Raw genomic sequence first — 56,393 nt, forward strand, 5'->3', positions numbered from 1 at the left:
GCATTCGGATCACCAAGCGGCGCAGCAACTATCGCCCCGCCCTTGATCACGGCAGAAGGACGGACTCCGAAGAACGCGGGATCCCACAGCACCAGGTCCGCCATCTTCCCGGCCTCGACCGAGCCGATCTCGTGATCGATACCGTGCGCCACCGCGGGGCAGATCGTGTACTTGGCGACGTAACGCCGCGCACGCTCGTTGTCGGCCGGCATGCTGGTGCCCAGCTTGCCGTACTGGGCCTTCATGACGTGAGCCACCTGCCATGTCCGCAGGGTCACCTCACCGATACGGCCCATCGCTTGGGCGTCGGACGAGGTGATCGAGATGGCTCCGATGTCGTGCAGAAAGTCTTCTGCGGCAATCGTTGTCGGCCGGATCCGGGACTCGGCAAAGGCAAGATCCTCCGGAACCCGGGGATTGAGCGCATGACACACGATGAGCATGTCGAGGTGCTCGGCAACCGTGTTGACGGTATGCGGCAACGTCGGATTGGTCGATGCCGGAAGAACGTTCGGCTCACCTGCCGTCACGATGATGTCCGGTGCGTGCCCGCCGCCGGCGCCTTCCGCATGGAACACGTGGATCCCACGTCCGGCGATCGCATCCAAAGTGTGCTGTACGTAACCGGTTTCGTTGAGGCTGTCGGCGTGCAGCGCTACCTGAAGGCCGAACTCGTCGGCTGCTCGCAGAGCGGCGTCGATCGCGGCCGGAGTGGAACCCCAGTCCTCGTGAACCTTGAATCCGCCTGCGCCCGCGAGAGCTTCCTGGCGCATGGCCTCATGGCTGACGGTGCTGCCCTTGCCGAGGAGAAGAACGTTGAGCGGGATGTGGTCGAGGGCGCGGTGCATCATCGTCAGCGACCAGGCGCCGGGCGTGACGGTGGTTGCCTTGCTTCCTTCGGTGGGGCCCGTTCCGCCGCCCGCCACGGTCGTCGTACCAGTGGCGAGTGCTTCCATCATCTCGACTTCACTGAGGAAGTGCACGTGAGTGTCGATCGCACCCGCGGTGAGGATCTTTCCCTCACCGGCGATCACGTCGGTGCTCGGCCCGATGAGCAACTTGGGGTGCACGCCATCCATGATGTCGGGGTTACCGGACTTGCCGATCGCAACGATGCGTCCGTCGCGAATTCCGACGTCTGCCCGGACGATTCCCCAGTGATCGAGAATCACCGTGTTGGTGATGACGACGTCGAGAGCGCCCTGGTCGCGAGTGGTCAGGCCCTGGCCCATCGACTCGCGGATGCTCTTACCGCCGCCGAAGACCATCTCGTCGCCGGTCGCGGTGTAGTCGTGCTCGATCTCGATCCACAGATCTGTGTCGGCCAAACGGATCTGGTCGCCTGCGGTCGGGCCGTACAGGGAGGCGTAGCCGCGTCGATCGATCCTGCTCATTCGGCTGTCCTCTCAACTGTCGTCGCGGCGTCATCCGGTGAATCCGCCTCGACTGGAACATCACTCACACGCACGTTCACCGAGGACGCTCGCAAAGGTTCTTCGACCTCGACGCCGGGCGTGCCGAACGGCATGACGGTCTTGGGCTCGCGCGCATGTGTCGGTAGGTCTTCGTCCGGCACGATCTGCAGGCCCGGAACCCTTTTGAGTCCGCCGAGCGCGATCAGTGTCACCGTTCTGCTGACCCCGGGTTCGAACCGAACCGACGTTCCCGAGGGGATGTCGAGCCGGAAGCCGTCTGCCGCTTCGCGATCGAAGGTCAACGCCGGGTTGGCCGCGGGAAGGTGGAGATGTGAACCGATCTGAATGGGGCGATCGCCGTCGTTGACGACGACCATCGTGATCTTCTCCGCGTCCGTGCCGAACTCGAGCGGTTCGGTGGACACACGTACCTCGCCGGGAATCATCGAATGGGCTCCGTCACGGTGACCAGCTTGCGACCGTCCGGGAAAGTGGCCTCCACCTGGACGTTTGCAATCATCTCGGGTACCCCTTCCATCACGTCGTCGCGGGTGAGCACTTGCCGACCGGCGTTCATCAGTTCCGCAACCGTCATTCCGTCACGCGCGCGCTCGAGAATCCAGCACGAGATCAGTGCCATCGCTTCGGGGTAGTTCAGCAGTACCCCGCGCTCGCGGCGGTCACGGGCGACCATGCCCGCGACGCTCAGGAGCAGCTTTTCGGTATCTGAAGGGGTGAGGTGCACTGACAAGCCCTTCCGGTTGTGAAACGACATCGATCGACAGCGTGCTGTCGGGCCGAGATTAGCATTGTCCGAAGCGTCGTCAGTATCCACGAGATTCACGTCGTCGGCTACTTCAGCGCCCACTCGGCGCACTTGCGCTGCTCATCGAATTATTCGGGCGCCCAACGACGCTCAGCTCTGCGCACCGGAGTGGGAACTATCACCACAACCAAAAAGTTTCACCCCCGTCTCCTGTTGGAAACGGGGGTGAAACATGATCGTGCAGGGTTGATCCCGGGACCTATCCGAAGCGGCCGGAGATGTAGTCCTCGGTGGCCTTCTGCGTCGGGTTCGAGAAGATCTTCTCGGTGTCGTCGATCTCGACGAGCTGACCGGGCTTGCCGGTTGCCTCGAGGTTGAAGAATGCCGTCTGGTCACTCACACGCGCAGCCTGCTGCATGTTGTGCGTGACGATGACGATCGTGAAGTCCTTCTTCAGCTCGGTGATCAGGTCTTCGATCGCGAGAGTCGAGATCGGGTCGAGCGCGGAGCACGGCTCGTCCATGAGCAGGACGTCGGGCGAGACCGCGATGGCACGCGCGATGCACAGACGCTGCTGCTGACCGCCTGAGAGGCCGCCACCGGGCTTGTCGAGGCGATCCTTGACCTCGTTCCACAGGTTGGCACCGCGCAGCGAACGCTCGGCCACCTCGTCCAGCTTCTTCTTGCTGCGCTCGCCCTGCAACTTCAAGCCCGCGACGACATTGTCCTTGATGGACATGGTCGGGAAGGGGTTGGGTCGCTGGAACACCATGCCGATGGTCTTGCGAACACCGACCGGATCGACGTTCGAGCCGTAGATGTCCTCGCCGTCGAGCAGCACCGAACCCTCGACGCGCGCACCGGGAATCACTTCGTGCATGCGATTGAGTGAACGGAGAACGGTGGACTTGCCGCAACCGGACGGGCCGATGAAGGCGGTGACGCTCCGGGGCGGGACGGACAGGCCCACATCGGCGACGGCGTGGAACTTGCCGTAGTAGATGTTGACGTCCTTGAGATCCAGACGCTTGGCCATTACCGGCTCCCTACTGAGTTGTTGACGCTGTTGAGTACGAACATGTTCCGAGGCCGCATCACTTACTTCTGACCTGTGAGAAGTGACCGATCAGCTTCGCGACGATGTTGAGGATCGCGATCAGCAGGATCAGGGTCAGTGCTGCGCCCCAGATGCGGTTGGTGCCGGCGTCGGTGGGGTTGTTCATCTCGGCGACCATGACGGAAGGCAGTGTGCCCATTTCGCCGTTGAACAGGTCGAAGTTGATGAACGGTGCGTAGCCGACAAGGATCAGCAGCGGTGCGGTCTCACCGAGCACGCGTGCCAGGGCCAGCATGACGCCGGTGATGATGCCGGGAAGTGCCGTCGGCAGAACGATTTTCGAGATGGTCTTCCACTTCGGCACACCGAGCGCGTACGACGCCTCTCGCAGATCCATCGGGACGATGCGCAGCATTTCCTCGGTGGAGCGGATGACGACCGGGACCATCAGAAGGACCAGAGCCAGTGACACCGCAAACGCGGACTTGGGGAAGCCGAAGGTCGCGATCCACAGGGCGTAGATGAACAGCGCGGCCACGATCGACGGAACACCGCTGAGGATGTCGACCATGAACGTGGTCAGCTTGCCCAGCTTCGACTTCCGGTCGGCGTACTCCACCAGGTAGATCGCGACGAAGATACCGAGCGGGATGGAGAAGACCGCGCACACGATGCCTTGCAGCAGGGTACCGATCAATGCGTGATAGATACCGCCGCCGTCGGCCGACGCCGTCAATCCGCTCAGCGAGTTGGTGAACCAGGTAGGCGACGTCAGAGCGGGCAGGCCCTTGGCGATGACCGTGAAGAGCACCCAGACCAACGGGATGAGCGCGATGACGACTGCCAGGCTCACCAGGATGGTCGCGATGACGTCCTTGGCACGACGACGAGCGCCGACGCCTTGGAAAGTGGGGGCCTTGACCGGCCGGTCCAGAGTGGAGGTCATGGGTCAGTCCTTCTTTCCGGCGATCACTGCGCGGGCAGCCGCGTTGACGACGAAGGTCAGTACGAACAGCACCAGTCCGGCCGCGATGTACGCGCCTGCCTGGATGTCGTTGTTGAACTCCGCGTAGCCGAGGGCGATCTTGGAGGCGATGGTCGAGCCGCCGTCGAACAGCGACCAGCCGAAGGCCTGAGAGGTGGTGCGCAGGATCAGGTAGAGCGCCATCGTCTCACCGAGTGCGCGTCCGAGACCGAGCATCGAGCCGCTGATGTAGCCGGACTTACCGAACGGGATGACCGTGGTGCGCACAACTTCCCAGCGCGTGGCGCCGAGGGCGAGTGCGGCTTCGATCTGTGATCGCGGGGTCTGGATGAACACCTCGCGGGTCACTGCGGTGATGACCGGAAGGATCATCACGGCGAGGACGATGCCTGCGGTGAAGATGGTGCCGCCACCGGTGATCGATCCGCTGCCGTCGGCGAAGAGCGGGAACCAGCCGAGAGTGTCGTTGAGCCACACCGCGACCGGGGTGATCGCCGGAGCGAAGACGAGAAGTCCCCACAGGCCGTAGACGATGGACGGCACAGCTGCCAGAAGGTCGATCGTGTACGACAGTGGCCGCGTGAGCCACTTGGGTGAGTACGAAGTCAGGAAGATCGCGATGCCCAGTGCGATCGGCATCGCGAGCACCAGTGCGAACAGCGAGACCAACACCGTGACCTGGAAAAGGTCGAGGACACCGAACGCCATCGCGTTGATGTTCTGCGTGACCCATTCACGGCTGGTCAGGAAGTTGACCTGGTTCCGGCTCAAAGCAGGAACAGCACGCCAGATCAGGAACGCGCCGATCGCCGCGATGACAACCGTGATGAAGATTGCCGAACCGGATGCGAGCGAGCTGAAGATGCGGTCACCCGGACGGGTCACCGTCTTGCTGTTGCCGCTACCCGGACCGTCACCCTTCGGAGGATGCTCGGTTTCTGGAGCCTTGGTGGAAGTAATCGTGTCCTCCGTGGTGCCGTTCGGACCGCCCACCCCGGCCCCGCTGGTTGCGGGGCCGGGAGAACGAGATGTCGAGGTGATGGGCGCGTCACTCATGCGCGCTCACTTCCTTCACGTCTGAATGTAGATCCATGAGCTTGTCCGCACGAGTCTCTAGGTCAGCTGATTGCCGTGATGGACGCGTTGAGGCGATCCCGGACGTTGGACGGCAGCGGGACGTAACCCTGCTCGGCCAGGTTGGCCTGACCCTCGTTGGCCGCGCTCGTCAGGAACGACTTCACTGCTGCGGAGGTGTCCGCGTCGTAGCCCTTGGAGCAGACGATCGAGTACGTGGCGAGAACCAGCGGGTAGGCGCCGGCTTCGTTGGTCTTGAAGATCGACGCGAGGTCGAGCGTCAGGTCGCCGGTTGCGTCGGACTTGAACTTCGCGCCTGCGATCGACTTCGCGGCCGTGTCGTTGGTCAGTGCGACTGCCTCGGAGCCGGTGTTGATTTCGGCAACCGAGAGCTTGTTCTGATCGGCGAACGACTTCTCGACGTAGGTGATCGAACCCGGTGCCGTGGCAACTGCCTGTGCAACGCCCGCCGAACCCTTGGCGCCCTCACCGACGCCACCGGTGAAGTCGGACCCTGCGCCCGACGTCCAAGCACCGTTCGATGCCGCGTCGAGGTACTTCTGGAAGTTGTCGGTGGTACCCGAGGAATCGGAGCGGATCACGGTGGTGATCTTCTCGTCGGGAAGCGATGCACCGGAGTTGAGCGCGGCGATTGCCGGATCGTTCCACTTGGTGATGCCGCCGTTGAAGATCTTCGCGAGAACCTCTGCGTTGAGAACGAGCTTGTCGACGCCGTCGAGGTTGTATGCAACTGCGATCGGGCCGAAGACGAGGGGAAGGTTCCAGGCTTCGCCGCCGACGCAACGCTCCTTGGCCTTGTCGGCCTGCTCGTCCTTGATGGCCGAGTCGGAGCCGGCGAAGTCGATCTGGCCGGCGATGAACTGTGTACGACCGTCGCCCGAACCGCTGGGGTTGTACGCGACGTTGACCGTCTTGCCCTTTTCCTGGCACACGGAGATGTAAGTGGCGACGAACTGGTCCATGGCGTTCTTCTGTGCCGAGGAACCAGCGGCAGAGAGGTTGCTCTTGCCTTCGCACGTTGCGTTCGATGCGGACGCGTCCACACCCGTCGACGACGAGTTGTTGTCGCTGCCACATGCGGCCAAGGTCATGGCGCCCACGGCCACTACACCGAGCAGGGCACCACTGCGCTTGAGATTCACCAAGATCCTCCGGAAATCGCTACCGCCACGCCCACGATCGGGCGGCGACATGAGACGCAGAATAATTGAAATCTGCATCAGGCAACACGGCGCTGCCCACAGAGAAAAGTAGGCGGGCGCGGTGTCCGGCTGGACCACACATGGTTAACGCAGAATGAACAGACTGGACATTTCTGCGTGTCCGACTGTGACGTCAGAGCGCGCGGGCGTAAGCCATGTCCACGTGGAACCGATCGAAGCCGAGTCGTTCGTACGTGTGGAGGGCGGCCGTGTTGTCGCCTTCGACGTACAGAAGGACGGTTCCGAGGCCGCGATCACGCAGGTAATGCATGCCCGCGAGAGTCAGCACTCGGCCGAGACCTCGTCCCTGCGCCGCGGGATCGATCCCCACGACGTACACCTCCCCCAGCTCCGGATCGTCACCTTCGGGTGCGTGCACCTTGGTCCAGTGAAAGCCGAGAAGAGTATCGGGATCGGTGTCCGCGAACGCCATGAACAGACCAGCAGGGTCGAACCAACCTTCGGCCGTTCTCTCGTCGATCTCCGCCTGGGTCCAGCCACCCTGCTCGGGATGCCAGGAGAAGGCCGCATTGTTGACGCGAAGGATCTCGGAATCGTCTTCGGGTCCACCATACGTCCGAATCGTCACACCTTCGGGCACAACGATTTCCGGAAGCTGCGGAGCATCGAGTGGTCGACGCAGCTGCAGGAGTTCACGAACGCTGACCAGATCGAGGCTCTTGGCGAATTCGACTGCGGCGTCGACGTTTCCGTGCGCCCAGACACGCGTGCCCGGCCGGCCCTCGTCGAATACCGCTGCGGCAAGCCTGGTTCCGATGCCGCGGCGCCGCGCCTGCGGGTCGACCACCAACTCGGCCATGTCGGGATGCTCGTCCGAACCGGCTTGCAGCTGCGCATAACCGACGACTGCATCGCCGTCGAGTTCGAGGAAGTGTCGCGCGGCGCCGCGCCCGGCAACGGCATGGCGCCCCTGTTCCGACACGGGCGCCTTGCCGTCGAACTCGGTTGCGCGATCGAGAAGCGCGGAAACCTGCTCGGCGAATCCAGCCGGCAGTGAATCTGTCCAACCCACGTCAGACCACCGATCCGTCGGCCGCGTCGTAGTCGACGTCCTCGTCGTCCTCGAACTGAACGGGAGCAGCTGCGCCACCCTTGGCCCTGGTCGGACGCACTGCCTTATATCCGACATTTCGGACTGTACCGATCAAGGACTCGTATTCGGTGCCGAGTTTCGCCCGCAGACGACGCACGTGGACGTCGACCGTCCTGGTGCCGCCGAAGAAGTCGTAGCCCCACACTTCCTGCAGCAGCTGCGCCCGGGTGAATACCCGTCCGGCGTGCTGCGCGAGGTACTTGAGCAGCTCGAATTCCTTGTAAGTCAAATCAAGGGGCCGTCCACGCAGTCGTGCCGTGTACGTCCCCTCGTCGATAACCAGTTCGCCCAGCGTGATCTTTCCCGACGCTTCCGGACTGGCCACACCGCCGCTGCGGGCGACCAACAACCGCAATCGGGCGTCCACCTCAGCCGGACCGGTACCGGGAAGCAAGATGTCGTCCAACCCCCAGTCGGCGTTGACGGCAACGAGTCCGCCTTCGGTGAGGACGGCGACCACAGGTACTGCGGATCCTGTGCTTCCGAGCAATCGACACAACCCGCGTGCGGCAGCCAGATCGGTGCGCGCATCCACCAATGCCACGTCCGCGGAACTTGCCTCGAGTAGCGAGGAAACCTCTGTGGGGGCAGGCCGAACCGAGTGCGCCAGCAACGCCAACGCCGGTAGTACAGCTTCCGGGTTGGGGTCGGAGGTGAGGAGGAGCAGTTCCACACGGCCTCCTATCTAGTAGCCCGCGCAACCCGTGAGGGCAACGCTCGAGTAGTTCGACGCTTTTGGTCGGTCCCTACATTAGCGTGCCTGGTACCGGGGCCGTCGCATCGAACCCCGACCGGAGTCCGTCACAATGGTGCGGTGCGCAAACTGATCATCGGCATCGTCTTTCTCCTCGGCCTCGGACTGGTGGCCGATTTCGGCGCGGCCGCGTACGCCGAGTACCGGGTTTCCCGCGAGCTCCGAACCGGCGCATCACTCGAGTCGGATCCGGAGGTCACCTTCAACGGGTTCCCCTTCCTCACCCAGGCACTCGGCGGGAAATACAAGGACGTCTACGTCAGAGCTACCGGCGTCCAGAGCGACGTGGTGGGCGAAGTGACCGTCGAGGCCGATCTGCGCGGGGTCACCGTTCCCTTCTCCGACATCGTGAACGGCAATGTCACCCAACTCCCCGTCGACAAACTCGACGGCCGGATGGGAATCAACGCCACCGACCTCGGAAAGCTGCTCAATATCCCTGACCTGCAGGTATCTTCGCCGCCTGCCAACAAGTCGGATGGCACCGGGGGCAGCGGCGGAACCGGAGCGAGCACCGCGGGCGCCGTCGTGCTGACGGGAACGGTTGCCGTCGGTCCGGTCGAGACTGCAGTGAGCGTGCAGGCCAACCTCGTTCTGGAAGGTGGGCAGGTCAAGATCGTCGCCAGCAATCTGTACTTCGGTCCGGAGGGCAAAGCCGATTTCTCGATCCCCGCAGCACTCGAACCCGTCGTCCTCGGCTTGTTCAGCTACACGATCGATCCGCAGGCACTTCCCTACGGAATTCAGCCGAGCCTGGTCTACGCGGAAGGCGGAAGAATCGTGATCGAAGGCAGCGCCGAAAACACGACGATCGATCTCGCAGAGCTGCAGAACCGATGACCGGGATCACAATTCTGCTGGTCGCGCTGGTCGCCGTCGTCGCGGTCGGGCTCTTTCTCAAGTCGCGCAACGGAAAGGTCCGAGTCACCACGCCGGCCGCGACCGGCGCGGCGGACAGTCGCCTCGAACTGCTCCGCGCCGCTGGAGTCTCTTCGCCGAACGGCGGACCCGTCGTACTGCATTTCTCTGCCGACTGGTGCGGACCGTGCGCGGCAGTACGCCGCGTCGTCGGTCAGGTCGTGATCTCGATGGCCGACGCTCCCCGTCCGCCGGTGGAGATCGAGCTCGACATCGACAAGGAACCGGCTCTGGCACGCGAGATGAGTGTCCTCTCGCTGCCCACCACCTTCATCCTCGACGGTGGCCTGGAGGAACAGTTCCGGGTGTCCGGAGTGCCATCCGCAGCCGATCTGAAAGCTGCACTCGTACCACTATCCGGACCCCACGAGCCAAAATCCGAGAATTCGGGGTAAACTCGCCGACGTGCAAACCCGCCACGAGCTGATGCTCACCCGACGCCGCGCAGTAGACCTGTGCCGCCTCGGGGGCTGTTGCTGTACCTGTTGCTGATCACCTCATCCGTCAGATCTCTCTGACCTTCGAGCTTTCGCTCACGTGATCAATCCACCGAGTGGGACTTTGACGTCCCGTTTTCTCGGTCCAGGCACAGCATCATGCAATCCAGCGCAGGAGCACTCCCGATGTCCACAACCACACCCCAGCTCGAGCAGGTCGACGTCCGCGGACCTCGATTCGCCGCGTGGGTCACCACCGGCGTTCTCGTACTCACGCTCATCCTCTCGACCTTCTCACTGCCCGCCGCCACCGTCGTTCTCGCACTACAGGCCATCGTCTTCGCGGTCGGAGCGGTACTCGGCCCCAAGCGCAGCCCGTACGGCCAGATCTTCGGCAAGCTCGTCGCCCCGCGACTCTCGCCGGTCAGCGAACACGAACCCGTGGCGCCGCTGCGCTTCGCGCAGTTCGTCGGCTTCGTCTTCGCACTCGCCGGCACGGTCGGTTTCCTGGCCGGGTCGACGATCGTCGGCACCGTTGCCACCGGCTTCGCCTTGTTCGCGGCCCTGCTCAACGCCGCGTTCGGCATCTGCCTCGGCTGCCAGATCTATCCACTCGTCGCAAGGCTGCGAAATACCGGCCGCGCTACCACCGCGTGAAAACGCTTGCCCCACAACCCTGCTGAACCCCTGCTAGATAACGACCGATGCAAGACCACATCGAAAGGAACACCATGGCTCGCTCCGACGTCCTAGTCTCCGCTGACTGGGCTGAGCAGAACCTCAACACCCCCAAGACCGTTTTTGTCGAGGTGGACGAGGACACCAGCGCATACGACGGCGGCCACATCGAGGGTGCAGTCAAGCTCGACTGGCGCAAGGACCTCCAGGACGGCGTCCGACGCGACTTCCTGAACCAGGAGCAGTTCTCGGATCTGCTCTCCGCCAAAGGCATTGCGAACGACGACACCGTCGTTCTCTACGGTGGCAACAACAACTGGTTCGCCGCTTACGCTTACTGGTACTTCAAGCTGTACGGCCACCAGGACATCAAGCTGATCGACGGCGGCCGCAAGAAGTGGGAACTCGACGGACGCCCGCTCTCCAAGGACGCAGTCAACCGCGAAGCCACGCAGTACAAGGCCGAGACCCCCGACTTCTCGATCCGCGCTTTCCGCGACGAGGTCATCGACGCCATCGGCAGCAAGAACCTCGTCGACGTTCGTAGCCCTGACGAGTTCTCGGGCAAGATCCTCGCTCCCGCCCACCTTCCGCAGGAGCAGGCGCAGCAGCGTGGCCACGTCCCCGGAGCCATCAACATCCCGTGGAGCACCACCGCCAACGAGGACGGCACCTTCAAGTCGGACGACGACCTCGCCAAGCTGTACGCGGAAAAGGGCTTCGACGACACCAAGGAAACGATCGCCTACTGCCGCATCGGCGAGCGTTCGAGCCACACCTGGTTCGTCCTGCAGGAGATCCTCGGCAAGAACAACGTCAAGAACTACGACGGCAGCTGGGTCGAATACGGCTCACTCGTCGGCGCACCGATCGAATTGGGAGCCTGATCATGTGTGGAGCACCTACCCAGGGCCAGACCCTGCCTGCCGGCGTCGACGTCGAGAAGGAAACGGTCATCACCGGCCGCGTTCTCGCAGCTGACGGCCAGCCCATCGGCGGCGCATTCGTGCGTCTGCTCGACGGCTCCGGAGAGTTCACGGCCGAGGTCGTGGCATCGGGAACCGGCGATTTCCGCTTCTTCGCCGCTCCGGGCGAGTGGACCGTGCGTGCACTGTCCAGCTCGGGCAACGGCACCTCCACCGTCGCTCCCGAGGGCTCGGGCGTGCACAACGTGGACGTGACCGTCAGCAAGTAATTCCTGCTTTGTCAGGCGGCCCCGCACCCCTCCGGTGCGGGGCCTTCTGCATTCCGGCTCCCGATTTTTCCGGTCGGTCGCCGCGGTCTAAGATGTACCCGTGGTCATTTTCTTCGAGGTACTCCTCGCACTCGCATCCGTCATGATCGCTTGGTTCTCCGTGTACGTCGTGTACCGCTTGGTCACCGACGAGTCGTGAGTCAGGCTCCGGATTCAGGGTCCGACGCGACCGCTGACGATTCCGCCGCTGCAGGTGCCGTGAGGCGCGGCAGCGGGGACGAAGCTGTCGCCATCGCCGTCGAGCGCTCCAAGTCGACGGCGTCGCTCAACATTCCGACCCTGCCGGACCTTCCGTTGCCGGAGGACACCGCAAACCTGCGCCTCGGCCCGGACATCAATCCCGAACTCCTCGCGCTTCTCCCCCTCGTCGGTGTCTGGCGCGGCGAAGGTGAAGGACACGACGAGAACGGCGACTACGCCTTCGGTCAGCAGATCGTCATCTCGCACGACGGCGGCCCGTACCTCAATTGGGAGTCCCGGTCCTGGCGCCTCGACGCCGAGGGCAAGTACGTGAGCCCCGATCTGCGCGAGAGCGGTTACTGGCGCATGGGCGGCGACGGCATCCCGGGCAGCGTCAACCAGGAAGTGGTCGAACTCCTGCTCAGCCACAGCTCCGGTGTCGTCGAAATGTACTACGGGCGCGCACTCACCCAGGCGTCGTGGGAACTTGCCACCGACGTGGTGATCCGCAGCCAGTCCGGTGCACTGTACGGCGGCGCGAAGCGTCTGTACGGCATCGTCGAAGGCGGCGACCTCGCGTACGTCGAAGAGCGGATCATGTCTGACGGTGGCCTGGAACCGCGTCTCTCGGCCCGCCTGACGCGCTACATCGGCTAGCTCTGCTGTGCGCCTTTATTAACCCCCGGCGGTTAATAAAGGCGCACAGCAGATTTATCCACAGGCACCGACAAATTCCACAGGCGGGCTTCGGAGCGGCATCTTCGACCGATTCTTGTCGGTCCGCGATCTGACGGTATTCGCATGAGCTGCGACTACATCGATCCTGATCTCCGAAGACTCTTCGACTTCCAGCACGGACTCGCGACCAACAAACAACTACGCCCTTTCGGCTATTCACCGCGCCGCATCCAACATCTGGTCGAATCGGGTCAATGGACTTCCGTCCTCCACGGCGTTCAATCCAGCACCAACGGGCCGCTCAACCGAGCAATGATTCTCGAGGCCGCACTGCTGTTCGGCGGCGGAGAGACTTACCTGAGCCACCGGACTGCAGCTGAAGAGTGGGGACTCACGCACATCGAGTCCGAACTGCCGATCCACATCACGGTCCGATACGGCAGATCCTCCCGCTGTCAGAGTCCGACGGTCAGACCCGAACGCTCCCCGGCGCGCCCCGTTCCGTTGGGGTGGTCCACTGCCCATCCCGGAGTGATCGTTCATCGTTCACGCGCTCAGGCCCACATCGGCGTTGCCACTCAGCCTGCTCGTACTTCGCTGGCCGACAACGCAATTGACCTGGCGGTTGCAGAGCCGTCGGCTCGCGACGCCGCTCGTTCTCTGGTTCGCTCCGCCACGGCGTGCAAAGTGTCACGGATGGAATTGCGCACCCGAATGGAATGCCGCCGGCCGAGGCGATATGTCAAAGCGCTGTCCTCGACATTGGACCTGTTGGATCGCGGTGTCCAGTCGGTACTCGAACATCGCTACGCAATCGAGGTCGAGCGCGCACACGGTTTGCCGGAAGCACGACGGCAATCGCCGGTCCTCGTCGATGGGAGAACTCTCTACGAGGACGTTGACTACCGCAATTGCGGTGTCGCACTGATCGTTCGACTCGACGGATTTGCCTTCCACTCTTCTCGGGCGACTGCGCTGCGGGATCGTCGGCGAGGAAACGCATCCGAACTGTCAGGCAACGCCACACTGGTCTTCGGTTGGGAGGAGGTGGAGGGGGCCTCGTGCCGAACTGCAGCCGAGGTCAGAGCGATCCTCGAGCGCGGTGGATGGTGGGGGCCTAATCCTTGTCCACGCTGTGCGCCTTTATTAACCGCCGGGGGTTGATAAAGGCGCACGGCACGAAGCGACCCCCGAGCCACACCCACGCTTTCGCGCGGATCCCGGTCGGACTGATCGGGGGCTCGGGGGTCGGGTGGCTGCCTGGGATTCGCCGGCCGCTCACGCGGTAAGTGAATTCCATCAGCGATTGCGGCTAGCTGGCAGCCACCTCACGCGTCCGTCTGTACTTCAATTTCAGACCACCTCCTTCCTTGTGTACAGGAGAAAGTACGCCCACTTCACGATGACGGCAACGTATTTTCCACAGAAACTTTTCCGACGCATATCACCTGGTCAGCTCCAGTACCGGCCGGAAGTTGATGGGTAACGACAACAACCGTTCGTGAAGAATCGACCAGCATTCCGTCGCGATCGAGCAACTCGCGCAGCAACTGAGCGCCGGCCTCCGCGTCCATGTGCTCGGTCGGCTCGTCGAGCAGCAGTACCTCCGCGGGCGAGACGATCGCGCGTGCCAACAGCAACCGACGACGCTCACCGCCCGAAACCGCTCGCATACCGCCGACCAGGTAGGTGTCGAGCCCGTCCGGCAGTTCCGCCAGCCACTCGCCGAGACCAACTGCGGCAAGTGCCTTCTCCGCGTCCTCGGCGGTGAGGTCACCCCGCGCGACGCGCAGGTTCTCGAGTACCGACGTCTCGAAGAGGTGTGCGTCTTCGGCGAAGTACCCGACGTGCCGACGCAGCTCGGCCGGATCGATATCCGAAACGTCCACCGAGTCAACACGAACTGTTCCCGCGACGGGCGGCAGCAGTCCCGCCATCGTCATCAGCGCAGTGGTCTTTCCCGATCCACTCTCGCCGACGACGGCAACACGAGCACCGCGAGGAAGATCCACCGACAGCGGTTCGGTCACCTTTCCCCCGGGCCAACCCGCCCGCAACGCGTGCACACTCAGGACCCCGTCCTCCGGCCACGCACGATTTCCTTCAACGTGTTCGGCGTCGGCTCGATCGAGTACCGCCATGATGCGTGCCGACGCCAGCCGCGCCTTGGTCAATGCCACCGCCGCGCTGGGCAGTATCGCGGTTCCCTCGAAAGCCGACAGCGGAAGCAGTACAAGGATTCCCATGGACATCGGTGACATGTCGGTGGTTCCGTACAGCGAGATTCCGATCAGCAGGGCACCGAGGACGCTCACTCCGATTGCCAGGGGCGTGGCAGCGGCGGCAAAGGCACTCGGGACCGCCGCGCGATCGGTTGCGTCGACCACATCGTTCTCGGCAGAGACCGCCTCGCTCACCGCCTGATCCAAGCGACCCGATACCCGGAGCTCGGCGGAATGGTCGAGGGCGGTCACCGCGGACTCACTGAATCGCGCTGCGGCAGCAGAACTGTCGGCCTCGGCGAGACGAGCAGCACGAGCCGACAGCCAGGGTGCCGCGATCCCGGACACCGCCAGCGCAACAGCCAGGATGAGCGCGGCCGGAACCGAGATGAACAACAGGATTCCCACCGCAGCAAACGCGAGGACAATCGAAACCGCAATCGGGATCAGTGCTTTGACGACGACGTCGCCCAGTGCATCCACGTCGGCGCCCGTACGTGAGAGCAGGTCACCGCGTCGTAGTCCGGCTGCTGCCGCGGGATCTCCTGCGGCCAACTGCTGGTAGATCCTCGATCGCGCCGCGGTGGTTCCGCGCAACGCGACGTCGTGCGTCGTCAATCGTTCGAGATAGCGGAAGACACCACGTGAGATTCCCAATGCGCGTACGGCAACTACCGCAACACTGAGATCGAGAACGGGAGGCATCTCCCAAGCCCGCGTGATCAACCATGCGGACAGCGCCGCCAAGGCGAGTGCGCTACCGAGTGTTGCCACACCCGCCGCTACCGCCGTCAGTACGCGTCGTGGCCGAAGTTCCAGTAGCCGCAGAGCACGCAGAAGCGGATCGTGAGCGTCACTTCTCATGAGCGCGCACCTCGACGATCCGGTCAGCTGCGGCAAGCACACTCGGACGGTGGCCGATCACGACAACGGTGTCGCCACGCTCCGCCCGTGCTCTCAGAGAAGCCAACACTGTCCCTTCCGAATCCGAGTCGAGGTGAGCGGTGGGTTCGTCCAGGACAAGAACTGCGCGGTCCGAGGCAAGCACGCGTGTCAGTGCCAGCCGTTGCCGCTGCCCCAAAGACAGACCTGTACCGCCGACGCCGATCACGGTCTCGACGCCCGCAGGCAGCTCGGCCAGTACCGCGTCGAATCCCGTCGCAGCAGCGGCGTGGGTCAGTGCTTGCGCATCGACGACCCCGGTGAGATCGAGATTTTCACGAACGGTGCCGGGTAGGAGGACCGGATGCTGGGGAAGCCAGGCCAACTGACTCCACCACGCGTGCTCGTCCAGGTCTCGGACATCGACGCCGGCGACCGTCACACGCCCACTGCTCGGTTCGATCAACCCGAGCAGCGCGTGCACTGCCGTCGACTTGCCGCAGCCGTTGGGACCGGTGAGCACGGTGATCGCCCCTGGCGATGCCATGGCGGAAAGTCGAGACGGTGCGACTCCCCCACGAGAGGCCACACCGAGTCCGTCGAAGACGATGTCGGCGCCTCGAGCGACCACCGTCGTGCTACCACCCTCCGGCGCGGCAGAATCCGCCTCGATAACCTCGAATGCCTTGTCGGCTGCCGCCATTCCGTCCTCGGCGGCGTGGAACTGGGTTCCCACCATCCGAAGTGGCAGGTACACCTCGGGGGCGAGGATCAACGCGACTATCCCCGGCTCGAGTGACATGTCGCCGTACACCAGTCGCAAGCCGATACTCACGGCCACCAACGCGACGCAGAGCGTTGCGAGCAGTTCCAGCACCATCGAGGACAGGAACGCGACGCGGAGAGCTGACATCGTCGTTCGCCGATGAGCGTCACCGAGTTCACGGACGCGCTCGGCAGGACCTTGCTGACGACCGAGCGCCCGCAGCGTCGGCAAACCGGCAAGAAGATCGAGCAGTTGCGAAGACAACGTGGTCATCGCTGCCAGCGTCTTCTCCGACTTACCCTTTGTCAGCAAGCCGATCAGAATCATGAAGATGGGGATCAGCGGCAGCGTCACGAAGATGATGACCGCAGACGTCATGTCCTGCACCGCAATGACTATCAGGGTGATGGGTGTCAGCGTCACCGACAAGACCAGGGCCGGAAGGTATCCCGTCAGGTACGGACCAAGGCCGTCGACACCTCGGGTGACCACGGTCGCGATCTCGTCACGCCGCGGATCCAGATCGCGAGGACTCATCGCCGTCGCCGACGTCAGCACGCCGTTCTTGATCTCGGCAACGACGCGAGTCGACGCCCGGTGCGCATACCTGGTCTGCAACCAGGTCCCCAGAACTCGGACCGCCACAGCTGCGGCGAGAACAACCAATTCGGTTGTCCACGAGGAAACATCCACAGTTCGAGTGGTGATCACTCCGGCCAGCACCCGGCCGATCATGAGCGCCGCGACGATGACCATCACGACGTTCACCATCGACAGAGCGACCGTGAGGATCAGATAGCCGCGCGCAGAAGCGGAATGTCGCCACAGCCGCGGGTCGATCGGCCCCCGGCGACGCTCCCGAGTGGTGGGAGCGTCGCCTACTTCGATAGTCACGTGAATTCGACCGTCAGTTCTTTCGTGATTCGAATGTTTCGTGATTCAAGGTTGGTGACTACCACGTCTTCTCCTTGAATCGCAGACCGATCGACGCCGGAATCTGCTTGGAGGAGATGCGCTGTCGGAACACCCAGTACGTCCAACCCTGGTAGATGATCACCACCGGCGTCATGAATGCCGCGGCCCACGTCATCACCTTGAGCGTGTACGGACTCGACGACGCGTTCTCGATGGTCAGGCTGTACGCCGGATCCAGCGTCGACGGCATGACGTTCGGGAACAGCGAGGCGAACAGCAGCACGACGGTGGCGATGACGGCCACACAGGTGAGAACGAAGGCCCAGCCTTCGCGCTCGGCCCGCGTCAGGAAGACGACGCCGATCAGTGCCGCAGCAGCGGCAGCTACCAGAATCCACGTCCATCCCTTGCCGTAGGCGAGTTGCGTCCACAGAACGAATCCGCCGGCAACAGGAATAGCTGGAATTGCCAGTCGTGCAGCAATTTTCACGGCATCTTCACGAACCTCGTCGGCACTCTTGAGTGCCAGGAACACTGCACCGTGGAGAGCGAACACCAGCGCGGTGGTCAGACCGCCGAGCAGCGCGTACGGATTGAGCAGATCGAAGAATCCCGACTCGACCTGCTTGTCTGCGTTGATCGCCACGCCCCGAACGATGTTCGCGAAAGCCACGCCCCAGAGAACTGCCGGGACCCAGGAGCCGAAGATGATGCCCCAGTCGCAACGCTGACGCCATTTGTCGTCGTCGATCTTGCTTCGCCATTCGATGGCACAGATACGAACGATCAAGGCCACCAGGATGATCAGCAGCGGTAGATAGAACCCGGAGAACAACGTCGCGTACCACTCCGGGAATGCCGCGAACATCGCGCCACCGGCGGTGATCAGCCACACTTCGTTGCCGTCCCACACCGGGCCGATCGTGTTGAGCGCTACCCGTCGACGCGTATCGGCCGGGAGGTCACTGCCTCTGCCGACGATCGGCATGAGCATTCCGACACCGAAGTCGAACCCTTCGAGGACGAAGTAACCGATGAACAGTACTGCGACGAGCACGAACCATACTTCTTGAAGTCCCATGATCGCCTCCTAGTACGCGAACGACAGTTGTTTGGGCTTGTCCGGATCTTCCGGCTCGTCATGATCTGTATCGCCCGGCGGATGCATGTCGTGCTCCAACGGGCCTTCCTTCGCGTACCGCACGATCAGCTTGAACCAGACGACTCCCAGCGCTCCGTACAGCAGGGTGAAGGTGATCAGCGAAGCCCAGACGGTAGCCGACGCGTGGTCCGAAACACCTTGGTCGACAGTAAGTCTGATCATGTCGACGCCGGTCGGGTTGGGATGCACCACCCAGGGCTGACGGCCCATCTCGGTGAAGATCCAACCGGCGCTGTTCGCCATGAACGGAGTGGGGATCGCGACCAGGCTGAGTATTCCGAACCACTTCTGGTCCGGGACCCGCCCCTTACGAGTGACCCACAGTCCCGCGAGAGCCAGTGCTGCCGAACCGGCGGCGAGGCCGATCATGGCGCGGAAAGACCAGTACGTGACAAAGAGATTCGGTCGGTAGTTACCCGGTCCGAAGTCCTGCTCCGCCTGCTCCTGCAGTTGGTTCACGCCTTGCAGTTCGACGCCGGTGAACTTGCCCTCGGCCAACCATGGAAGAACGAACGGCACCTTCAGAACGTGCGTCACGCTGTCACAGTTGTTGTGAGTGCCGATAGTGAGGATCGAGAAGTCCGGATCCATCTCGGTGTCGCACAGCGATTCCGCCGACGCCATCTTCATGGGTTGCTGCTGGAACATGAGCTTGCCTTGGACGTCACCGGTATAGATGATGCCGATTCCGGCCACGATCATGACGAGCAACGCGAATCGTGTTGCCGGGCGGTACATCGTCCGTGCGTCGGCTTCGAGGCGCTCGGCTTCGGCGGCCTCAGCCTGCTTGGCGCGGCGCATGTTCCGCACCATCCACCAACCACTGATGCCGGCGACGAACGTCGCCGCTGTCAGGAAGGCGCCGGCAACCGCGTGCGGGAAGGCAGCGAGAGCGGTGTTGTTGGTCAGCAGCTCCCAGATACTGGTGAGCTCGGCACGACCCGTTTCAGGGTTGTACGTCGCACCGACCGGATGCTGCATGAACGAGTTGGCCGCGATGATGAAGAATGCCGACGCGTTGACGCCGATCGCCACGAGCCAAATGCACGCCAGGTGTACAAGTTTGGGCAGCCTGCCCCAACCGAAGATCCAGAGTCCGATGAAGACGGACTCCATGAAGAAGGCGACAAGGCCTTCCAATGCGAGCGGAGCTCCGAAGACGTCACCGACGAATCGCGAGTACTCGCTCCAGTTCATGCCGAACTGGAACTCCTGCACGATGCCGGTGGCTACACCGAGTGCGAAGTTGATGAGGAAAAGCTTGCCGAAGAACTTGGTGAGCCGATACCAGTGGTCCTTTTTGGTGACCACCCACATCGTCTGCATGATCGCGATCATCGGCGCAAGTCCGATGGTCAGCGGAACAAGGATGAAGTGGTAGACGGTAGTGATACCGAACTGCCACCTGGAGACGTCCAAAGTATCCATTGGCTACTCCGAGAGTAGGGCCCTGGGACAGGCTTCGGGGTTCGAGACGCGGGCAGTCGCTCGGCCCCTGCGGACACGGTACTGCTGTCCGGTTTGGACCGCAGGACTTTGCTACTACCAAATGTAGTAGAGACCTGTCGCGATTCCTATTCGCCTATCGCCCTGCTGAATCCGAATCAATTGCACGTTCAACCAATTCCGCGAATTCCCCGGAGACCTTCGGCTCTGGCAATGTGAGCCCGTCGAGTGTATGGACGCGTGCGGCCAGCGTGACGCTCGAAACCATCCACACTCCGTCGGCCGCAATCAAATCCGCAGGTCGGAGGGTTTCGTATCGGCAATCGAAGCGAGCACTGCCGGCAACGTCGAACAGGGCGCGCTGCGTAGTGCCCATCAAAATGCCCTGTGCGGGAGGCGGTGTGATCAAAGTCCTGTCCCGAACGATCACCACCGTCGAGCGTGGCCCCTCCAACACATTGCCCTCGGAACTGACGAAGATCACATCGTCAGCACCCAAATTCGCCGCATATCGAAGCGCTGCCATGTTGGTTGCGTACGACAACGTCTTCGCGCCCAGTAGCTGCCAGGGTGCCCGGGCAGAGAGATCGACAGAGAAACCTCGCTCGAGAGTCATCACCGACAACCCCGATTCGCGGACCTGTCTGACCCGATCGGCCACCGGACCGACCATCACGAAGGCTGTCGGCTTGTCACCGCTCTCACGGCCGCGGGTCAGAACAAGACGAAGAGCGCCTTCCTTCTCGGTCCCCCACTCCTCGGCAGCCATCTCGATCGCCAGACGCCAATCATCGAGAACGGGAGCGGGCAGACCGAGTGCCCGCGCGCTCAGAACCAGTCGACTCAGGTGTCCCTCGACCACCCGGGCGCGGCCGTCGCGTACCAACAGCGTCTCGAAGACTCCGTCGCCGCGCACCACCGCCAGGTCGTCGGCGTGCAGAAACGGTGCGTCAGCATCGAGCACCTCATGGTCGAGAGTCACCAATACGCGATCAGGCATGCCATCAACCCTAACGATCCGCCAAGCCGCCGGGGCCGCCCTGTAACCGCGATCCCGCCCACACTCCTAGACTGGTCTCGTGGTCGACAACGCTCTTGTGCCCAACAGCCCACTTCTGACTTCCCCCGGCGCGGTCACCGCACCGGACGGTTCGGCCGACATCGGTGTCGCGTGGCACTACGGCGATCCTCTCGGCGAACAGCGAACCGCGCAGCGCGCAGCAGTGGTGGTCGACCGCAGTCACAGATTCGTGATCGCCATTCCCGGCGACGAACGCCTCACGTGGCTGCACACGATTTCGAGCCAGCACATCGCCGCGCTCCCCGACGGCAAGAGTGCCGAGAACTTGAGCCTGGACGTCAACGGACGCGTCGAGCACCACTTCGTGCAGACGGACCTGGCAGGTGTCACCTGGATCGACACCGAGGCGAACCGCGGACCCGACCTTCTCTCCTTCTTGAAGAAGATGGTGTTCTGGTCCAAGGCCGAACCTCGTGACGGCAACGAACTCGCGGTCCTGAGCCTGATCGGACCCGAAGCGTCAACTGTCCTCGCCGCACTCGAGGTTCAGACACCCACCGAGGCCTACGACGCTCACGCCTTGGCCGACGGCGGATTTGTCCGCCGCATGCCGTGGCCTACCGAGAACTCTTTCGATCTTCTCGTCCCACGTGAGCAACTGGCAGCGTGGTGGACCAGGCTGACCGATGCCGGCGCCAAGCCCGCCGGCAGTTGGGCCTTCGAGGCACTGCGCGTCGAAGCGACGAGGCCTCGCCTCGGACTGGACACCGACGAACGGACCATCCCGCACGAGGTCCACTGGATCGGTGGGCCGGCCGAGCACGGCGCCGTCCACCTCGACAAGGGGTGCTACCGCGGTCAGGAAACCGTTGCCCGGGTTCACAATCTCGGCAAGCCCCCGCGCCATCTCGTCATGTTGCACCTCGACGGCAGCGCCGAAGCCGTCCCGGAACCGGGTGACCCGATCACGGCGGGCGGACGGGCCGTCGGACGCGTCGGGACCGTCGTCAATCATCACGAGCTCGGCCCCATCGCACTCGCTCTGATCAAGCGGAACATCCCGGTCGACACCGAACTGATGGCCGGCCCCAGCGCTGCGTCCATCGATCCGGATTCGATCGTCGCGGACGACGCACCCCAGGCCGGACGTGAGGCTGTCAACCGATTGCGCGGAAAGTGACGGGCATGGTCGACGCGGTCTGCGTCGTCCACACCGAACGTGACAGTGGCGTCAGGCGAGTCCCCCGTACCGCGATCGACAAGCGTCCCGTCGACGGCCGCGTCGCGGTAGGACGACTCGGTCTGGGTGGCGACTACGTCTGCGACACCGAGTTCCACGGCGGTGCCTTCCAAGCTGTCTACGCGTATCAGCGCGACGAAGCGCAGCGTTGGTCGGACGAATTGGGCCGACCTCTCGGCCCCGGATGGTTCGGCGAGAATCTTCACATCAGCGGGATGCTCGTCACGGACGCCGTGATCGGCGAGCGTTGGCACATCACCGGAGCCGAGGCGTCGGACGTTCTCGAACTCGAGGTGACCGCGCCCCGCGTCCCGTGCGGCACCTTCGGCATCTGGGCCGCGGAAAAGGGCTGGGTCAAAAGATTCACCGAGCGGACCGACGTCGGCGCCTACCTTCGCGTCAACCGGACCGGCACGATCGCCGCGGGCGATTCGGTCACCCGAGTCCACGTACCGGATCACGGAGTGACTGTTCGAGAGGTCTTCGCCGGAACGGATCCTGAGCGGCTTCGACGGCTCCTCGCAGAACACACCGACCTTGCACCGAACGTCACCGCGCGCGTCCAGAGGTTCATCGAACAAGCAGAAGCGCAGGTGCACTCGTGAGTATCGAATTGGTGGAAGTGGTCCGCTCCGGATTCCGCGAATGCGTGCATCGCGGATCGGCCGTCATTCTCGGCGCCGACGGCGAGGTCGTTGTCGGACTCGGGGAAATTCACACACCCATCTACCCGCGCTCGGCGAACAAGCCGCTGCAAGCCGTCGCTGCGCTTCGTAACGGCTTTGCACCCACCAGCCCGGAAGAGCTGGCCGTCGCGTCGTCCTCACATGCGGGCGAGGCCGATCACATCGAACTGGTCGCAGCGCTTCTCGCTCGCTACCAACTCGGTGTCGACCAGTTGCAGTGCCCCTCCGATCTGCCGGGCAACGAACTGGCCCGAGCCGAACTGATCGCAGCGGGCGAGCTTCCCAGCCCGATCTACATGACCTGCTCGGGCAAGCACTCCGCGATGCTCGCCACGTGCGTCGTGAACGACTGGCCGCTCGAGACGTACATGGAGCCGACTCATCCCCTCCAACTCGCGATCCAGGAGACGATCTTCGATCTCAGCGGCGAGGAAGAGCAGGAACTCGGCATCGACGGTTGTGGTCTCCCGATCGTGCCGCTCTCGCTCACGAACCTGGCTCGGGCATTCGGACGCCTGCCCTCGGCTGAGCCCGACTCACCCGAACGAGCTGTGGCCGACGCGGTCCGCGAGAACCCCTTCCTCGTCTCGGGCACCGGCCGCAACGATCAGCGCCTGATGTCCGCAGTGCCGGGTCTGTTCTCCAAGACCGGATACGACGGCATCTACGCCGGAGCGCTTCCCGACGGTTCCGCTTTCGCCCTTAAGATCGACGACGGTCACGAGCGGGCGCTCCTGCCCTTGGCGGCAGCTCTGCTCAAGCGGATGAACACCGAGTGGACCGAGGAGTTGGCGGCTCTCGCATCCGCTCCGGTCTTCGGCGGCGACGCCCGAGTGGGGACGATTCGCGCAATTCCCGGAAACTTCTGAGCAGTTCTCACAAAGTTCTGACGAGTTCTTTCAGCATCCTGGCAGCTCGCGGCCATAGTGAGAGCAATCAGACACGGCGGTGAGGCCTTCGTGGAAGCGGAAGCGACTTTTCCACGCTAGAGTGTGTGTCAGGAAACTTACACACTCAAACGGGGCCGCCAAATTCCCCAGGCCGCCCCGCGAAAGCGCGAGGGGGTCAGCCATGGGCCGCGGCCGGGCTAAGGCAAAGCAGACCAAGGTTGCACGCGAATTGAAATACAGCGTACCGACCACGGATTTCGACAGCCTGCAAAGAGAGCTCGCAGGTGGATCGACCAACTCGCATCGGAGCAGTGTCCGATCGGACCAGACTTCCGATAGGGAAGGGCATGCGCGAGAGGACGACTACGACGACTGGCGGCGTTGACCGCGCACTGCCACCGCGCAGACTGTGAAATGAGGAAGAGCTGATCGCTCTTCCTCATTTTTGCGTTCGATTTTCCGCCTCGCGTCTGCTTGCACGGACACACAAAACTGCCCCACCGGATCTCTCCGATGGGGCAGCTGACGTTGCGGTCTAGAAGCGCGGGTGGTCTCCGGCCAGGAACGCACGCTCTGCAGCGGCGTCCGACGCCTTCTTGACGCTACCGAGCGTCCAGCAGTCGATGTGGCGTGCGGTGAGGACGGCAAGTGCGCGGTCGACGTCCTCGGGTGCGACGACGGCGACCATGCCGACGCCCATGTTGAACGTCTGCTCCATCTCGGCGCGCTCGACGCGTCCGCGCTGCGCGATCATGGCGAAGACCGGAGCGGGGCTCCAGGTTCCGCGATCGAGTTCGGCGACCAAGCCCTTGGGCATGACGCGCGCGAGGTTGTTGGCGAGGCCGCCACCGGTGACGTGGCAGAACGTGCGCACGTCGGTCTCGGCAGCGAGTGCCAGGCAGTCCTTGGCGTAGATCTTGGTGGGCTCGAGCAGCTCCTCACCGAGCGTGCGGCCGAACTCGTCGACGTGTGCGCTCAGGTTCATGCGGTCGATCTCGAGCAGGACCTTGCGGGCCAGTGAGTAACCGTTGGAGTGCAGTCCCGAAGAACCCATCGCGATGACGACGTCGCCGGGGCGAACGCGATCCGGTCCGAGCAGCTTCTCGGCCTCCACGACACCGACGCCGGTGGCGGAGAGGTCGTAGTCACCGTCAGCCATGATGCCGGGGTGCTCGGCGGTCTCGCCACCGAGGAGAGCGCAACCGGCCTGGATGCAGCCCTCGGCGATGCCGCTGACCAATTCCGCGACGCGCTCGGGGATGACCCGGCCGACAGCGATGTAGTCCTGGAGGAACAGCGGCTCGGCGCCACAGACGACGAGGTCGTCGACAACCATGGCGACGAGGTCGAGTCCGACCGTGTCGTGCTTGTCCATCGCCTGCGCGACAGCGAGCTTGGTTCCGACGCCGTCGGTCGATGCGGCGAGCAACGGCTCCTTGTAGTCACCCTTGAGGGAGAACAAGCCGGCGAAACCACCGAGGCCACCCATGACCTCGGGGCGGCTGGCCTTCTTGGCCAGAGGGGCGAAGAGTTCCACCGCCCGGTCGCCTGCGGCGATATCGACTCCTGCTGCCGCGTAGGAGGCGCCTGCGGTGCGGTGACTGTCCTCGGTCATCGGGTTACTACTCCAGCCTTGTATTTCTCGCGAGCACGTATTGCTCGTGCACAGGTAAGTGGTCTTGCAATGTGAAGTGTTTGCAATCCTCGTGACGCGAGATGGATCGTTCGACTCGAGACCCAGAGCGCGCACACAAATACCGACGATTACGCCCATACGCTACCGGACCGGCCCCCTCGGTGAGACCTCGCGTACCCCGAGACGTCAGTTCTGCAGCCGGGCACCGATCGAGGCATGCAGTGCGCGCAGACTGTTCTGCCCGAGTGCGACCGTCTCGGATTCGATGTGTTTGAGGAGGTGTCCGTCGTGGACGACCTTCTCGCTCGACTGGATCAGTACCGTCCCGGCTCCGGTGAAATCGAACTGGCGTTCTTCGCCGGTGTTCGCGCCGAACATGCTTCCGCGAACCGCGCCCAGGAAGCTCTGCATCCAGTCGGCATCGAAGTGGTGGGACGGCGACGGGCAGTCGGCCCAACCCACCAACGCCTGCGGGTCGATGCGCAGCGGCGGCTCCGCGAACATGACCGGGCCATTGGACGACGCCAGGAACTTGCCTGTCCCCAGTAGCGTCAAAAAGCCTGGGACGATGGACTGTTTGAGGTCCAGGCTGGTCTCGAAGGCGAGGAGATTGGCCGCGCGAATCGTGAGGTTGCCGTCGTCGAGGTCGTAGGAATTGATGTTGAATCCGCGGTCCCCGAGGATCAACTTGCCCTGTCCCTGAGCGAGCACCCAGTCGTCCGCGTAGAGCGGTGAAGAAAACCTGGCCGCGACGATCGCCGTCATGCTCGTGCGCCCGAGCGGCTCGAAGTTGATGTTTCCGTAGTACGCGATCATCGCGCCCTTGGACGTGAACCACGGTTGTCCGGCCATCTCGACGCAGAAGGCGTAGTCGTTGCCCGGGACGTTGTCGTTGGCGGGCAGAGTTGCCGGATTGTGAATTTCGATACCCATGCTCTGTGCCCTCTCAGAACTTCTGCTCGGACGCCTGGACCCAAACGGTGCCGGCGCCGGTCATCTTCAGCTGGATGGACTCCCCCGAGCCCTTGCCGACGGCCTCGCGCCAGCCGACGTTCGCGGAGATGTCGACGTTGATCTGACCGATGTGGCACACGTATGCCTGCGGGTCGACGACGACCTGAGGATTGTTCGGACCGACCTGCAACGGAATCGCGCCCCCGTGCGAGAGGACCGCGACGCTTCCCTGTCCGTGCAACTGCGTCGTGAACAGCCCTTGACCGGTCATGGCGCCGCGTACTGCTCCGCGCACACCGCCCTGCGACGTGAGAGCGACTATCGAACTCTGGAGGTAACCGTCGTGTGCGAGGAGTCGGTCGGCTTCGACGGTGAGCATTGACGACCCGTCGAGGTGGATGACCTCGACGTACAAGCCGGCATGCCCGTAGAAGACCTCACCGTTTCCCTCGGCCGCCATCATGCGTGCATGCTCGCCGGACATCATGCGGCCGGCCATCCCGGCGATACCGCCCATGTTCGGCATGGCGCCGGGCCCACCGCCCATGCTGTGCGGGATGAAGCGGACGTCACCGGTGTAGTAGAGCATCGACCCGGTGCGGGCGAGCACGTTCTGGCCCGGCGCGAGGGTCGACTTGACGACCTTGCTGTTCACCAATTCCAACGGCATGGTTCAGCGCTCCTCGGGCTGGATGTAGACGACTCCGGATCCGTCGAATCGCAGCGAGAACGCTTCACCGCTGCCACCGCCGATCGCAGAGCGCCAGGTGACGTCGGTGACGAAGCTCTGGTTCAGCTGGCCACGGTGAGCGACGAATGCGTCGGGATCGGCAACCAGCGGATACTGCGGGCTGACTTCGAGCGCGATGATCGGTCCGCCCTTCGACAGCACCGCCACCAGACCGGTGCCGCTGACGACCGTCGTGAACAAGCCCTGTCCGGAACCTGCGCCGCGGAGACCGGCAAATTTCACGTCGGTTCGCAGTTGGCCGACCAATGCGAGCAATTGCGAGGCTTCGACGTGCAAAGCGTCGTTGTTGAGCTCGATAATCGTGATGTCCTGGGCGTCGACCGCGAAGTAGACGGTGCCTTGACCGCTGACTTCCATCAGGGACAGTGATTCACCTGCCGCCTTCTGTTTCAGCGCGGCACGTAACCCACCGCCACCGCCCATTCCGGCGTTCTTGAAGGTGATCGCACCCTCGTACGCCACCATCGAGCCGTTGATCGCTTTGATGGTGTCCCCCACCAGGTCTGCGACCAGGACCCGGTGCCCATCCATTCTCAGTTGCGCCACGGAGGGCACTATGCCAGATGCTCACGACGTATGCCGTGTCGTGGAACAGAAAGTCGTGAACAGAAAATCTGCCGCCCACATGCTGTGGACGGCAGATTCTCGGCTGTCGAATTTCAACGATTCTGATGTTCAGGGGCGGCTGAGCGCGCTCGCGTTGTCGTTGTCGCGAGTGGCCGTCGAACCTGCGGTGCTCTCGAGCATCCCCTCGAGGACGTTCTTGCCGATCGAGGTTTCCTTGGGAAGCGCGATCGGGTAGGTCCCGTCGAAGCACGCGGCGCACAGACGGCTGGCCGGCTGCTCGGTGGCGGCGATCATGCCTTCGGTGGAGATGTATCCGAGCGTGTCCGCTCCGATGGAACGACGCACGCCGTCGAGCATCTCCTCGAACGTCGCGTCTTGTCCGCCCGCGCCGTTAGCGATCAACTCGGCTGGTGAGGCGAAGTCGATGCCGTAGAAGCAGGGCCACTTGACCGGTGGCGAGGCGATACGGACGTGAATTTCAAGGGCGCCGGCTTCGCGGAGCATCCGGATGAGCGCACGCTGGGTGTTGCCGCGGACGATCGAATCGTCCACCACCACAAGGCGCTTGCCGCGGATGACTTCCTTGAGCGGGTTGAGCTTGAGCCTGATACCGAGCTGACGGATCGTCTGCGACGGCTGGATGAAGGTGCGGCCGACATAGGCGTTCTTCATCAAACCCTGGCCGTAAGGAATGCCTGAGCCCTGTGCGTACCCGACTGCTGCGGGGGTGCCGGACTCGGGAACGGGGATGACCAGATCACCTTCGGCGGGATGCTCGCTGGCGAGCAGACGGCCGATCTCGACGCGGGTCGAGTGGACCGAACGGCCACCGATGACGCTGTCGGGACGGGCAAGGTAGACGTACTCGAAAACACAGCCCTTGGGCGTCGGATTCGCGAAACGTGAGGAGCGAACGCCGTCGGCGTCGATCGCAAGCAGCTCACCGGGTTCGATGTCGCGAACGAACGACGCACCGACGATGTCGAGGGCTGCGGTCTCGCTGGCGACTACCCAACCGCGGTCGAGTCGACCGAGGCAGAGCGGGCGGATGCCGTGCGGATCGCGCGCTGCGTACAGCGTGTGCTCGTCCATGAAGGTGAGGCAGAACGCGCCCTCCAACGTGGGAAGCAATTCCATCGCGGCCTGTTCGATGGTGCTGTCGCCGGCAGCGTGTGCCAGGAGACCACCGATGAGGTCGGAGTCGGAAGTCGCGGCATTGGGGCGCTTGTCGTTGACCAGGCCGGCTGCACGGGTGCGGCTCGCGAGTTCAGCGGTGTTGACCAGGTTGCCGTTGTGGCCGAGCGCGATGCCGGTGCCGGCAGTGGTCGTACGGAAGATGGGCTGCGCGTTCTCCCACGTCGTGGAACCGGTGGTGGAGTAACGGCAATGTCCGACGGCGACGTGACCTGGCATCGCTGCGAGGGTCTGCTCGTCGAATACCTGGCTGACCAGGCCGAGATCCTTGAACACCAGCACCTGGGAGCCGTCGGCTACCGCAATGCCGGCAGCTTCTTGACCACGGTGCTGAAGTGCGTACAGGCCGTAATAAGTGAGCTTCGCCACATCCTCTCCCGGCGCCCAGACGCCGAATACACCGCATTCTTCGCGGGGCTCGTTCTCGTCCTCGTCGGACGGGTTCGAAGCGAGGAGATTTGGACTGTTGACCGACAGATCGGCACGAGTCACCGGGCGCTCCCTTTGTGGGCAGGGGTTGGGGGGCATCCACAGTCTACGGCCATTTTGGGACTCACTTCCCCTGAGGGCTGCCTTGGGTCTCAGATCACGCCGAAGCGAACCGGATGGTCTCTCTCTGTTACTGCGTCAACCACTCTGTCACTACGCCAACCCCTCTGTTGCTAGGTCAACCGCAGCAGTGGGAGCCAGTGCGCAATTTCGGGAGCGCGGCTACCTGAGGCGTCGACTCTTCCGTCACCTGAGGCCTCGGAGAACTCGAGCAGTCCGGTGACCATCTGCAACCACGTCCGAGCGTCCGTCTCGACGACGTTGGGCGGGGTTCCGCGCGTGTGACGCGGACCTTCGATGCATTGCACCGCAACAAACGGTGGGACCCGCACCTCGACGCTCGATCCGGGGGCGATCTGTTCGAGAGTGCGCGCACTCATCTTCACTGCCGCACCGAGTTCACTGCGCGAAGGCTTCGGCAGTTCCGGATCTCGAAGCCACGGGCCGACGGCCAGGACGGCGGCACGAAATTCGGCGGGGTCGACGGCGCGGCGGGGCGGCATCAGTTCACTCCATGTCTGCGAGTAGCGATACGAACGGCAAGTGCGCCACCGGCATTCGTGGCCAGGTGCAGCAGGGCGGGGGCAAGTACGCTGCCGCCACGGCGGTGCAGCCACTCGAACAGCAATGCCGAAGCGCCGGTGAACGCCACGGCTGCGGGAACGTTGTCGCCGGCACCGCGGGCGGGGGCGACGTGCCACAGCCCGAAGGTCAGTGCGTGAACAGCCTGCGCGGTCGGCCTGTTCAGTTCGCGGCTCCAGACGGCCGACATCGCGCTACGGAACAACAGTTCCTCGGAGAGCACCGTCCCGAACGGGATGTGCAGGATGATCCATTCGAGGAAGTCTTCGCGGCCGTCTGCTCGCTCGTCGGCAGCGAGAGTCGCGCGCAAGGACGGAACGGCCAAAGCGACGCTGTAGCCGGTGAGGACCGCCCCCGCCGCGGCTCCGCCGAACTGAGCACCACCACGAATGCCGGTGTGCGCCAAGCCGAGTTCCTCGCGGGTGTAACCACGTGCGAGTAGGACTCCGATCGCCGACAGACCGGCCGCGGTGTTGACCACGGCGCGGGCACGAGGCGAAAGACCGAATGCCGGAAGCACGACGTTGCTCCAGGTGATCGCGGTAGCGGAGAGCGCGATCGAGGCGACTCCCCTCACTTCTCGGGGCCCTCTGATTTCACGGCGACAACCAAAGCCGATCGCACCCGCTCGGTTTCTGCGGCCGTCCATCCCTCGGGCTGGGCAACGCTGATCCAGGCGTCCAGAACGGAGGTTCCGTAATTGTGACCATGGCCGTCCGGAACTCCCGCGGCGTTGCCGAGGTCGGCCGACACCTGCCAGAACGTCACGACCGGGAACCACTTCATCGACGGTGAGCGGTCGAATCCCGGTACTTCCTTGAGCCACTCGGGACGATTGAACATGAGGTCGGGCGACCACCACACCACCGGATCGGAAGGGTGCTGGACAAACAGAACTCGCGGCTCCGGCCACGTCATCCCGTCGGTCGGAATGTCTTCGGAGCGATCCGCGAACCGCACGCCGGCCAGGCCGTCCGCGTATACGGGCGCTACTTCGGGGGTGCCTGGATCGCGCCTCTTCTCGATCGAACGCCACAACTGCGTCGCGTTCGGTGGGCCAACCCACAGAATTCCGTCGGCGGTATCGCGCGCCGCCTGCAGTGTGTCGAAGGCTCCGGCGCCGGCCATGACGCCGAGGCTCTCGCCGTAGACCATGAACTTCGGCCTGGTGGCTTCCGGTTCCTGGAGCCATCTTTCGTGTACCCGCTCGATCAACAGGCGTCCGGCAGCTTGCGCCTTCTCCTGGTCGGCGAGGAACGAGATCCAACTCGGCAGGTACGAGTACTGGCTGGCGACAAGAGCAGTGTCGCCGTCATGCACAAGTTCGATTGCCTGTGCCGCAGTGGGATTGACCCACCCCGTACCCGTCGTCGGAATGACCACGAGGACCTTGCGTTGGAAGGCGCCGGTTCGCTCCAGCTCCTTGATGACCAGATCCATACGCTCTTCGGGATCTTCGGCGCTTTCAAGTCCGGCATATACGCGAATCGGATCCATCGCAGGCTTACCGGTTGCCGCTTCGAGTTCCTGCGCGTCGAGTCCGCGCGAGACGAAGTTTCGTCCCTCGAACCCCAATGTGTCCCAGGGAGCGGCTGATTCGGGGCTACCCGATTTCATCGGATCCTGCGGTTCGACGACGCCGTCGCGAGTGGTCGAGTTCTGCAGACTGAAGATCGAGTTGGTCGCTGCATAGATTCCGCGGACCAGGACGCCGTCGACCAGCATGAAGAACAGGACGGTGACAACCAGGACACCGACGCCATTGGCCACCGACCGTGACCAGTGGAACCGCCGCATCAGCTGTCGGGCAATCAGTTTCACCAGATCGTGGAGGACCCGCCAGATCGAGATGAGCAGGCCACCGACGAGCAGGCTCAGTCCGAGGGTTCGGATGTAGCCGGAAGTGGTCGTGCCTTCGGCATCGGTCAGTGCCGCGATTTCACGTTGCCACCCGGCCGCGTAGACCAGCATGATGATCGCCGCGACGATGGACGCGACCGGAACGAAGACCTTGATCGCGGAAGGCACCGGCTCGGGCAGTGGCCACCACCGTCGACCGCTGAGCAGGTATCGCTCGACAGCCCAACCGATCGCAGTACCGACGCCGTAGCCGATGGCCGAGTTGATTCCGCCGATCAGACCTTGGAAAAGCCAATCGCGCGGCAACAGCGAAGGGGTCAACGACCAGCAGAAGAAGAACGCGGCAAACGCGATGCCGGTGAAGTCGAGTTTGAGGAGCCCCCACGCCCACTCGGTGAAGCGGTTGTCGAGCTTCTCGAGGGGTGCGGGAACAGCCAGCCGCAGGTGGTGTTCCTGCGGCTGGCTGTCAGAAGAAGTCAGTTCTCCGGAATCGACCATCTATCACCCGAACAGTGCGGGCAGCGTTCCCTCGAAGGCCTCACGGAGCTTGGCCATCGTGACGGAGAAGTGTCCCTGGACCTCGACGGAGTCGCTGCCCTCGTCGACGACCCCGATACGCGTCCACGGCAAGCCGCGGGCGGTGCACATACCGGTGAAGCGAGTCTCCTCGGTACGCGGAACTGCAACGAGGACACGTCCCGACGATTCCGAGAACAGGGTCACGAACGGATCGGCGCCCTCGGGAATCAGGATGCGGCAACCGGTTTCGCCGGCCAGCGCGGCTTCGACGACAGCCTGGGCCAGTCCACCCTCGGAGAGGTCGTGGGCTGCGGTGACGAGACCGTCACGCGAAGAGGCGAGCAAAATGTCGGCGAGCAGTTGCTCACGGGCGAGGTCGACCTTCGGCGGCACGCCACCGAGGTGACCGTGCTCGACCTGCGACCAGATGGAGCCGTCGAACTCGTCGCGGGTGTCGCCGAGCAGGATCAGCGTCTCGCCCGGCTCGAGTCCGAGGCCCGTCGGGATGCGGCGGTGAACGTCGTCGATCACACCGAGGACGGCAACCACCGGCGTCGGCAGGATTGCCGTGGATCCGGTCTGGTTGTAGAAGCTGACGTTGCCGCCGGTGACGGGGATGCCGAGGGTGGCGCAGCCGTCGGCAAGGCCGCGAACGGCCTGCTGGAACTGCCACATGACACCCGGGTCCTCGGGAGAACCGAAGTTCAGGCAGTTGGAGACGGCCTTGGGCGTTGCGCCCGTGACTGCCACGTTGCGGAAAGCCTCGGCCAACGCGAGCTGCGCACCGGTGTACGGGTCGAGCGCGGTGTAGCGGCCCGAAGCGTCGGTGGACAGTGCGATCCCGCGTCCGGTCTTCTCGTCGATGCGGATGACACCGCCGTCGGCGTTCTCGGCCAGGACGGTGTTTCCGCGGACGTAGCGGTCGTACTGCTCGGTGATCCACTTGCGACTGCACAGGGCAGGCGAGGCGATCATCTTCAGCAGGGTCGCTTCGAGCTCGGCGTCGGTTTCGGGACGCTTCAGTCCGGCGGTCGTATTCGCGATCAAGGCATCCTGCGTTGCCGGACGCTCGACGGGGCGGTGGTAAACCGGGCCCTCGTGCGCGACGGTGCGCGGGGGAACGTCGACGACGGTCTCGCCGTGCCAGGAGATGGTGAGGTGCTCACCGTCGGTGACCTCGCCGATGTCGGTGGCCAGGACGTCCCACTTCTTGCAGACCTCCATGAACGCATCGACGTTCTCGGGCGTGACCACGGCGCACATGCGCTCCTGCGATTCGCTCGAGAGCACCTCGGCCGGGGTCATGCCGGTGGCGCGCATCGGAACCTTCTCGAGGTTGATGTGCATGCCGCCGTCGCCGGCCGCGGCCAGCTCGGAGGTGGCGCAGGACAGCCCGGCGCCGCCGAGGTCCTGGATGCCGACGACGAGGCCGGCCTTGTAAAGGTCGAGACAGCACTCGATGAGCACCTTCTCGGTGAACGGGTCGCCGACCTGAACCGCGGGCAGCTTCTTACGTCCGCCGGTGTCTCCACCCTCGTCGTCGAACGTCGCCGACGCGAGGACCGAGACGCCGCCGATTCCGTCGAGACCGGTGCGTGCGCCGAACAGGATGATCTTGTTGCCCGCGCCCGAAGCGAAGGCCAGATGCAGATCCTCGACGCGCATGACGCCGGCAGCGAGGGCGTTGACCAGTGGGTTACCTGCATAGGACTCGTCGAAGACCGTCTCGCCGCCGATGTTCGGCAGGCCGAGGGAGTTTCCGTATCCACCGACACCACGCACGACACCGTCGACGACGCGACGGGTATCGGGGGCGTCAGCAGCACCGAACCGAAGCTGATCCATGACGGCGATCGGACGAGCACCCATGGCCATGATGTCGCGGACGATGCCGCCGACACCGGTCGCCGCACCCTGGTAAGGCTCGACGTACGACGGGTGGTTGTGGCTCTCGACCTTGAACGTGACTGCCCAGCCGTCACCGATGTCGACGACGCCGGCGTTCTCACCGATACCGGCCAGCATGTTGGCGCGCATCTCGTCGGTGGTGGTCTTGCCGAAGTATCCGAGGTGGACCTTGGAGGACTTGTACGAGCAGTGCTCGCTCCACATCACCGAGTACATCGCCAGTTCGGCGTCCGTGGGACGGCGGCCCAGGATCTCCTTGATGCGTGCGTATTCGTCGTCCTTGAGACCGAGCTCCTTGAACGGCTGAGCGGCATCGGGATCAGCCGATGCGTGCGTGACGGTATCGACCTGGTGAGCAGACACTGGAGAGTGGTCCCTTCCCTACGGGAGTCAAGAGGCAAGCCGGCGCGGAGCGGGACACCACGAATGTGCCCAACGAAAGAACGTGCCGGGGGACAGTCTATCGGTGTGGGCCGACGACTTCCGCAGACGGCAGCACCCGCAACACCTCCGGGCCTGCGAAGTATCGCCCGTCACACCCGCCCCGGTTTGGGTGATCCGGTCGGTTTTCTTAAAGTCAGGGCCGGCCCACTCTCTCCCTCGAAAGGCCTCGCATGCCCCAGGATGTTCGTCAGTCCGACCTCACAGCACAGTCCCAGTCGGTGATCACTCCCCTCACTCCGGCTGCAATTTTCCTGGTCGCGACCGTAAATCCGGGTGGTGAGAACACCACACGAGAACTACTCGCCGACGTCGCCGGCCTGCAGCGCGCCGTGGGGCTGCGCGTCCCCGGATCAGGTTTGGATGTGGTGACAAGCATCGGTTCGTCGGCTTGGGATCGACTGTTCGCCGGTCCGCGCCCCGCGCTACTGCACCCGTTCGCCGCTCTACAGGGTGACGTTCACTCGGCGCCGTCGACTCCCGGCGATCTGCTCTTCCACATCCGCGCGATGAGCATGGATGCGTGTTTCGAGGTGGCTCGGCAGATCACGAAGCGACTGCACGGAGCAGCCACGGTGGTCGACGAGGTTCACGGCTTCCAGTACTTCGAGAACCGAGACCTCATCGGCTTCGTCGACGGCACCGAAAATCCGGTGGGCCGCGACGCCGTCGCCGCCGTGACTGTCGGAGACGAAGATCCTGCGTTCACCGGAGGAAGCTACGTCCATATCCAGCGCTACGTCCACAAGATGCGGGACTGGGAAGCAATCACCGTCGACGAGCAGGAACGTGTGATCGGACGCAGCAAGCTCGAGGACATCGAAATGACGTCCGACGTGAAGCCGTCCAACTCGCACGTAGCCCTCAACGCAATCAAGGACGAGAACGGCAAGGCTCTCGAGATCCTGCGTGCCAACATGCCGTACGGGCGCCTCGGTGATGACGAGATCGGCACCTTCTTCATCGGCTACTGCCGCACGCCGGCGATCACCGAACGGATGCTCGAGAACATGTTTCTCGGCAACCCTCGCGGCAATTACGACCGTCTGCTCGATTTCTCGACGGCCGTGACGGGCTCGATGTTCTTCACACCGAGCGCCGACTTCTTCGAGGATCTACCGACTGCGCCCTCTACGCCCACTGGGCTCCCTGCACTTTGACTACGCGCCCTCTAACTACGCGGCGTGAGGAACGCACCGAGCGCGTCGGCATACATGCGGACATCTGCCGCGCCCATCAGCTCGCGGGCAGAGTGCATCGCGAGCTGAGGCGCGCCGACGTCGACGGTGGACAGTCCGGTGCGTGATGCCGTGATCGGTCCGATGGTGGAGCCGCACGGCAAATCGGCGCGGTGGACGTAGCGCTGCATCGGCACTCCCGCCTGATCGCACGCGAGCGCGAATTCGCCGGCACCGGCCGCATCGGTGGCGTAGCGCAGATTCTGGTTCACCTTGAGTACCGGCCCACCGTTGATCTCGATCCGATGAGCGGGCTCGTGGCGGTCCGGGTAATTGGGGTGCGTCGCGTGTGCCATGTCGCCCGACGCGCATACCGAGCCGGCCATCGCCTGCAGGAATTCTTCGCGGCCACCACCGCGTCCCAACACGATCCGCTCGAGCACGGTGTTCAGCAGGTCCGAGAAAGCTCCGCGATCGGACATGCTGCCGACCTCTTCATGATCGAAGAGAGCAAGCACTGGGACCTGCTGACCGGGCGACTCAGCCGCGGCCAAAAGTGCTTGTGTCCCTGCATAACACGTGCCCTGATTGTCGAGCCTGGGGGCGCTGACCAATTCCTTGTCCACCCCCACGACTGCGCTGGGCGCAAGGTCGTGTGTCATCAATTCCCAGCCGAGAACCGACGACGCGGCTACACCCGCACGCTCGGCGACAAAGCCGATGAAAGACTTGGGCTTCGAACCCACGCCCCAGATTCCGTTGACGTGCCTCTGCGGATCCAGCGTCACACCCTTGCGATCTTCGGACAGGTGGATAGCCAGCTGCGGAACACGAAGAATCGGGTCGTCGATGCGAACCAGCTTCTGCTCCACAGTGTTTCCCACCCGGACACTCAATCGGCCGGAGATACCGAGATCGCGGTCGAGCCAGGAGTTCAGCCACGCACCGCCATACGGTTCGAGGCCCACCATCTGCCACCCGGCCGAAGTGAGGTCGGGATGCTGTTTGACCCGCAGGTTCGGGCTGTCGGTATGACCTCCGACAATCCGGAACGGAGCGGTGTTTCCCACGCCCTCGGTGCTCCAGGCGATCAGCGAACCGCCTCGCACGAGGAAGTACCGTCCGGGCTCGGCTGGCCACGACTGCGTTTCGTGGACTTCGACGAACCCGCCGGCCGTCAGCTCGGTCGCCACCGTCGCGCACACATGGAACGGCGACGGTGACGAATCGACGAAGCTGCACAAGCCGTCTGCGTCGGCCCCGGTCCGAGAAGTCTGAGAAGTCATGCCCCTCATCATGCCCGAATCGGTGTCCGCGAAATCAGTGGGCACGAAATCAGTGGGCGGAATCGGGCGAGCTCAGAACCTGTCAGCTCAGGCGTGAGGACCCGACACGCAGAACTGATTCCCATCAGGATCGAGGAGCGTCACCCAGCGGAAACCGTCCATGTTCTCGCGGTGGTGCTCAGTTGCCCCGGCCTCGACGAGCCGCGCCACCTCGGCGTCGAGATCCGGACTCCCCAAATCGAGATGGATGCGATTCTTACCGGCGGTGGGGTCCGGGACCTTCTGGAATGCGAAGTTGGTGGCGCTGTCAGGGACCGCGACGATGTAGAACCAACCGTCGTTCTCCTCGACGATGTTTCCGCCCAACTGCGCCGCCCACCACGTTGCGAGCGGACCGGGATCGAGACTGTCGAAGGTGATCATGCCGAGTGTGAGAGTCATGCGCACACGCTAATGGAAGCCACCGACAAAGACTCTCGATCTCGGGCTGAGAGAGACGATCGTCGAATGCGACTCACAACGCTGCGCGACCGTGTTGCAGAACCACTCTTCGCAGTTTTCATCGCGACCGGCTTGCTCCTGAGCATCCTCGGAGTGCTCGCCTGACCATCATCCACTTCGACCTCGAGCCGAACCTGATCACCTTCACCGCAACAGGTCTTGCCGTCGGCCTTCTCGCGGCCGCCCTGCTTTATGTCCGGAACTACTCGCTCACACGAACGAACTAGCGGGCGCGGAGATCACTCGACCGCTTCGAGTTCCGCGACACTCCCGTCCGAGATCACCCGGACGTGGCGGGTGATCTTCTCGATCGGCCAGTCCCACCACGCAATTCGCACCAACTTCTCGATGTCTTCGGCACTGAAGCGGCGCTTGATCTCCGTTGCCGGGTTGCCGCCGACAATTGCGTAGTCCGGGACGTCGCGCGTTACGACGGCGCCAGTGGACACGATCGACCCGTGACCGATCCGGACACCGGGCATGACTGTCACGTTCCCGCCGAACCACACGTCGTTCCCGACGACGGTGTCACCGCGTGACGGCAGATCCTGCACCAAATCCATGTGCCTGGCCCAATCACCGCCCATGATCGGAAACGGGTAGGTGGAGACACCGTTCATACGATGGTTCGCGCCGTTCATGATGAAGGTGACACCGGTGGCCAGGGCGCAGAACTTTCCGATCACCAGTTTGTCGGGACCGTAGTGATGCAACACGTTTCGAGTCTCGAACTCTTCGGCGAACTCCGGATCGTCGTAGTAGGTGTACTCCCCTACCTCGATCAACGGGTTGTCGATCAACGGCCTCAGCAACACCACTCGCGGTTGCCCGGCCATCGGATGAACATTGGTGGGATCCGGCGCGTTCACTGCTTACTCCGATCCGTCGGCGCGGTGTCGCCGACCGCAGCAAGACTATCTGGTTCCTGCTGCGATCGACCGACAAGCGAAAACGTACCGGTGTCAGCCCAGGAGACCCTTGGCGATATGGGTGACCTGAATTTCGTTGCTGCCCGCATAGATCATGAGCGACTTGGCATCACGCGCCAATTGCTCGACTCGGTACTCGGCCATGTAGCCGTTTCCACCGAACAGCTGCACGGCTTCCATCGCGACCTCGGTCGCTGCGCGCGAGGAGTACAGCTTCATCGCCGACGCCTCCGCGAGACTCACCTTGTCGCCGGCCGCGGTACGTTCGATCGCGTTGAAGACCATGTTCTGCACGTTGATTCGAGCGACCTCCATCTCGGCCAGCTTGAGCTGGATGAGCTGGAACTGCCCGATCTCACGTCCCCACAGTTTGCGGGACTTCGCGTATTCGATGCTCAGACGGTGGCATTCGTTGATGATGCCCAGTGAGAGCGACGCGATGCCGATGCGTTCGGCGGCGAAGCTCTCCTTGGCGCTGGATTTGCCGTCCGACTTTCCGCTGTCCTCGGTCTCGCCGAGCAGACGGTCCTTGGTGATGCGGACGTTGTCGAAGAACAGCTCACCTGTGGGTGAGGAGTTCATGCCCATCTTCTTGAACGGCGGGCTCTGGGTGAGACCCTCCATGCCCTTGTCGAGGATGAAGGCGAGCACCTTGCGATCGCGACGATCAACCGACGCATCGCCCTCGTCGAGCTTTGCGTACACGATCATCACGTCGGCGTACGGACCGTTGGTGATGAAGGTCTTGTTGCCGTTGAGAATGTAGTCGTCGCCGTCGCGGCGTACGTAGGACTTCATGCCGCCGAAGGCATCCGAGCCGGAGTCCGGTTCGGTGATCGCCCAGGCGCCGACGGTCTCGAATGTCACCAGGCCGGGGAGCCAGCGTTCCTTCTGCGCGAGTGTGCCGCGGCTGCGGATAGTTCCGGCAGCCAATCCGAGGCTGACACCCAACGATGCGACCAGGCCGAGGCTGACTCCGGCCAATTCGCTGTTGAGCACGACGCCCATGCTGCCGGCGCCGCTGAAGGCGCTCGACTTCTCACCGTCACCGGAGGGCGCATCGCCGCGCTCGCGTGCCAGCGACTTCTCGAGGCCCTCGCGTGCCATGTCGGCCAGACCGAAGGTCGAGTACAGCTTGCGAATGATGTCGAACGGCGGCAGCGCACCGCTTTCGAGCTCGTCGACGTGAGGTCGCACCTCTTTGTCGATAAAGCCCCGCAAGGCGTCGCGGAACATCAGGTCGGTGTCGGACCACTCGTACATGTGCCTGAACTCCAGTCGGTGAACGATCGAGAGACTGCCGAACGACAGCCACACACCGAATATAGAACACGTTCCAAAACCGGAACAGGATTCAGCTGATCAGTCCCATTCGCTGCGAGATCCACGTCAGCTCCTGCTCGACGCCGGCCGACCACACCGAAAAGCTGTGACCACCGGGAAGCTCGAGGTACCTGGCGTCCATTCCGGCCGCTTTGGCCGCTTCGTACACCTTTTGCTGACCGGGCTTGAACTCATTGTCATCTGTTCCGACGACGAACACTCCGCCCGAGTTCGGGAACTTCCGAGTCGCCAGCAGGTCCATCGGATTCACCTTCACGAACGCCGCTTCGTCGCCGCCGAATATCTCGTCGACGGTTCGCTGTCGGTCACCGAGCGAAGGCTCCAATTGACCGGACAGATCGAGGAATGTCGGGTACACCTCGGGGTAATTGGTCGCCATCTGCAGTGAGCAGGTGCCACCGTAGGAGAGCCCGCCGATTGCCCACGCTCGCGGATTCGTGTCGATCTGGAACGCATTCGCCACCGCAGCGGGCAAGTCCTTTGCCAGATACGTGCCGACCTTGCCCTGTGACGAGTCGGTGCACAGCGGATTGGCCATCTGCGACCCTGTTCCATCGGCTATCACGACGACTGGGGCCAACCCCTCGTGATCTCGTGCAAAGGCATCCATTGTCGCGGTCAGCTTTCCGCCCTGGAGCCAGTCCTCGGGCTTGCCAGGCTGACCTGCCATCAGCACGAGCACGGGAAGAAGCGGACGCGGATTGGTGAAGTACGACGGCGGCAGATATACCTGCGCGTCGCGCGCGGAGAATCCTGAAATCGTCCCGGGGACAGGCAAAGTCGTGACCCGTCCGCGAATCGGCATGCCCTCCGGCGCTTTCCACACAGTGTCGGTGGGATCGCCGGTGACAACAGGATCGGTCGGACCGGGAACTTCACTGAGTGAGATGCGGTCGAAATCGTCGTGTCCGAACGCAATTCCCACAGTCGGATACGCGGCGAAAACCAGATTGATCTGCGTCGCGGCAGTGATGACGACCAGAACCGTCGCGATCACGGACAGGAGCGCTTTCGCGACGGTTCCGCCCGCCTTGATTCGCGGCCCGAGAAGTAGCAACGCGTAGATACCGATTCCGATCCACACGTAGATCGACATCTCGATGGGATCGGGGAACGGCACGATCACCTTTTCGACGGTGATCCACACGGCGATCATGATCACCAGCGCAATCAGCCCCGCGATCGGCACCGCTCTGCGGTAGTACCAGCGCACGTTCGAACCGAGCAGCCACACACCACCCAGGACCCCAAGGACAGTCAGGATCACCGGCAGCGATCCCGAGATCAAACTGATTCGGTAGAGCCAGTCCACGTCAAGCCTCTCGCGCGTAGAAATGTCGCACGCACGAGGCTAGACGACGACGCTAGTACTCTGTATCAGGTGACATTCATCAAGGTCTGTGGCCTACGCGACGTTGACACGGTCGACCTCACGGTGGGCCTGGGCGTCGACGCCATCGGTTTCGTCTTCGCCGAGAGCGTCCGCAAAGTCGACCCCACACTCGCAGTCGCTCTGCTCGCGCGAGTTCCCGATCACATCCGTGCAATCGGAGTCTTTCTCGGCAACCCGATCGATCAGATCCTCGAGATCGCGAAGATCACCGGGCTTCGCACCGTACAGGTTCACGATCTTGTCGACGCCGAGCAAGTGCAGCGGCTGCACGATGCCGGCCTCACCGTCATCCGCGCGGTCGTCTCCAGCAACGTCCGCGACGGTTACAATCTCGACCTCGGCGAGGACGAACTCCTGATCGACGGCGCAGACGCCGGATCCGGGGTGCCGTGGAACTGGGCCCAGCAGCAATCGCGCCCGCAAGGCCAGTGGATCCTGGCGGGCGGACTGTCCCCGGACAACGTTCGCGACGCACTCGATGCCACCGGCGCCTGGGGCGTCGACGTCTCCAGCGGCGTCGAATCCTCCCGCGGCGTCAAGGACCACACGTTGATCGAGAAGTTCGTCAGCGCTGTCCGGCAGACCGATCACTCGAAATAGGACGCGTAGTCACTGAAAGCGACTTGACCGGTGGGACTCGCTTTCACGGCGTCGGCAACGGCCGGCGGAATGGGAGCCCAATGTGCAGGCATCGCTGCCGCCAGTGACGGCTTCAAGATGTAGAGCAGTGCGAAGTTCACTATCCAGAGCGGCGGCGCCATCGACATGCCGACTTCCGAACTCACATCGCCTTTGGTGTTGGTCACCAGCTGCGCTGCTCCCGAAATCTGCTGCGCTGCAAATCCGTAGACTGCCTGCACCGTGTATGCCGACTGATAGAGCGCAATCAGAGTGTGCGTCGCACCGTTGTTGCGCAACCAGGTGCCCACGAAACCGCCAGGGGCGATCAGCGTATTCACCTGTCGCGTCGGCGCATCCGCGTTGGCCGGACTCTCCAGCAATCCGTCTGGATTCACGTATAACCCGTAACTGGCCAGAACCGACGGCGTCGTGCCGGAATAGAGGGGCCGCCCGTTCGTATTGGTGAGAATCCGGGCGCATTCGTCGATCACCTCGGCATCCTCGAGATTGCCACCGACCCCACCACCGGCCATGAGGTCGCGATACTGCTCCTCGGTCAAAGCGTCGGCTGGCTCGAGTCCGATCTGCGCGGCAATCTCTTCCGCAGTCTGCTGACCGAGTGGCTGGTTGAGTTGATCCGGAGTAGTCATCTGCGTGGGCGCGACGCTCTCGTAGACCGGTGCCCCGGCAAAAGGGATCACGAACCCGGTATCGACATTCTCTGCAACCGGTTGCGCGCCGGCCATCTGAGTGGTGGCAAACGAAAGTACGCACACCCCAACCAAAGCCAGAACCGAGACGGTCCCGCGATGAGACCGTGCTCGGTGAGATTCTTGTCCACGTCTACAGCCCTCGCCTGAGAAAGCCTTGCCTGCAATTCCGTTGCCGCGCATAGGTCAACCTCCCGGAACGCAGTCGGGCGAATCAACTCGAGCTTGCATCTCAGTCAAACGCTGTGACCAGCGCCGTGTCAAGACACAGGTCAGGTCGAGGCACGGCGACAGCTCGCTCGATACAGGCGACAGCTCGCCCGCTACAGTGATGCTTCCATCTGAAGTGACCTCACCCCATTTGAATTGCAGGACATCTCTGGAGGCGAGCAGTGTCTGACAAGCGCGGGACCGTATTGATCACCGGTGTCGGTCGGAGCAAGTCGATCGGAGCGAGCCTCGCATTGGGCCTTGCCGAGGATGGTTGGGATCTGGCTATCGGCTACTGGGAGCCTTACGACGAACGCGTCGGGTTCGGGCGCGGAGCGCACGATCCGCAAGACATTGCCGAGAAGTGTCGCGCACTCGGAAGCCGTGTCGACCTGGTTCCCGGAGATCTGGCCTCGCCCGACGTGGCCGATCAGCTCGTTGACGTGGCCGATCAGCTCGTTGACGCTGCCGCAGCGCGGAACGACCTCCGTGGGCTGGTGCTCTCACATTGCGAAAGCGTCGACAGCTCGATCCTCGATACCACCGTCGAGAGCTGGGAACGACATTTCGCCGTCAACGCTCGCGCCTCCTGGCTGCTGATCAAAGCGTTCGCTGAACGGCTTCCGGAACAGCGCGACGTCAGTCAGGTGGCCGGGCGGATCATCGCACTCACCAGCGACCATGCGGCCCACAATCTTCCGTACGGGGCCAGCAAGGGCGCTCTCGACCGCATCGTCATCGCCGCCGCAGTCGAACTTGGATCACGCGGCATACGAGCCAACGTCGTCAACCCAGGACCTATCGACACAGGATGGATGACACCCGCGATCAGACAGGCCACAACCCTCCAGACTCCTGCCGGCCGGCTGGGTACTCCCGGCGACACTGCAAACCTCGTTCGGTTTCTGATGTCCGACGCCGGAGGCTGGATTACGGGACAACTCCTTCACTCCAACGGCGGATTCAGTACGAACTGAGCCTTGGCCGGACTCAGTTCAGGCTTTGTAGGTCGGTAGCGTCTGCCCGAGCCTCTTACCCATTTCGGCAGCCAAAGCCGCGAGCCCGCTGGCCGGACGCACCATGACCTCGAAATCGACGATCTTGCCGTCCTCGTCGAATTCGACCATGTCGATTCCCTTGAGACTTTTATCGCCGATGTTCGCACTGAATTCGAGCACGACCTGCCGACCGTTGGCTCCGGCGAACTGACGGTGGTACTCGAAGTTCTCGAACACCTGGATCACCGTATTGAGAATGAGCACAACGGCATCCGCGGACTGGTACGGCTTGAATCCCGTGGGCGATCGGAACTGCGCGTCGGGCGCGACGATCGTCGGTAGCGCCGACAGATCGCCGGTTTCGATCATGGTGTGCCACAACTTCAGTGCAGCTTCGACTTTCGGTTCGAGCGTCAATTCCGTGCTCATGCTTCTACCCTTCCCTCGACGTTACCTGCCGCTTGATTTACCGGCACTTGACCTGCGACGGACCACGCACTCAACACAGTTCGCACCCCGGTCACGAGTTGCAACGGCTGATCGATCATGACGTGATGTCCGGCTTCGGCAATCTCCGCCACGATGGCCTCCGGTCCGAACAATCCGCGCATGTGCTCCATGAGTCGATCGGACACGATGCCGTTCTCAGCTCGGAAATAGGCTACGCGGCAACGTGGTTCGCTGTCGAGAACATCTTCGGCGCCTACTCGGAGAAAGAAATTCGGATCGAACTTCCACGACCAACCGCCCTCGACTTCCTCCATCGACGTGGCCGCCACATGGTCACGCACCGCAGGCAGACCCGAATCCTGCGGCGGAACGAAGCGGAAACGGCCCATCGCGTCTTCCCTGGTGGGATAAACCTTCTTGGGGCCGAACGCATTCTGGCGTCGAGCCGCCTCCTCTTCGGGCGTACGCGCCTTGAGCGGAGAATCGATGATGACAACCCCGTCCAACAGTTCGCCATGCAGATGCGAGGCCACGAAAGAAACAATCCCACCCATACTGTGCCCCACCAGAATCGGCTTGCCGTCGATTCCCCCTGCCTCGGCCGCCGCCAGCACCTCGCGAGCCCACTGGGACATCGCGTAGGCGTCGCGAGTGTGACTGTCGCCGTGGCCCGTCAAGTCGAGAGCGACGACGCGGCGCCCCTCGGCGAACTGCGGCGCAATGTGATCCCACCAGCGACTGTGGGCTGCGCCGCCGTGAATCAGCACGATTCCCGGCCCCGCCGGCCCCCAAGCCCGAAAGTGCACCGAGGCACCCTCGACCTCCACCGACCCCGTCTCGACCGGCGCTGCCAACGCCCGAGTGAACCAACCAGGCGCGTCTTCGACCACATTGCTCATCGATCGAACATACATAGTCGTCAATCGGTTCATCCAACTCTTCCCAGTTCGTGATCCATCACCTATATTGAATCCGGCCTCAAGTTCAATTCGTTTCGCCGAAGGGGAGAGATGACCAACCGCCAAGTACGCCTCGCCGCCCGCCCGACAGGACTTCCCGACGCTTCCACCTGGGAATACGTCGATGCCGAGATCCCGTCCGCCGGACCGGGCGAGTTTGTCGTCAAGGTCGAATACCTCTCCCTCGACCCCGCGATGCGCGGTTGGCTCAACGACGTCAAGTCGTACGTTCCGCCGGTCAAGCTCGGTTCCGTCATGCGCGCCCACGGCGTCGGACGCATCACCGAATCACAGCACCCCGATTACCAGGTCGGGGACATCGTGGCCGGATCCTTCGGCGCTTCCGAGTACGGCGTTTCCGACGGTACAGACGTCACTCGGGTCGACGAATCGATCGCTCCCCTGCCGACCTGGCTCGGCGCTCTCGGTTTCCCCGGCGTCACTGCGTATTTCGGATTACTCGACGTCGGAAAGCTGAAAGACGGTGACACCGTCGTCGTGTCCGGTGCCGCGGGTGCGGTCGGCAGTCTGGTCGGCCAGATCGCAAAGCTTCACGGATGCAAGGTCATCGGCATCGCCGGCGGTCCGGAGAAGTGCGCGTGGCTCACCGAGGACCTCGGCTTCGATGTCGCCATCGACTACAAGAACGAATCCGTATACAAGGCGCTCAAGTCCAACGCTCCCGACGGTATCGACGTGTACTTCGACAACGTCGGCGGAGAAATTCTCGACGCCGCTCTCTCCCGTCTGCGCCTCGGCGCTCGGGTGGTCATCTGCGGCGCCATCGCGGGCTACAACGCCACCGAACCTCAGCCAGGCCCTGCTCACTACCTGTCACTTCTCGTCAACCGCGCCACGATGGCCGGCTTCGTGGTCTTCGACTACCTCGATCGCTACGCAGAAGCACAAGAGCAGATCGGAAAGTGGATCAAGAGTGGCGAATTGACTGCTCGCGAGCACGTCGTCGACGGCGGTATCGACGCGTTCGGCGACAGCCTCAATCTTCTCTTCGCCGGAGCGAACACCGGAAAGCTGGTCTTGAAGGTCAGCTGAGTCGGCCACACACGCAGATCGGCCACCGGTATTCCGGTGGCCGATTCGCTTGGGTCAACTGACTCCGGACGGAGTGGGAACGCTGTCCTCCCCCAACCGCGGCGGGGCCGACCGATAGGTTGCCGGCGTGCCGCTCATCCGAATCGGATTGGCTACCTGCCGAGTCGGTGCATCGCGACGCGGGTCATCGATGGACACCACCGGATCGAGATTCAGCCGTTCCGCCAGCGCTATCGCGTCGGCGATGTCGTTGAGAGGCCCACACGGAACACCTCGCTCGGTCAGTGCCTCGAACCACGAGTCCGCAGAGCCCTTGGCCAATGCAGCAGTGACGGCGTCGAACAGTTCTTCTCGATGCGCAACCCTGTCGCTGTTGGACGCGAAACGCGCATCAGCGGCAAGTTCGGAAACTCCGAGAACCTCTGTCAACGAACTGAATTGCCGATCATTGCCGACCGCGAGGACCAGCGGACGGTCCGCGGTGTCGAATACCTCGTATGGTGCGATGCTCGGATGCCGGTTGCCCATTGCCTGCGGCACCACGCCCGCGGCCACGTAGCCGGACGACTGGTTGGCCAGTGCGGACAGCAACGAGGACAACAGATTGACCTCGACGTGCTGCCCTTCGCCTGTGCGATCGCGATGGCGCAGCGCTGCAAGGATTCCCACGCTGGCATGCAGGCCGGTGATGACGTCGACCACCGCGACACCGACCTTGGTGGGAGTCTTGGGATCGGGTCCGGTGATACTCATCAATCCGCCGACCGCCTGAATCAACAGGTCGTATCCCGGCAGAGAGTTGTTGCCACCGAAGCCGCTGATCGAGCAGTAGACCGCACGCGGATTCATTTCTCGGACAGCGTCGTAGCCCAGCCCCAGACGGTCCATCGTTCCCGGCAGGAAGTTCTGCACCACGACGTCCGCATTGCGAACCAGCTCGCGTGCACTCTCCAGATCCTCGCGCTCGCGCAGGTCCAGAGTGACCGACTTCTTGTTGCGGTTCACCGACAGAAAGTAGCTCGACTCGTCCCCCACCCACGGTGGGCCCCAGCTGCGAGTGTCGTCACCGACACCCGGCCGCTCGATCTTGACGACCTCGGCACCCAGGTCGGCGAGAATCATCGTGGCGTACGGACCGGCGAGGACGCGGCCGAAATCAGCGATCACCAACCCGTCGAGCGCTCCGACAGCGTCTGCCGTCACCGGAAAGCTTCTTCACCGGTGAGAGCGCGGCCGATCACGAGCTGGTGAACCTCGGACGTGCCCTCGTAGGTGAGAACGGATTCGAGGTTGTTGGCGTGCCGAATCACGGGGTACTCGAGCGTGATGCCGTTGGCGCCCAGAATGGTTCGGCATTCACGGGCGATCTTGATGGCCTCGCGGACATTGTTGAGCTTGCCGGTGCTGACCTGCTCGGGGCGAACCGTCCCGGCGTCCTTGAGGCGCCCGAGGTGGATGGCGAGCAACTGCCCCTTGCCCAATTCGACTGCCATGTCGGCGATCTTGGCCTGGGTGATCTGATACGCGGCGAGCGACTTGTCGAAGACCTTGCGATCACGTGCATATGAGATCGCAGTCTCGAGGCAGTCACGTGCTGCACCCATTGCCCCGAAGATGATGCCGAAGCGTGCCTCGTTGAGGCAGCCGAGCGGGCCGGACAGTCCGCGAGCCTTGGGCAGCATCGCCGAGGCAGGCAGACGCACGTCCTCGAGCACCAGTTCCGAGGTGACCGACGCCCGGAGCGACATCTTGTTCTTGATCTCGGGGGCGGAGAATCCTGGAGTGTCGGTGGGAACGACAAATCCGCGCACGCCGTCGTCGGTTCGAGCCCAGACCACGGCGACGTCCGCGATGGAGCCGTTGGTGATCCACATCTTGGTGCCGTTGAGGATCCAGTCGTCGCCGTCGCGCTTGGCGTTGGTTCGCATACCGCCGGGGTTGGATCCGAAATCGGGTTCCGTGAGACCGAAGCAGCCGATGGCTTCACCCGCCGCCATTCGCGGGAGCCATTCTTCCTTCTGCTCTTCACTTCCGTTGTGGTGGATCGCGAACATGGCGAGCGAGCCCTGGACCGAGACGAGGCTGCGAATGCCCGAATCGACAGCTTCGAGTTCCTGGCAGGCCAACCCGTACGCCGTGGCGCTCATCCCGGCACAGCCGTAGCCCTCGAGGTGCATGCCCAGTACGCCGAGCGCGCCCAGTTCCTTGGCCAGCTCACGAGCCGGCAGTGCTGCCGCTTCGAACCATTCACCTACGTGCGGGCGAATGCGATCGTCGACCATCTTGCGGACCGTGTCGCGGATCGCGATCTCCTCTGCGTCCAGCAGGGTGTCGATGGCAAAAAGCTCGGACAGGGACTGCGGCGTGGTCACGGGGCCTCCAGTGTTCTCGGGCGCAATCCTTTGCGAGAACGATTGCGCAATCGTTTGCATCGCCTAGAGTAGAGCCCGGTTGCGCACCCGTCAATCCCCGAACTGCCGACCGACACCGAATCAACTCAGGACCGACGCACACCAGGAGCCACGACGCAGATGACGCCCGATCCGTCGAACCGCAGCAACGGCCGTCCGCCGACGTTGCGCGAAATCGCCGACCAGGCCGGGGTCCACATCTCGACGGCGTCGCGGGTCCTCCGTCAGCCCGAGCCCGCCGACGGCTGGTCCGACTCCGCACTCCGGGTTCGTCAGGTTGCCGAGGAACTCGGTTACCAACCGAACCTGTGGGCAGCCAGCCTGCGTACCCGCAAGACCACCACCATCGGCGTCGTGATGCCGAGACTGACAGACGTTGTAGTGGCCACCATGTTCCAAGGCATCGAGGAAGCCGCCACCGCAGCCGGGTACTCCGTCTTGCTCTCCAGCCCGCCCGACGATCTGGAAGCGCAACGCAAAGCGGTCGAGTTCCTGGTGAGCCGACAGGTCGACGGTCTCATGCTGAGCAGCATCCACCTGCCGGGTACCGATTTCGTCGACTCGCTCCCCCTGCGCTCACTGCCGATCCTGCTGCTGAACCGGCACATCGACTCGGCGACGTCATCCGTCAACCGAAGCCTTCCCTTTGTCAGCGGCGACGACCGCCTCGGCGGCTACCTCGCCGGGAAGCATCTACTGGACTGCGGCTATCGCGATCTCGGAGTGATCGCGGGGCCGGACCACGCCAGCACGTCGAGGGAACGCGTCGCGGGTTTCCGCGATGCCCTGGCCGAAGCCGGTCTGGAACTGCCGCCGAACCGAATAGTGGCGTCCGAGTTCGAAGTTCAAGGGGGTGTCGATGCGGCGGCCACACTGCTCAGCGGGAACACGCGCCCTGACGCCGTTTTCACGGTGAGCGACACCATCGCGATCGGCGTACTCGGTGTGGCCCGTGATCTCGGGTTGAGCGTTCCCGACGATCTTGCGTTGGTCGGCTACAACGACATTCCGGTTGTCTCCCAACTCCCGGTGCCCCTGACGACGGTCAGGTCCCCCGCCCGAAAGATCGGTGCGACCGGGCTCGAGCACCTACTGGCACTGATCTCCGGCAAGAGCGTCGAATCCGTGAAGCTTCCCGTCGAACTGATCGCGCGAGCCTCCACCAGAAAGCCTGCCAGTCGCAAACTCTGAGCAGCTACCAGACCTGAGATTCGTCGATGCCCAACTGTCGCGCGTAACCGGAGTTGAGTGCGTCCCAGCCGTACTCGCGCGCCCGTTCACCCACGATCGGCCCGAAGGGCTCGCCTGCCAGAAGGGCATCGAGTACGTCGAAGCACAGATGCCACCCCGCAGCGAGCGCCGACGCCATCCCCTCGGCGCGCGACCTCTGCGTCAGCACGACGCGGGTACCGCCTTCGATCGGGGTCAGGTCCCACACCAATTCGTCCGGGCCCCACTCGTGTTCGAGCCGCCGAGTGGTCTCCACGACGTGAACGGTGACCGGCAGCGACATTTCGGGGGCGCCGTCCTCGGTGAGCATGGTGATCACCGCGTCACCGGTACGGCTCAGGTTCCGATCGGCGGTGTACGGCGTCCATTGCGCCAACATCTCAGGGTCGGTGATCGCCTCCCACACCTTCTCGACGGAATACGGCAGAACCCGAGGAAAGCTGACGACTGTGTCGTCACCGTCGACGCTCACCGTGACGTCGGACAGGGCACTGGGCTGATACGGCTGAGCACTCATGGTTCGATCTCACCAGGAACCACCGACACGGGCAACCGCCCGCTGGGCGTTCAGAACGCAAACACCGCCGATGCGGCCGCGACTGTCTCCTCCACCACCGGAAATTTCACCACGGACAAGTCGTGTCGAGCTCCTTCGAACTCCACCAGACGCGCCGCGGCGGGAATCAAGGCGAGTGCTGCCCGCATCTCCTCCGTTGTCGCGAACTCGTCCTTCGAACCGTGGACGACAACGGTCGGTGTGTTCAGGTCGGGCAGGTGTTCGGTTCTGAGCTTCTCGGGCTTCTTCGGTGGATGCAGTGGATAGGAGAGAAGGACCAGGCCGTCGACAAGTCCCGGGTTCTCCGCCGCAAGCATCGACGCCTGCCGACCGCCGTACGAATGTCCGCCGAGCAGAACGGGTCCGGGCACCGAGTAGTCCTTGCGAAGAGCAGCAATCACCTCGGCAATGCCCGCGCGATCCTCTGCAGCACGCGACGGATGCGGAGGCCCCGAAGCTCGACGCACCCGAAACGCGAGATCGAAGCGCAGAACTTGCACTCCTGCAGCAGCAAAGCCGTCGGCAACAGCACGCAACAGCACGGTGTCGCAGTTACTTCCTGCGCCGTGAGTCAGTGCAAGCGTGGCGACGGGCGACGCGAAGGACACAGAAGCAGGTCGATGAAGGAAACCGTGCACCGCACCTTCGTCGACCGTTTCGACAGTAGTCATGGACGCATCCTTGTCCGACCTGCTCGGGCCTGTTCGACCGCGGCAGTCATGCTGCCCTCGTAAACCGGACCGTGTCCGGGAAACAGCACGCCGGCAGGTGCAGCGGCGATATTGTCCAACGCCTGGTCCGTCGCTTCACGGTCATGATTGAAGGGGCACACCAGAAATTGTGGTCCGGCGACGGTCGACGTCCCATGTCCGGTCACCAGAGCGTCACCCGACGCGATCACTCCTGCGTCGGGAACAAGGTAAGCGCTGTGGCCGTCGGTATGCCCATGAGTGGGAATCGGCACGATCCGACCGGGAACGTCCAGCGCACCACCGGACGCAAAGGACTGTGCCCGAGGCAGTTCCGCACCTTTCAACGCGCCGACTCCGATCACGTCGCGAAGCCATTTCGGAGCACCTCGCCGCCACAACAGCAACGGAACTCCGGCCGGCGACAACTGTTGCAGATACTCCCGCTTCGCATGAGGCACTTCCAACGGATCCATCAGGACCGGAACCTCGAGCCGAGTCACGATGTCCGCGATCCCACCGATGTGATCGATGTGCGCGTGAGTGACGAGAATTGCCCGAACATCCCCGAACTGGTGACCGATCTGTTCGATCGAGCGTTCGACGTCGGTGCCGTTGGCCGGATATCCGCCGTCGATCAAGGTCAGATCGGACCCCTCTTCGACCAGGACCCAATTGGCGTGACCGCACCGAACCAGATGTGTGTTCTCGATCTGCGTGATCGACAGTGCCGCAGTAGTCATGCTTGGTAGTCTGCGCCACGTGTCGGAATCCGTGAAGCAGGCCAGCAGCCGCAGCATTCGAGATCGCGCCGAAGCATCCTTGGTGGCAGCCGCATTCGCACTGCCCAGCGCGGTGAAACGTCGAATCACCGGACCACCCGTCGTCATCGAGGGCAACACGCTCGACGCCGACGCACACCTTCTGCTCACGCTCGCGAAGACGCGGCCACTCCCCTCGCATTCAACCGATCCCCAGTCACTCGCCGCTGCTCGCGCCAATCTCACCCGAACCGCGATCATGATGGGCGGCAGGCCCACGCCCGTCCACACCGAGGAGATCTCCGTTTCGGGTGCCGACGGCCCGCTTCGCGCCCGGCTCTACGTCCCGACAGCCGACACCGGCGCTCTGCTCGTCTATTTCCACGGCGGAGGGTGGGTACAGGGCAGCATCGAATCCCACGATGCCCCGTGCCGCCTGTTGGCCGAAACCTCCGGCGCACGGGTCATCTCGGTCGACTACCGGCTCTCACCCGAATTCGCTTTCCCCACACCGGTACACGATGCCTATGCCGCCTACCTCGATATCGTCGACCGCGCCGACGAGTTCTGCGCAGACCCGACGCGCATCGCTGTCGGGGGCGACAGCGCGGGCGGGCATCTTTCCGCAACGGTCGCGCTGCGTGCCCGCGACGACGGCAAGACCCCACCGGCGGCGCAGCTGTTGATCTACCCCGCGACCGACTTTCACGAGAAGGCCCCCTCGCGAACGACGTTCGGTGAAGGTTTCTTCCTGACCGAGGCCAACATGAACTTCTACGAGTCCAGCTTCCTCGGCAGCAATGCCGATCGACTCGATCCGATGGTGTCGCCGCTACGCGCCCCCGACGCGACCGGACTGCCGCCGGCCATCGTGATCACGGCGGGATTCGATCCACTCCGGGACGAAGGCGAAGCCTACGCAGCTCGATTGCGCGACAACGGTGTTCACGTGACCGATCGACGCTATCGCGGGTTCATCCACGGCTTCGTCAACGTTCTGGGACCGAGCGCCGGTTCGCGCACCGCCGTCGCCGAGATCGGCGGAATGCTCCGCGTTCTACTCACCCACCCAGCAAAATCTCCCGCAACGTATCCACCAGCGGATCAACAGGCAGCTCAGGGCTGATCGCACGCTGTAGCCCCAAACCGATTCCGACGCTGAGTATGCGCAGTGCCGCGGCGTTCGGGTCCAGTGTCGGCGTCACGCCGTTGGACTCGGCAAGATGTTGCACCACTCCGGCAATCAGTCCGCGCACCTGATCGGCACCCGTCGCGATCTTTTCGCGGATCTCTTCGCTGTGCCGCGATCGCACCGAGAACTCGACTTCGAGCAACGTCCATCTCTTGTCCCCGATGGTTCGCTCGGCCCATCGCGCGAACTCGGCCACCGCGTCGTCGAGCGTCGAATTGGCTCCGAGCTGTGAGGTGATCTCGCCGACCTTGGTCAACCTGATTCGGCCGAGCACCTCGGCGCACAACTCGTCCTTGTTCTTGAAGTTCGAGTACACCGCACCTTTGGAATAACCGGCATCCTCGGCGATCTGATCGAGCGACGCGGCGGCGTACCCGCGATCGAGGAAATGTTCGACGGCCGTCGCCAACAAGGTCTCGCGGGTCATCGCCTGCGCTTCCTGCCTGGTCAATCGCGCCATCGGAACCTCCTCGCGGTTCTGAGTATCGAGATTCCAACGGTAGCCGAATACCGGAAGCGCACCGCAGGCGCACTCCCGAAACCCAAATTTGGGGTACCCACGTTATTCAGATACTGATAGTCTCCGAAATATGACTTCAGAAGTGACCGGCACCACCGCGCCCGGGTCCGGACGACACAGCGCGCCTAGACGGGGATTGGCAATCGGATGCGGCGGCACCCTCGGCTTCGCCTGGACCGTTGCTGCCCTCGCCTCGGTTCGGGACGCCCTCGACTGGGATCCCCGCGAAGCCACCGCCATCATCGGCACGTCCGCCGGAGCCGAGTTCGTGACAATGCTCGGCAGCGGAGTCGGCGTCGACGAGTTGGTAGCCATGCAACTCGGAGAGCCCGCCGCACGTCCCGAACTCCTCGCCCACACAGCATCGGCGCCCGGAAGAATCCCGCCACTTCCGAGTTTGGGGATCGGCAATCCACGACTGGTGACGCGTCGAGATCTTCCCGTTCTGAGCCGGATGAGCGGTATCGCACCGCGTGGTGGCGGCGACCCGTCCTGGCTCACCACGCTCGCCGAATCTCTTGCCCCTGGCGATTCGTGGCTCCCACATCCGCGCGCGTACATGGTATCCATGGACTACAGAACCGGGCGACGGGTCGCGTTCGGGGCACAGGGGGCTCCGAAAGCGACAGTCGGTGAAGCGCTTCGAGCGTCTTGGGCGATTCCCGGCTGGTTCCCACCTGTCACCATCGACGGCGTCAGGTACATCGACGGCGGCGCGGCGTCCACGGCATCGGTAGACCTCCTGCTCCCCCTCGAACTCGACGAGCTGGTTGTACTGGCGCCCATGGCATCTCGAACATTGAAGCCGGCGCGCGGCGCCGCCCGTATCGAACGCGGCGCCCTGCGGAACTCCATGTCCAAGGGCCTCGACCGGGAAATCGAACTGGTGCGCGCTGCGGGAACCAGGGTCTTGCGCATAGACGCCACCGACGACGATCTCGCCGTCATGGGCGCCAACTTCATGGACGGCCGACGGCGGCTCGCCACCTTCGAATCATCCCTACGTACAACACGTGCGAGCGTGAAACGCGAACTAGATGCGCGCCCGTTCCACTCCACCCCGTCCCACCAGTGAAAGCGCAGACTCAGTGAACAACAGAACTGACCACTTCGAGGTCGTGATCATCGGTGGCGGGATCTCCGGGATCGGTGCCGCAATTCACCTGCAGCGCCTCGGGATCGACAATTTTGTCCTGCTCGAGAAAGCGGACTCCCTCGGCGGCACCTGGCGCGCCAACACCTATCCCGGTTGTGCCTGCGACGTTCCGTCCGGCCTGTACTCGTATTCCTTTGCCGCCAATCCGGATTGGACCCGACTGTTCGCGGAGCAGCCGGAGATCCGCGAGTACATCGAGGACACGGCCGTCCGCCACGGGGTCGACAAGCACGTTCGCTTCGGGGTCGAAATGCTCTCCGCACAGTGGGACGCATCGCAATCACTTTGGAAGATAACAACTTCCAGCGGTGAACTCACTGCTCGTTTCGTGATAGCCGCCGCCGGCCCGTGGAACGAACCCTTGACGCCGGCGATCCCCGGGCTGGAAACGTTCGAGGGCGAGGTGTTTCATTCCTCGCAGTGGAATCACGACTACGACTTGACCGGAAAGCGCGTCGCCGTCGTAGGTACCGGCGCTTCCGCAGTCCAATTCGTGCCGCGCATCGTCTCCGACGTGTCCGCCCTTCACCTTTACCAACGCACAGCTCAATGGGTCCTTCCCAAACCCGATCACTACGTACCGCGGATCGAAAGGTCCGTCATGCGATTCGTACCGGGAGCGCACAAGGCTCTACGCAGCATCGAATACGGAATCATGGAAGCGCTTGGATTGGGGTTCCGCAATCCGTGGATCCTGCGTATCGTGCAGAAACTCGGGTCGGCCCAATTGCGCTTGCAGGTGCGCGATCCGAAGCTACGCAAGGCGCTGACTCCCGACTACACCCTCGGTTGCAAGCGACTACTCATGTCGAACTCGTACTACCCGGCCCTCGGCAGACCCAACGTGACCGTCCATGCCAACGCAGTCGAAGAGATCCACGGCAACACCGTGATCGGAGCCGACGGAGTGGAATCGGAAGTGGACGCGATCATCTTCGGAACGGGCTTCCACATCCTCGACATGCCCATTGCATCAAAGGTATTCGACGGAGAAGGTCGATCACTCGACGATCATTGGCAGGGAAGCCCGCGGGCGTACTTCGGTTCCGCCGTCAGCGGATTCCCCAACGCGTTCATTCTGCTGGGCCCGAGCCTCGGCACCGGACACACGTCGGCCTTCATGATTCTGGAAGCCCAACTGAACTATGTGGCACAGGCGATCGGCCACGCTCGTCGGCACGGCTGGAAAACCATCGACGTGCGCCCGGAAGTACAGGCGGCCTTCAACTCTCAAGTTCAGGAGGCATTGGGTACCACGGTCTACAACGCCGGTGGTTGCGAAAGCTATTTCTTCGACGTCAACGGCCGCAACAGCTTCAACTGGCCGTGGTCGTCAGGAGCCATGCGTCGACGGCTACGGGCCTTCGATCCATATGCCTACAACCACACGCTGTCCGACAACCCTGCGTCAGACGACACCCCCGCTGAGCCCACCACCACCCCCGAACCGGAGTACACCACATGAGCCTTTTCGGCACCACCTACCCGCCGATCGATCTCGACGGAGCAGTCGTCGTCATC

General features: G+C 63.4%; 58 protein-coding genes (2 of these 58 only partly in view). 21 read left to right on the forward strand and 37 right to left on the reverse strand.

What is annotated here, in order from left to right:
• From AC1Q6C_RS03730 to AC1Q6C_RS03770, 9 genes are all read right to left on the reverse strand, one after another.
• A protein-coding gene (locus tag AC1Q6C_RS03730; protein WP_007733854.1) for an urease subunit alpha crosses the window boundary here: on the reverse strand, positions 1-1,394 show its 5' portion. Its footprint begins 316 nt before the window's first position; the window shows 1,394 of its 1,710 coding nt (coding positions 1-1,394); the start codon lies at positions 1,392-1,394; its stop codon lies beyond the left edge, outside the window.
• Complete coding sequence (gene ureB, locus AC1Q6C_RS03735; RefSeq protein ID WP_007733849.1) at positions 1,391-1,861, reverse strand: urease subunit beta; 471 nt, start codon at positions 1,859-1,861, stop codon at positions 1,391-1,393. The genes AC1Q6C_RS03730 and ureB overlap by 4 nt, the downstream gene beginning before the upstream one ends.
• Complete coding sequence (gene ureA, locus AC1Q6C_RS03740) at positions 1,858-2,160, reverse strand: urease subunit gamma (RefSeq protein ID WP_003939800.1); 303 nt, start codon at positions 2,158-2,160, stop codon at positions 1,858-1,860. Before ureA ends, ureB begins: the two co-directional genes overlap by 4 nt.
• Positions 2,161-2,440: 280 nt before the next feature.
• Entirely contained in the window at positions 2,441-3,217 is a 777-nt protein-coding gene (pstB, locus tag AC1Q6C_RS03745; protein WP_003939968.1) for a phosphate ABC transporter ATP-binding protein PstB, read from the reverse strand.
• Between the two features lie 58 nt (positions 3,218-3,275).
• Positions 3,276-4,184, reverse strand: coding sequence for a phosphate ABC transporter permease PstA (gene pstA, locus AC1Q6C_RS03750; protein ID WP_003940100.1), 909 nt, complete (start codon positions 4,182-4,184; stop codon positions 3,276-3,278).
• Between the two features lie 3 nt (positions 4,185-4,187).
• Entirely contained in the window at positions 4,188-5,279 is a 1,092-nt protein-coding gene (pstC, locus tag AC1Q6C_RS03755) for a phosphate ABC transporter permease subunit PstC (protein WP_007733846.1), read from the reverse strand.
• 62 nt (positions 5,280-5,341) lie between these two features.
• Positions 5,342-6,460: a phosphate ABC transporter substrate-binding protein PstS gene (gene pstS / locus AC1Q6C_RS03760; protein WP_492666513.1), complete on the reverse strand. Its 1,119-nt coding sequence runs from the start codon at positions 6,458-6,460 to the stop codon at positions 5,342-5,344.
• Between the two features lie 193 nt (positions 6,461-6,653).
• Positions 6,654-7,553 (reverse strand): mycothiol synthase, encoded by a 900-nt coding sequence (mshD, locus tag AC1Q6C_RS03765; protein ID WP_230359026.1) that lies wholly within the window; start codon positions 7,551-7,553, stop codon positions 6,654-6,656.
• Position 7,554: 1 nt separating this feature from the next.
• On the reverse strand, positions 7,555-8,307 hold the full coding sequence (locus AC1Q6C_RS03770) for a winged helix-turn-helix transcriptional regulator (protein WP_003939728.1): 753 nt from the start codon (positions 8,305-8,307) through the stop codon (positions 7,555-7,557).
• A 141-nt stretch (positions 8,308-8,448) separates the two neighbouring features.
• Between AC1Q6C_RS03770 and AC1Q6C_RS03775 the strand changes: the two genes are divergently transcribed.
• The 8 genes from AC1Q6C_RS03775 (at position 8,449) to AC1Q6C_RS03810 (ending at position 13,698) form a co-directional block, all read left to right on the forward strand.
• Positions 8,449-9,228: an LmeA family phospholipid-binding protein gene (locus tag AC1Q6C_RS03775; RefSeq protein WP_003939847.1), complete on the forward strand. Its 780-nt coding sequence runs from the start codon at positions 8,449-8,451 to the stop codon at positions 9,226-9,228.
• Positions 9,225-9,701 (forward strand): thioredoxin family protein, encoded by a 477-nt coding sequence (locus AC1Q6C_RS03780; RefSeq protein ID WP_003939684.1) that lies wholly within the window; start codon positions 9,225-9,227, stop codon positions 9,699-9,701. The genes AC1Q6C_RS03775 and AC1Q6C_RS03780 overlap by 4 nt, the downstream gene beginning before the upstream one ends.
• Before the next feature lie 10 nt (positions 9,702-9,711).
• Positions 9,712-9,798 (forward strand): putative leader peptide, encoded by an 87-nt coding sequence (locus tag AC1Q6C_RS03785; RefSeq protein WP_350318872.1) that lies wholly within the window; start codon positions 9,712-9,714, stop codon positions 9,796-9,798.
• 131 nt (positions 9,799-9,929) lie between these two features.
• Entirely contained in the window at positions 9,930-10,400 is a 471-nt protein-coding gene (locus tag AC1Q6C_RS03790; RefSeq protein WP_230359027.1) for a DUF4395 domain-containing protein, read from the forward strand.
• A 74-nt stretch (positions 10,401-10,474) separates the two neighbouring features.
• Positions 10,475-11,308, forward strand: coding sequence for a sulfurtransferase (locus AC1Q6C_RS03795; protein ID WP_003939859.1), 834 nt, complete (start codon positions 10,475-10,477; stop codon positions 11,306-11,308).
• Between the two features lie 2 nt (positions 11,309-11,310).
• Positions 11,311-11,616 carry a DUF1416 domain-containing protein gene (locus tag AC1Q6C_RS03800; protein WP_003939797.1) on the forward strand — a complete coding sequence of 102 codons (306 nt, stop codon included), beginning with the start codon at positions 11,311-11,313 and terminating at the stop codon, positions 11,614-11,616.
• A 258-nt stretch (positions 11,617-11,874) separates the two neighbouring features.
• A complete protein-coding gene (locus AC1Q6C_RS03805) occupies positions 11,875-12,513 on the forward strand; it encodes a heme-binding beta-barrel domain-containing protein (protein WP_039973378.1) in 639 nt (212 codons plus the stop codon).
• A 144-nt stretch (positions 12,514-12,657) separates the two neighbouring features.
• Positions 12,658-13,698 (forward strand): type IV toxin-antitoxin system AbiEi family antitoxin domain-containing protein, encoded by a 1,041-nt coding sequence (locus AC1Q6C_RS03810; protein ID WP_230359028.1) that lies wholly within the window; start codon positions 12,658-12,660, stop codon positions 13,696-13,698.
• A gap of 233 nt (positions 13,699-13,931) precedes the next feature.
• Here AC1Q6C_RS03810 and cydC read toward each other — a convergent pair whose 3' ends face one another.
• From cydC to AC1Q6C_RS03835, 5 genes are all read right to left on the reverse strand, one after another.
• On the reverse strand, positions 13,932-15,620 hold the full coding sequence (gene cydC / locus AC1Q6C_RS03815; RefSeq protein ID WP_007733832.1) for a thiol reductant ABC exporter subunit CydC: 1,689 nt from the start codon (positions 15,618-15,620) through the stop codon (positions 13,932-13,934).
• Positions 15,610-17,298: a thiol reductant ABC exporter subunit CydD gene (cydD, locus tag AC1Q6C_RS03820; protein WP_007733831.1), complete on the reverse strand. Its 1,689-nt coding sequence runs from the start codon at positions 17,296-17,298 to the stop codon at positions 15,610-15,612. The genes cydC and cydD overlap by 11 nt, the downstream gene beginning before the upstream one ends.
• A gap of 58 nt (positions 17,299-17,356) precedes the next feature.
• Entirely contained in the window at positions 17,357-18,400 is a 1,044-nt protein-coding gene (gene cydB, locus AC1Q6C_RS03825; RefSeq protein ID WP_003939727.1) for a cytochrome d ubiquinol oxidase subunit II, read from the reverse strand.
• A 9-nt stretch (positions 18,401-18,409) separates the two neighbouring features.
• Positions 18,410-19,909 (reverse strand): cytochrome ubiquinol oxidase subunit I, encoded by a 1,500-nt coding sequence (locus AC1Q6C_RS03830; protein WP_007733830.1) that lies wholly within the window; start codon positions 19,907-19,909, stop codon positions 18,410-18,412.
• Positions 19,910-20,063: 154 nt separating this feature from the next.
• Positions 20,064-20,927: an aminodeoxychorismate lyase gene (locus AC1Q6C_RS03835; protein WP_007733829.1), complete on the reverse strand. Its 864-nt coding sequence runs from the start codon at positions 20,925-20,927 to the stop codon at positions 20,064-20,066.
• Between the two features lie 79 nt (positions 20,928-21,006).
• Here AC1Q6C_RS03835 and ygfZ point away from each other — a divergent pair, with 79 nt between their 5' ends.
• The 4 genes from ygfZ (at position 21,007) to AC1Q6C_RS03855 (ending at position 24,149) form a co-directional block, all read left to right on the forward strand.
• Positions 21,007-22,128, forward strand: coding sequence for a CAF17-like 4Fe-4S cluster assembly/insertion protein YgfZ (ygfZ, locus tag AC1Q6C_RS03840; RefSeq protein ID WP_007733828.1), 1,122 nt, complete (start codon positions 21,007-21,009; stop codon positions 22,126-22,128).
• Positions 22,125-22,793 carry an MOSC domain-containing protein gene (locus AC1Q6C_RS03845; protein WP_042451408.1) on the forward strand — a complete coding sequence of 223 codons (669 nt, stop codon included), beginning with the start codon at positions 22,125-22,127 and terminating at the stop codon, positions 22,791-22,793. The genes ygfZ and AC1Q6C_RS03845 overlap by 4 nt, the downstream gene beginning before the upstream one ends.
• On the forward strand, positions 22,790-23,743 hold the full coding sequence (locus AC1Q6C_RS03850; protein WP_003940365.1) for an asparaginase: 954 nt from the start codon (positions 22,790-22,792) through the stop codon (positions 23,741-23,743). The genes AC1Q6C_RS03845 and AC1Q6C_RS03850 overlap by 4 nt, the downstream gene beginning before the upstream one ends.
• A 202-nt stretch (positions 23,744-23,945) precedes the next feature.
• Complete coding sequence (locus AC1Q6C_RS03855) at positions 23,946-24,149, forward strand: DUF3073 domain-containing protein (RefSeq protein WP_003940337.1); 204 nt, start codon at positions 23,946-23,948, stop codon at positions 24,147-24,149.
• A 150-nt stretch (positions 24,150-24,299) separates the two neighbouring features.
• Here AC1Q6C_RS03855 and purM read toward each other — a convergent pair whose 3' ends face one another.
• From purM to purL, 9 genes are all read right to left on the reverse strand, one after another.
• Positions 24,300-25,379, reverse strand: coding sequence for a phosphoribosylformylglycinamidine cyclo-ligase (gene purM, locus AC1Q6C_RS03860; protein WP_003940225.1), 1,080 nt, complete (start codon positions 25,377-25,379; stop codon positions 24,300-24,302).
• Between the two features lie 207 nt (positions 25,380-25,586).
• Positions 25,587-26,333 (reverse strand): AIM24 family protein, encoded by a 747-nt coding sequence (locus tag AC1Q6C_RS03865; RefSeq protein ID WP_003939813.1) that lies wholly within the window; start codon positions 26,331-26,333, stop codon positions 25,587-25,589.
• 13 nt (positions 26,334-26,346) lie between these two features.
• On the reverse strand, positions 26,347-27,024 hold the full coding sequence (locus AC1Q6C_RS03870; RefSeq protein WP_003939918.1) for an AIM24 family protein: 678 nt from the start codon (positions 27,022-27,024) through the stop codon (positions 26,347-26,349).
• A 3-nt stretch (positions 27,025-27,027) separates the two neighbouring features.
• Positions 27,028-27,636, reverse strand: a complete 609-nt coding sequence (locus AC1Q6C_RS03875; protein WP_003940441.1) for an AIM24 family protein — start codon at positions 27,634-27,636, stop codon at positions 27,028-27,030.
• Between the two features lie 144 nt (positions 27,637-27,780).
• Positions 27,781-29,358, reverse strand: a complete 1,578-nt coding sequence (purF, locus tag AC1Q6C_RS03880; RefSeq protein ID WP_003940541.1) for an amidophosphoribosyltransferase — start codon at positions 29,356-29,358, stop codon at positions 27,781-27,783.
• A gap of 170 nt (positions 29,359-29,528) precedes the next feature.
• On the reverse strand, positions 29,529-29,918 hold the full coding sequence (locus AC1Q6C_RS03885) for a sterol carrier family protein (protein ID WP_007733822.1): 390 nt from the start codon (positions 29,916-29,918) through the stop codon (positions 29,529-29,531).
• A complete protein-coding gene (locus tag AC1Q6C_RS03890) occupies positions 29,918-30,574 on the reverse strand; it encodes a CPBP family intramembrane glutamic endopeptidase (RefSeq protein ID WP_042451413.1) in 657 nt (218 codons plus the stop codon). Before AC1Q6C_RS03890 ends, AC1Q6C_RS03885 begins: the two co-directional genes overlap by 1 nt.
• Positions 30,571-32,355 carry an alpha/beta hydrolase gene (locus AC1Q6C_RS03895; RefSeq protein WP_003940273.1) on the reverse strand — a complete coding sequence of 595 codons (1,785 nt, stop codon included), beginning with the start codon at positions 32,353-32,355 and terminating at the stop codon, positions 30,571-30,573. The genes AC1Q6C_RS03890 and AC1Q6C_RS03895 overlap by 4 nt, the downstream gene beginning before the upstream one ends.
• A 3-nt stretch (positions 32,356-32,358) precedes the next feature.
• Positions 32,359-34,647 (reverse strand): phosphoribosylformylglycinamidine synthase subunit PurL, encoded by a 2,289-nt coding sequence (purL, locus tag AC1Q6C_RS03900; RefSeq protein ID WP_037125770.1) that lies wholly within the window; start codon positions 34,645-34,647, stop codon positions 32,359-32,361.
• Between the two features lie 251 nt (positions 34,648-34,898).
• On the opposite strand from purL, the gene AC1Q6C_RS03905 reads away from it, so the two are divergent.
• A complete protein-coding gene (locus AC1Q6C_RS03905) occupies positions 34,899-35,885 on the forward strand; it encodes a Dyp-type peroxidase (protein WP_492666384.1) in 987 nt (328 codons plus the stop codon).
• Between the two features lie 11 nt (positions 35,886-35,896).
• Here the strand turns inward: AC1Q6C_RS03905 and AC1Q6C_RS03910 are convergent, their stop codons facing one another.
• The 5 genes from AC1Q6C_RS03910 to AC1Q6C_RS03930 form a co-directional block, all read right to left on the reverse strand.
• On the reverse strand, positions 35,897-37,189 hold the full coding sequence (locus AC1Q6C_RS03910; protein ID WP_047271217.1) for a M18 family aminopeptidase: 1,293 nt from the start codon (positions 37,187-37,189) through the stop codon (positions 35,897-35,899).
• An 87-nt stretch (positions 37,190-37,276) separates the two neighbouring features.
• Positions 37,277-37,630 (reverse strand): VOC family protein, encoded by a 354-nt coding sequence (locus AC1Q6C_RS03915; protein ID WP_020970627.1) that lies wholly within the window; start codon positions 37,628-37,630, stop codon positions 37,277-37,279.
• Between the two features lie 299 nt (positions 37,631-37,929).
• Entirely contained in the window at positions 37,930-38,526 is a 597-nt protein-coding gene (locus tag AC1Q6C_RS03920; RefSeq protein WP_037125853.1) for a CatB-related O-acetyltransferase, read from the reverse strand.
• 126 nt (positions 38,527-38,652) lie between these two features.
• Positions 38,653-39,882, reverse strand: coding sequence for an acyl-CoA dehydrogenase family protein (locus tag AC1Q6C_RS03925; RefSeq protein WP_007733810.1), 1,230 nt, complete (start codon positions 39,880-39,882; stop codon positions 38,653-38,655).
• 91 nt (positions 39,883-39,973) lie between these two features.
• Positions 39,974-41,275, reverse strand: coding sequence for an alpha/beta hydrolase (locus AC1Q6C_RS03930; RefSeq protein WP_387480259.1), 1,302 nt, complete (start codon positions 41,273-41,275; stop codon positions 39,974-39,976).
• A 69-nt stretch (positions 41,276-41,344) separates the two neighbouring features.
• Between AC1Q6C_RS03930 and AC1Q6C_RS03935 the strand changes: the two genes are divergently transcribed.
• Positions 41,345-41,956, forward strand: coding sequence for a phosphoribosylanthranilate isomerase (locus tag AC1Q6C_RS03935; RefSeq protein WP_054825155.1), 612 nt, complete (start codon positions 41,345-41,347; stop codon positions 41,954-41,956).
• Here AC1Q6C_RS03935 and AC1Q6C_RS03940 read toward each other — a convergent pair.
• Positions 41,944-42,870, reverse strand: coding sequence for a hypothetical protein (locus AC1Q6C_RS03940; protein WP_492666385.1), 927 nt, complete (start codon positions 42,868-42,870; stop codon positions 41,944-41,946). The two genes, AC1Q6C_RS03935 and AC1Q6C_RS03940, sit on opposite strands and share 13 nt — an antisense overlap.
• Positions 42,871-43,079: 209 nt before the next feature.
• Here AC1Q6C_RS03940 and AC1Q6C_RS03945 point away from each other — a divergent pair, with 209 nt between their 5' ends.
• The gene (locus AC1Q6C_RS03945; RefSeq protein WP_492666386.1) at positions 43,080-43,874 is read left to right on the forward strand and encodes an SDR family oxidoreductase; all 795 of its coding nucleotides are present in this window, start codon (positions 43,080-43,082) and stop codon (positions 43,872-43,874) included.
• Between the two features lie 18 nt (positions 43,875-43,892).
• On the opposite strand, the gene AC1Q6C_RS03950 is transcribed toward AC1Q6C_RS03945, so the two are convergent.
• Positions 43,893-44,324 (reverse strand): nuclear transport factor 2 family protein, encoded by a 432-nt coding sequence (locus AC1Q6C_RS03950; protein WP_003940510.1) that lies wholly within the window; start codon positions 44,322-44,324, stop codon positions 43,893-43,895.
• A complete protein-coding gene (locus tag AC1Q6C_RS03955) occupies positions 44,321-45,244 on the reverse strand; it encodes an alpha/beta fold hydrolase (RefSeq protein WP_492666387.1) in 924 nt (307 codons plus the stop codon). The genes AC1Q6C_RS03950 and AC1Q6C_RS03955 overlap by 4 nt, the downstream gene beginning before the upstream one ends.
• 111 nt (positions 45,245-45,355) lie before the next feature.
• On the opposite strand from AC1Q6C_RS03955, the gene AC1Q6C_RS03960 reads away from it, so the two are divergent.
• Complete coding sequence (locus AC1Q6C_RS03960; protein WP_003939765.1) at positions 45,356-46,357, forward strand: NADP-dependent oxidoreductase; 1,002 nt, start codon at positions 45,356-45,358, stop codon at positions 46,355-46,357.
• 54 nt (positions 46,358-46,411) lie between these two features.
• On the opposite strand, the gene AC1Q6C_RS03965 is transcribed toward AC1Q6C_RS03960, so the two are convergent.
• Both AC1Q6C_RS03965 and AC1Q6C_RS03970 read right to left on the reverse strand, forming a co-directional pair.
• Positions 46,412-47,560, reverse strand: a complete 1,149-nt coding sequence (locus tag AC1Q6C_RS03965; protein WP_003939934.1) for a CaiB/BaiF CoA transferase family protein — start codon at positions 47,558-47,560, stop codon at positions 46,412-46,414.
• The gene (locus AC1Q6C_RS03970) at positions 47,557-48,729 is read right to left on the reverse strand and encodes an acyl-CoA dehydrogenase family protein (protein WP_003939770.1); all 1,173 of its coding nucleotides are present in this window, start codon (positions 48,727-48,729) and stop codon (positions 47,557-47,559) included. Before AC1Q6C_RS03970 ends, AC1Q6C_RS03965 begins: the two co-directional genes overlap by 4 nt.
• Before the next feature lie 159 nt (positions 48,730-48,888).
• Between AC1Q6C_RS03970 and AC1Q6C_RS03975 the strand changes: the two genes are divergently transcribed.
• On the forward strand, positions 48,889-49,959 hold the full coding sequence (locus AC1Q6C_RS03975) for a LacI family DNA-binding transcriptional regulator (RefSeq protein ID WP_063315837.1): 1,071 nt from the start codon (positions 48,889-48,891) through the stop codon (positions 49,957-49,959).
• Between the two features lie 4 nt (positions 49,960-49,963).
• Here the strand turns inward: AC1Q6C_RS03975 and AC1Q6C_RS03980 are convergent, their stop codons facing one another.
• The 3 genes from AC1Q6C_RS03980 to AC1Q6C_RS03990 are packed head-to-tail and all read right to left on the reverse strand — an operon-like array spanning position 49,964 to position 51,986.
• Positions 49,964-50,515 carry an SRPBCC family protein gene (locus AC1Q6C_RS03980; protein ID WP_003940599.1) on the reverse strand — a complete coding sequence of 184 codons (552 nt, stop codon included), beginning with the start codon at positions 50,513-50,515 and terminating at the stop codon, positions 49,964-49,966.
• Positions 50,516-50,565: 50 nt separating this feature from the next.
• Positions 50,566-51,225, reverse strand: coding sequence for an alpha/beta hydrolase family protein (locus AC1Q6C_RS03985; RefSeq protein WP_050654791.1), 660 nt, complete (start codon positions 51,223-51,225; stop codon positions 50,566-50,568).
• The gene (locus AC1Q6C_RS03990) at positions 51,222-51,986 is read right to left on the reverse strand and encodes an MBL fold metallo-hydrolase (protein ID WP_007733798.1); all 765 of its coding nucleotides are present in this window, start codon (positions 51,984-51,986) and stop codon (positions 51,222-51,224) included. Before AC1Q6C_RS03990 ends, AC1Q6C_RS03985 begins: the two co-directional genes overlap by 4 nt.
• 19 nt (positions 51,987-52,005) lie before the next feature.
• Between AC1Q6C_RS03990 and AC1Q6C_RS03995 the strand changes: the two genes are divergently transcribed.
• Positions 52,006-53,130, forward strand: a complete 1,125-nt coding sequence (locus AC1Q6C_RS03995) for an alpha/beta hydrolase (RefSeq protein ID WP_003940350.1) — start codon at positions 52,006-52,008, stop codon at positions 53,128-53,130.
• Here AC1Q6C_RS03995 and AC1Q6C_RS04000 read toward each other — a convergent pair.
• Positions 53,066-53,656 carry a TetR/AcrR family transcriptional regulator gene (locus AC1Q6C_RS04000; protein WP_007733795.1) on the reverse strand — a complete coding sequence of 197 codons (591 nt, stop codon included), beginning with the start codon at positions 53,654-53,656 and terminating at the stop codon, positions 53,066-53,068. The genes AC1Q6C_RS03995 and AC1Q6C_RS04000 overlap by 65 nt on opposite strands.
• 130 nt (positions 53,657-53,786) lie before the next feature.
• Here AC1Q6C_RS04000 and AC1Q6C_RS04005 point away from each other — a divergent pair, with 130 nt between their 5' ends.
• The 3 genes in view from AC1Q6C_RS04005 to AC1Q6C_RS04015 are tightly spaced (at most 13 nt apart) and all read left to right on the forward strand, a layout consistent with a single transcriptional unit that may run on beyond the window.
• Positions 53,787-54,791, forward strand: coding sequence for a patatin-like phospholipase family protein (locus tag AC1Q6C_RS04005; protein ID WP_322001545.1), 1,005 nt, complete (start codon positions 53,787-53,789; stop codon positions 54,789-54,791).
• A gap of 13 nt (positions 54,792-54,804) precedes the next feature.
• Complete coding sequence (locus tag AC1Q6C_RS04010) at positions 54,805-56,337, forward strand: flavin-containing monooxygenase (RefSeq protein WP_054187715.1); 1,533 nt, start codon at positions 54,805-54,807, stop codon at positions 56,335-56,337.
• Positions 56,334-56,393, forward strand: partial view of an SDR family oxidoreductase gene (locus AC1Q6C_RS04015; protein WP_007733788.1) — the beginning only. Its footprint extends 819 nt past the window's final position; only the first 60 of its 879 coding nucleotides appear in the window; the start codon lies at positions 56,334-56,336; its stop codon lies off the right edge, out of view. The genes AC1Q6C_RS04010 and AC1Q6C_RS04015 overlap by 4 nt, the downstream gene beginning before the upstream one ends.

It is taken from the genome of Rhodococcus sp. MT28 (assembly GCF_058792695.1).

Bases quoted from the DNA above. Each gene is read 5' to 3' on its own strand.
- ureB (WP_007733849.1), bottom strand. From the start codon at position 1,861: ATGATTCCCGGCGAGGTACGTGTGTCCACCGAACCGCTCGAGTTCGGC.
- pstB (WP_003939968.1), bottom strand. From the start codon at position 3,217: ATGGCCAAGCGTCTGGATCTCAAGGACGTCAACATCTACTACGGCAAG.
- pstA (WP_003940100.1), bottom strand. From the start codon at position 4,184: ATGACCTCCACTCTGGACCGGCCGGTCAAGGCCCCCACTTTCCAAGGC.
- pstC (WP_007733846.1), bottom strand. From the start codon at position 5,279: ATGAGTGACGCGCCCATCACCTCGACATCTCGTTCTCCCGGCCCCGCA.
- AC1Q6C_RS03780 (WP_003939684.1), top strand. From the start codon at position 9,225: ATGACCGGGATCACAATTCTGCTGGTCGCGCTGGTCGCCGTCGTCGCG.
- AC1Q6C_RS03790 (WP_230359027.1), top strand. From the start codon at position 9,930: ATGTCCACAACCACACCCCAGCTCGAGCAGGTCGACGTCCGCGGACCT.
- AC1Q6C_RS03795 (WP_003939859.1), top strand. From the start codon at position 10,475: ATGGCTCGCTCCGACGTCCTAGTCTCCGCTGACTGGGCTGAGCAGAAC.
- AC1Q6C_RS03800 (WP_003939797.1), top strand. From the start codon at position 11,311: ATGTGTGGAGCACCTACCCAGGGCCAGACCCTGCCTGCCGGCGTCGAC.
- AC1Q6C_RS03810 (WP_230359028.1), top strand. From the start codon at position 12,658: ATGAGCTGCGACTACATCGATCCTGATCTCCGAAGACTCTTCGACTTC.
- cydC (WP_007733832.1), bottom strand. From the start codon at position 15,620: ATGAGAAGTGACGCTCACGATCCGCTTCTGCGTGCTCTGCGGCTACTG.
- cydB (WP_003939727.1), bottom strand. From the start codon at position 18,400: ATGGGACTTCAAGAAGTATGGTTCGTGCTCGTCGCAGTACTGTTCATC.
- AC1Q6C_RS03830 (WP_007733830.1), bottom strand. From the start codon at position 19,909: ATGGATACTTTGGACGTCTCCAGGTGGCAGTTCGGTATCACTACCGTC.
- AC1Q6C_RS03835 (WP_007733829.1), bottom strand. From the start codon at position 20,927: ATGCCTGATCGCGTATTGGTGACTCTCGACCATGAGGTGCTCGATGCT.
- AC1Q6C_RS03855 (WP_003940337.1), top strand. From the start codon at position 23,946: ATGGGCCGCGGCCGGGCTAAGGCAAAGCAGACCAAGGTTGCACGCGAA.
- purM (WP_003940225.1), bottom strand. From the start codon at position 25,379: ATGACCGAGGACAGTCACCGCACCGCAGGCGCCTCCTACGCGGCAGCA.
- AC1Q6C_RS03865 (WP_003939813.1), bottom strand. From the start codon at position 26,333: ATGGGTATCGAAATTCACAATCCGGCAACTCTGCCCGCCAACGACAAC.
- AC1Q6C_RS03870 (WP_003939918.1), bottom strand. From the start codon at position 27,024: ATGCCGTTGGAATTGGTGAACAGCAAGGTCGTCAAGTCGACCCTCGCG.
- AC1Q6C_RS03875 (WP_003940441.1), bottom strand. From the start codon at position 27,636: ATGGATGGGCACCGGGTCCTGGTCGCAGACCTGGTGGGGGACACCATC.
- AC1Q6C_RS03885 (WP_007733822.1), bottom strand. From the start codon at position 29,918: ATGCCGCCCCGCCGCGCCGTCGACCCCGCCGAATTTCGTGCCGCCGTC.
- AC1Q6C_RS03895 (WP_003940273.1), bottom strand. From the start codon at position 32,355: ATGGTCGATTCCGGAGAACTGACTTCTTCTGACAGCCAGCCGCAGGAA.
- AC1Q6C_RS03905 (WP_492666384.1), top strand. From the start codon at position 34,899: ATGCCCCAGGATGTTCGTCAGTCCGACCTCACAGCACAGTCCCAGTCG.
- AC1Q6C_RS03910 (WP_047271217.1), bottom strand. From the start codon at position 37,189: ATGACTTCTCAGACTTCTCGGACCGGGGCCGACGCAGACGGCTTGTGC.
- AC1Q6C_RS03915 (WP_020970627.1), bottom strand. From the start codon at position 37,630: ATGACTCTCACACTCGGCATGATCACCTTCGACAGTCTCGATCCCGGT.
- AC1Q6C_RS03920 (WP_037125853.1), bottom strand. From the start codon at position 38,526: ATGGCCGGGCAACCGCGAGTGGTGTTGCTGAGGCCGTTGATCGACAAC.
- AC1Q6C_RS03925 (WP_007733810.1), bottom strand. From the start codon at position 39,882: ATGTACGAGTGGTCCGACACCGACCTGATGTTCCGCGACGCCTTGCGG.
- AC1Q6C_RS03940 (WP_492666385.1), bottom strand. From the start codon at position 42,870: ATGCGCGGCAACGGAATTGCAGGCAAGGCTTTCTCAGGCGAGGGCTGT.
- AC1Q6C_RS03950 (WP_003940510.1), bottom strand. From the start codon at position 44,324: ATGAGCACGGAATTGACGCTCGAACCGAAAGTCGAAGCTGCACTGAAG.
- AC1Q6C_RS03955 (WP_492666387.1), bottom strand. From the start codon at position 45,244: ATGAGCAATGTGGTCGAAGACGCGCCTGGTTGGTTCACTCGGGCGTTG.
- AC1Q6C_RS03960 (WP_003939765.1), top strand. From the start codon at position 45,356: ATGACCAACCGCCAAGTACGCCTCGCCGCCCGCCCGACAGGACTTCCC.
- AC1Q6C_RS03975 (WP_063315837.1), top strand. From the start codon at position 48,889: ATGACGCCCGATCCGTCGAACCGCAGCAACGGCCGTCCGCCGACGTTG.
- AC1Q6C_RS03980 (WP_003940599.1), bottom strand. From the start codon at position 50,515: ATGAGTGCTCAGCCGTATCAGCCCAGTGCCCTGTCCGACGTCACGGTG.
- AC1Q6C_RS03985 (WP_050654791.1), bottom strand. From the start codon at position 51,225: ATGACTACTGTCGAAACGGTCGACGAAGGTGCGGTGCACGGTTTCCTT.
- AC1Q6C_RS03990 (WP_007733798.1), bottom strand. From the start codon at position 51,986: ATGACTACTGCGGCACTGTCGATCACGCAGATCGAGAACACACATCTG.
- AC1Q6C_RS04000 (WP_007733795.1), bottom strand. From the start codon at position 53,656: ATGGCGCGATTGACCAGGCAGGAAGCGCAGGCGATGACCCGCGAGACC.
- AC1Q6C_RS04005 (WP_322001545.1), top strand. From the start codon at position 53,787: ATGACTTCAGAAGTGACCGGCACCACCGCGCCCGGGTCCGGACGACAC.